Origin of the sequence: Ralstonia sp. RL, from assembly GCF_001683835.1 — a bacterium.
GTDB classification, from domain to species: domain Bacteria; phylum Pseudomonadota; class Gammaproteobacteria; order Burkholderiales; family Burkholderiaceae; genus Ralstonia; species Ralstonia mannitolilytica.
In genome coordinates this window covers 54012-111306 of the sequence record NZ_LWRX01000167.1, presented here as the reverse complement: position 1 = coordinate 111306, position 57295 = coordinate 54012, and the positions used below count along the sequence as shown (strand labels likewise).

Sequence of the window (57295 nt, the reverse complement as noted above, 5' to 3'; positions counted from 1 at the left end):
TCATGCGCATCGAGGCCGCGGCTTCCGCCTCGGTGGCCGGACGATCGCCGATCTTGTACGGCGTGCATTCGTCGAACTGCATGACGATGTCGGAGTTCAGCCGGCGCTGGATCTGCATGGAGATTTCCGGCGACAGGAACAGCCGGTCGCCATTGATGGGCGAGGCGAACGTCACGCCTTCTTCGGTGATCTTGCGCAGATCGCCCAGCGAAAACACCTGGAAACCGCCGGAATCGGTCAGGATGGGCTTGTCCCAGCCATTGAAGCCGTGCAGGCCCTTGTGTGCATCCATCACGTCGAGGCCCGGACGCAGCCACAGGTGGAAGGTGTTGCCCAGGATGATCTGCGCGCCGATGTCCTCGAGCTCCGCCGGCGACATCGCCTTGACTGCGCCATAGGTGCCCACCGGCATGAAGATGGGCGTTTCCACCACACCGTGGTTCAGGGTCATGCGGCCGCGCCGGGCGAGGCCATCGGTGGTGAGGAGTTCGTACTTGAGCATGGTCAGGGGGATCCGGTGTCGCCGGGTTCGGATGGGGCGCGCGTGAGCAGCATGGCGTCGCCGTAGCTGAAGAAGCGATAGCGCTGGGCAATGGCATGCCGGTAAGCGTCGCGGATGGCCTGCATGCCCGCAAACGCCGACACCAGCATCAGCAGCGTCGATTTGGGCAGGTGGAAGTTGGTCACCAGCGCATCGACCACCCGGAAGCGATAACCCGGCGTGATGAAGATATCGGTGTCGCCGCTGCCGGCCTGCAGCGTCCCGTCGGGCAGCGCCGCCGATTCCAGTGCGCGCATGGAGGTCGTGCCGACCGCGATCACGCGCCCGCCCGCGGCCCGCGTGGCGCGAATGGTGTCCGCCAGTTCCGGCGAGATGGCGTACCACTCGCTGTGCATGCGGTGCTCGGCGATGTTCTCCACACGCACCGGCTGGAACGTGCCCGCGCCCACGTGCAGAGTGAGGAAGCCGCGCTTGACGCCCATCGCATCGAGCCTGGCGAACAGCGCATCGTCGAAATGCAGGCCCGCCGTGGGCGCCGCGACGGCGCCGGGATTGCGCGCATACACAGTCTGGTAGCGCGTTTCGTCAAAGCTGTCGGGGTCGTGCTCGATGTACGGCGGCAGCGGCAGGCGGCCGTGCTGCTCGATCAGGTCCAGCGCCGGCTGCGGAAAGCGCAGCGTGAAGAACGGCTCGGCGCGCGGGCCCACCGTCACATCGAAGGCATCGGCCAGGCGCAGCGTGGTGCCTTCCACGGGGGACTTGCTCGAGCGGATCTGCGCGAGCACGGTGTGCTCGTCCAGCAGCCGCTCCACCAGCACTTCGACCTTGCCGCCGCTGGCTTTCTGGCCGAAGAAGCGCGCCTTGATGACGCGCGTGTCGTTGAAGACCAGCAGGTCGCCGGGGCGTACGTAGTCGACCAGGTCGGAGAACTGGCGATCGTCAAAATGCACGCCGTCGGCCTCACGGCGAAGGGCCAGCAGGCGGCTCGCGGTGCGGTCGGGCAGGGCGGTTTGCGCGATCAGCTCGGGCGGCAGATCGAAATCGAAATCGGACAGCGTCAGCATGAGAAGTGGCGCAGACGTGGATTGCACCAGGTGAGGGTGGCGGGCGCCGGTACAATCGGGCGACACCGCAAAGTTCGCCATTGTAAACGTCCTGTGCCGCCTCGCGCCCGCTCCGCCCCTGATGCCGCTCTGATGCCCGACGCTGATACCGCGCCGGCGCCCCAGCCAAAGCGCGGGGCGGCGGCCGACAAGGCGCCCAAGGCCGCCCGCCCGGCGGACAAGCTCGCCAAGCTGGGCCTGCACCGCGACGTCGATCTCGTCCTGCATCTGCCGATGCGCTATGAGGACGAAACCACGCTTCTGACCATCGCCGAGGCCATCGCGCGCGCCAACACCGGCTGGGCCGCGCAGGTCGAAGGCACGGTCACGCGCAACGAAGTGGCGTTCCGGCCGCGCCGGCAGCTCGTCGTGCATATCGCCGACGATTCCGGCGAACTCGTGCTGCGCTTTCTCAATTTCTACGGCAGCCAGGTCAAGCAGATGGCCGAAGGCGTGCGGCTGCGCGTGCGCGGCGAGGTGCGCGGCGGCTTCTTCGGCGCGGAGATGGTCCACCCCACCGTGCGCGCCGTGGCCGAGGACGAGCCGCTGCCCGACCGGCTGACGCCGGTGTATTCGACGGTGGCCGGGGTGCCGCAGGCGTATCTGCGCAAGGCGATCCTGAACACGCTCACGCGTACGCCGCTGCCCGAAACGCTGCCGAACAGCCTCCTCACCGGGCCGCTCGCGCCGTTGAAACTGATGCCGCCCGCCGAGGCGGTGCGGTTGCTGCACCAGCCCACGCCCGACGTGGACGAGCACAGCCTGGTCGAACGCACGCATCCGGCGTGGCTGCGCATCAAGTTTGACGAACTGCTGTCGCAGCAGCTCTCGCTCAAGCGGGCGCAGGCCGCGCGTCGCATGCGCACCGCGCCCGTGCTGCGCGCCACCGGCAGCAATGGCTTGCTCGCGCGCTTCATGCAGGCACTGCCGTTCAACCTGACGGGCGCCCAGGCGCGCGTGTGGGAAGAGATCGGCGCCGACCTCGCGCACCCGTATCCGATGCAGCGGCTGCTGCAGGGCGACGTGGGGAGCGGCAAGACCGTCATCGCCGCGCTGGCTGCATGCCAGGCCATCGATGCGGGCTGGCAGGCCGCGTTGATGGCGCCGACCGAACTGCTGGCCGAGCAGCACTACCGCAAGCTCACTGCATGGCTGGAGCCGCTCGGCGTGGACATCGTCTGGCTGGCCGGCAGCCTCAGGCGCAAACAGAAGGACGAAGCCGCCGCCCGGGTGGCCGCAGGCACGGCGCAACTCGTGATCGGCACGCATGCGCTCATCCAGGACGCCGTCACGTTCGCACGCCTGGGGCTGGCGGTGGTGGACGAACAGCACCGCTTCGGTGTGACGCAGCGTCTCGCCTTGCGCGGCAAATCCAGCGGCAAGACCAGCGGCACCGAAGCGCCAGCCGCCAACGCCCCGGTGCCGCACCAGCTCATGATGTCGGCGACGCCAATTCCGCGCACGCTGGCAATGACGTATTACGCGGATCTCGACGTCTCGGCCATCGACGAACTGCCGCCCGGCCGCACGCCCGTGGTCACGCGCCTGGTGAACGACGCCCGCCGCGACGAGGTGATCGAGCGCATCTACGCCGCCGCGCGCGAGGGGCGGCAGGTCTACTGGGTCTGCCCGCTCATCGAAGAGAGCGAAGCGCTGCAGCTGCAGACCGCGGTGGAAACCTTCGAGACCCTTTCGCAAAGCCTCCAGGGGTTGAAGGTCGGCCTGGTGCACGGGCGCCTGCCGTCTGCCGACAAGGCGGCCGTGATGAGCGCGTTTGCCAGCGGCGAGCTGCACGTGCTCGTGGCCACCACCGTCATCGAAGTCGGCGTGGACGTGCCCAATGCCTCGCTGATGGTGATCGAACACGCCGAGCGTTTCGGCCTTGCCCAGTTGCACCAGTTGCGCGGGCGCGTGGGGCGCGGCACGGCGGAATCCGTGTGCGTGCTGCTGTACCAGGCGCCGCTGTCGCCCACGGCCAAGCAGCGCCTGCAGACCATGCGCGAGACCACCGACGGCTTCGAGATCGCCCGGCGCGACCTGGAGATCCGCGGCCCGGGCGAATTCCTCGGTGCACGGCAATCGGGCGAGGCCATGCTGCGCTTTGCCGATCTGAACCACGATGCCTGGCTGGTCGAATTTGCGCAGGAAGCGGCGCAGGCCATGCTCGCGCGCTTTCCGGAAGCGGTGGATGCGCACCTCAAGCGCTGGCTGGGCGAGCGCGAACATTACCTGCGCGTGTAGCGGCGTCGCACGCCCAGTCCATCATGTCGGCGCGGATCCGGCGGCTGTCGCGCCTTGCCGCACTCATGCAGGAATCCGTGCAACAGCGATGCAAGCTGCACCCCTGTCGTTTCGGCGATGCAGTCGGACCGGCGTGTCGCACGGGGCCGCGCCTCCATCGACCGCGAGTGCGGTAAAAGGCATTCGGCGCGGACCCAGCAACATCCCCCGTCACAAGGTAAAATCTATCGACATCCAAAAGCCGATTGATTGCCATGACGCTCACCGAACTCAAGTACATCGTTGCCGTTGCGCGCGAACGCCACTTCGGGCGCGCGGCCGAGGCCTGCTTCGTCTCGCAGCCGACGCTGTCGGTCGCCATCAAGAAGCTCGAAGACGAACTGGCCGTGCAAATCTTCGAGCGCGGGGCGTCGGAAGTCAGCGTCACGCCCGTCGGCGAGCAGATCGTCACGCAGGCGCAGCGCGTGCTCGAGCAGACCATGGCGATCCGCGAGATCGCCAAGCAGGGCATGGACCCGCTTGCGGGGCCGCTGCGCCTCGGTGTGATCTATACGATCGGGCCGTACCTGCTGCCGGCGCTGGTCAAGCAGATGATCGACACCGTGCCGCAAATGCCGCTGATGCTGCAGGAGAACTTCACGGTGCGGTTGGTGGAGTTGCTCAAGCAGGGCGAAATCGACTGCGCCATCATGGCCGAGCCGTTTCCCGAGACGGGCCTCATGACCATGCCGCTGTACGACGAACCGTTCGTCGTGGCGGTACCGCGCGGCCATGAACTCGCCAAGGTGGAAGCTGTGGACCCGGAAGCGCTCAAGCAGCAGACGATGCTGCTGCTCGGCAACGGACATTGCTTCCGCGATCACGTGCTGGGCGTGTGCCCCGAGCTGTCGCGCTTTTCGCAGAACGCCGACGGCATCCAGAAAACGTTCGAGGGCTCGTCGCTGGAGACGATTCGCCACATGGTGGCCAGCGGCGTCGGCATCACCGTGCTGCCGCGCACCTCGGTCCCCAGCATGCAGCCGGCCAGCAATGACCTGCTGACGTATGTGCCGTTCCAGGAGCCGGTGCCCGACCGCCGCGTCGTGCTGGCCTGGCGCAAGAGCTTCACCCGCATCGCCGCCATCGAGGCGGTGGCCAAGGCGGTCTCCCAATGTGACCTGCCGGGCGTCAAGCACTTGCCGCCCGCGCCGCTTCTCCACTGAAGACGTCAGAGGGCCGTCCTTTTTGCATGACGGCCATAGCGCACGTCTAATTCATAGATAAAAACAATCAAATTCACGAATCAATAGCACGAAGGTAGACTGCTTTCCATGGTGAGCCAGCCGGCTCGCCGCTGATTGCTGGAGCCAGTCATGTCCACCCGCCTTGCCTCAGATGCCGTTGCAGCCGTGCTGGAGTGGCTGGCCGTCTACGGTGAATCGCATTGACCTGAGGTTCGCGAAAGGGCGCTGGACTGCAAGGAGGAAAGATCGTGGCAATGGTGCGGATGTTCGTTTCGGAATGGCAGGGGTTTGCTCACACGGTGCGCGCCGCGCAGGCCGAGGTGCCGATGCTGTCCGGCATGCCGGGAAGCGCGGCCGGTGGTCGGGGCACGCGCCTGGCGGAATCTGCCCGCCTGCAACGCAAGTGGGTGCGCAAGCAGATTGGCCTGGTCATTGTGGCGGCGGGCGCTATGATCGTCCTCCTGCACAGCATGGTGCAGTTGACGGCCTGACCGTCCGGTTGCCGTTCGCGCGTGGTTTCGTCACAGGGCGATGCCATGCTCGGAACTCGCAGCGGGCCTGGCAACCGAAAGCAAGGCTGGACGCTCGCGTGGCTGATCTGATTTCGGTCGGCACTCGCGATTTTGCACACCACTTTTCCAGGGGATTTCAGATGGCAAAGAAGAACGGCGGCGCAGTGGCCGCAGCCCAGATCAACATCGGTATTGCCGACAAGGACCGCAAGAAGATCGCCGAAGGCCTGTCGCGCCTGCTGGCCGATACGTATTCGCTCTACCTGAAGACGCACTACTTCCACTGGAACGTCACCGGTCCGATGTTCAACACGCTGCATCTGATGTTCGAGACGCAGTACAACGAGCTGTGGAATGCCGTCGACCCGGTGGCCGAACGCATTCGTGCGCTCGGTTATCCGGCGCCGGGTTCGTATTCGGAGTTCGCCAAGCTGTCGTCGATTCCCGAATCGAAGGGCGTGCCCGAGGCAATGGACATGGTGCGCGAGCTGGTGGCCGGCCACGAAGCCGTGACGCGCACCGCCCGTAGCCTGTTCCCGGATGTCGACAAGGCCGCCGACGAACCGACGGCAGACCTGCTCACCCAACGCATGGACATTCACGAGAAGACCGCGTGGATGCTGCGCTCCCTGCTGGCGTAATGCCTTGATGGCCGTATCGCCACGCCTTTGACGGGCGTTTCAACAGCAGCGAACTGGGCTCCCTCCGGCGGCCGGCACGGTTGCCGGGGTGGGGCACATCACTCCCCAGACCTCAACGAGAGAATGATGACGACTGAAGCTAAATGCCCGTTTTCCGGCCATGGCCCCGCTGCTTCCCACACCTTCGGTGGCGGTACGTCCAACAAGGACTGGTGGCCCAATCAACTGCGCGTTGATCTGCTGAACCAGCATTCCGAGAAGTCCGATCCGCTCGGCAAGCAGTTCAATTACCGCGAGGCGTTCAAGTCGCTCGACTATGACGCCCTCAAGGCCGACCTGCGCAAACTGATGACTGACTCGCAGGACTGGTGGCCGGCCGACTTCGGTCACTACGGCCCGCAGTTCATCCGCATGGCGTGGCACGCTGCCGGCACCTACCGCACGGGCGATGGCCGCGGTGGCGCAGGACGCGGCCAGCAGCGTTTCGCGCCGCTCAACTCGTGGCCCGACAACGTCAACATCGACAAGTCGCGCCGCCTGCTGTGGCCGATCAAGCAGAAGTACGGTCAGGCCATCTCGTGGGCCGATCTGCTGATCCTGACAGGCAACGTCGCGCTCGAAACCATGGGCTTGCGCACGTTCGGCTTTGCCGGCGGTCGCGAAGACACCTGGGAACCGGACAACGACGTCTACTGGGGCAACGAGACCAAGTGGCTGGAAGCCACGCGCTATTCGGGCGAGCGCAACCTCGCCAACCCGCTCGCGGCGGTGCAGATGGGCCTGATCTACGTGAACCCGGAAGGCCCCGAGCACGCCCCTGGCGATCCGCTCGAGGCGGCCAAGGACATCCGCGAAACCTTCGCCCGCATGGCGATGGACGATGAAGAAACCGTGGCGTTGATCGCCGGCGGCCACACGTTCGGCAAGACGCACGGTGCCGGGCCGGCCAGCCACGTTGGCGCCGATGTCGAGGCCGCGCCGCTGGAAGCGCAAGGCCTGGGCTGGGCCAGCACGTATGGCACCGGCAAGGGCGCGGACGCCATCACCAGCGGGCTCGAAGTCACCTGGACGCAGACGCCCGCGCAATGGAGCAACTTCTTCTTCGAGAATCTGTTCAAGTACGAATGGGTGCAGGAGAGGAGCCCGGCCGGCGCGCTGCAGTGGGTCGCCAAAGACGCGGAAGCGGTCATCCCCGGCCCGACGCCGGACTCGCCCAAGCGCAAGCCCACGATGCTGACGACCGACCTGTCGCTGCGCTTCGACCCGGCCTACGAGAAGATCTCCCGCCGCTTCCTGAACAACCCGCAGGCCTTTGCCGAAGCCTTTGCGCGTGCGTGGTTCAAGCTCACGCACCGTGACCTGGGCCCAAAGTCGCGCTACCTCGGCCCGGAAGTGCCGCGCGAAGACCTGATCTGGCAAGACCCGCTGCCGGCAGCCGTGCACCAGCCGACCGACGCCGATATCGCCGACCTCAAGGCGAAGATTGCGGAATCCGGCCTGTCGGCCTCGGAACTGGTGGCGGTGGCCTGGGCTTCGGCCTCGACGTTCCGCGGCTCGGACAAGCGCGGCGGGGCCAACGGTGCACGCATTCGCCTGGCGCCGCAGAACGATTGGGCCGTCAACCAGGCCGTGGCCGGGACGCTGGCCAGGCTGGAAGCGATCCAGCGCGCCTCGGGCAAGGCATCGCTGGCGGATGTGATCGTGCTGGCTGGCAGCGTGGGCATTGAGCTGGCCGCCAAGGCCGCCGGCACGACGCTCACCGTGCCGTTCACGCCGGGCCGCGTCGACGCCACGCAGGAACAGACAGATGCCGCGTCGTTCTCGGTGCTGGAACCGGTGGCCGATGGCTTCCGCAACTACGAGAAGACGAAGTTCGCGGTGCCGGCCGAAGTACTGCTGCTCGACAAGGCGCAATTGCTGACGCTGACGGCGCCCGAGCTGACCGTGCTGATCGGCGGTCTGCGCGCCATCAACATCAACGCAGACGGCAGCCAGCACGGTGTCTTCACAAAGACCCCTGGCGCGCTGACGAACGACTTCTTCGTCAACCTGCTCGACATGGGCACCGAATGGAAGCCCGCCGGTGACATCTACGAAGGCTACGACCGCAAGACCGGCGAGCTGAAGTGGACGGGCACACGTGTGGACCTGGTGTTCGGTTCGAATTCGATCCTGCGTGCGCTGGCCGAGGTGTACGGCAGCGCCGACGGCAAGGACCGCTTCCTCCGCGAGTTCGTGGCGGCCTGGGTAAAAGTGATGAACCTGGACCGTTTCGATCTGGCGGCCTGACCGCGCGTCGGGACTAAAATGGCGCCTTGCCTCGTGCAGGCGCCATTTTTCCTTGGTGATTCTGATGCAATCGTCTGCTGCCCAGCCCAGCCGCCCCGTGCTCTACGCGCGCCTCATGCGCATGGACAAACCGATCGGCACGCTGCTCCTGCTGTGGCCGACGCTGTGGGCATTGTGGATGGCCGCCGAGGGACATCCACCGGTCTCGCTGGTGGTGATCTTCACGGTCGGCACGTTCCTGATGCGCTCGGCCGGGTGCGCCGTGAACGACTGGGCCGACCGGGATTTCGACAAGCACGTCAAGCGCACCAAGGAGCGGCCGATCACCGCCGGCCTCATCGCGCCGTGGGAGGCGCTGGCCCTGGCAGCCGTGCTGTCCATCACCGCTTTCACGCTGATCCTGCCGCTCAATGCGCTGACCAAGTGGATGTCGGTGGCGGCGGTGCTGATTGCCGGCACGTACCCGTTCTTCAAGCGCTTCTTTGCGATTCCGCAGGCATACCTGGGGATTGCGTTCGGCTTCGGCATTCCGATGGCCTACGCAGCGGTGCAGGACCACGTGCCCGTGCTGGCGTGGCTGATGCTCGTCGGCAACGTGTTCTGGGCCGTCGCCTACGACACCGCCTATGCGATGGTCGATCGGGATGACGACCTGCTCATCGGCATCAAGACGTCGGCCATCACGTTTGGCCGCTTCGATGTGGCGGCGATCATGCTGTGCTATGCCGGCTTCTTCGGGATCATGGCCTGGGCCGGCCATGTGATGGCGCTGGGTGTGGCGTATTGGATCGGGTTTGCCGCAGCGGTGGCGCTGGCGCTGTGGTACTACCCGATGCTGCAGACGCGTGACCGGATGAAATGCTTCTTTGTCTTCCGTCACAACAACTGGCTGGGCGCCTGCCTGTTTGCGGGCGTTGCGGCGGCGTATGCGCTGCGCTAGAGGACGAGGCACAGTCCCTTGTAAATGAGCGTGAGGCCGGCTGCGCAGCCCGCCGCAAGGGCGAGTACGCGCAGCATCTCCCAGAAGGCATCCGGATATTCGCCGCGCAGCGCCGACACGATGTCAGGCTGCAGCGCCATGCGCAGGCTGCGCAGAAAACCGTGGCGATCTTCAAAGAACCGGTGCCACAGCCAGTACGCCAGTGGCAAAGCAAGCACCATCGCTGCCTTGAACAGCCCCGGCTGTTCGATGACGAAGAGACCGGCGTCCATGCGCTGATGCCGTCCGTTCGTTGCAGTGTCGATCAGTCGCGGCCCAATTCTTCGCCCATTTCCTTGCCGCGTGCGGCCGCAGCGTGCATGGCGCGCACAAACGCCGCCTTGACGCCGGCGCCCTCCATCGACGTCAGCGCTGCATAAGTCGTCCCGCCCTTGGACGTCACGCGCTCACGCAGCAGTTCCACGGGTTCGGCCGACTGGCCCGCCAGCGTGGCCGCACCGAGGAACGTTTCCACCGCCAGCGTACGGCCGTCTTCGGCAGACAGGCCCAGCTCCTGCGCAGCCTGCTGCATCGCCTCGATGAAATAGAACACATACGCCGGGCCGCTGCCCGAGATGGCCGTGACGGCGTCGATCTGCGCTTCGCTCGGCACCCAGACGCTTTTGCCGACGGCGTTGGCGATGGCGCTGGCCGTGGCGCGGTCGTCCTCCGACAGGCCGGCGTTCGCGGCCAGGCCTGTCATGCCGAGGCCTGAGAGCGCCGGCGTGTTGGGCATCCCCCGCACGATGCGAGCGTGGCCATTCAGCCAGCGCGACAGATCCTGAATGCGGATGCCGGCCGCCACCGACAGCACCAGGCTGTCGCCCAGGTGCGGCGCCAGTTGTGCGCATACCTCCCGCATCTGCTGCGGCTTGACTGCCAGGACGATCACGTCGCGGTCGGCGAGTTCTGCGCCCGGAGTGGCGGCCGTGCGGGCGCCCCAGGTCTGCTCGGCGCGACTGCGCGCGGGTTCGGTCGGGTCTACCACCACGATGTTGGCGCCGTGCGCGCCCTTGGCGATCAGGCCGCCGATGAGGGCCGCTGCCATGTTGCCGCCGCCGATGAAGCCGAGTTTCAGAGTGTCGAGCATGAGAGTTGTGGTGTGAGAGAAAACAGGAATTCAGGCGTTGGCATAATGCCGCGCCCCGAAGATGGCACTGCCGACGCGGACGATGGTCGCGCCTTCGGCAATCGCGTCTTCCAGGTCGGCGGACATGCCCATCGACAGGGTATCGAGCGGGATGCCCGCCTCGTGCAGCTGATCGGCGAGGGCGTTCAAGGCGGCAAAGGGCCGGCGTCGCGCGGCGGGGTCGTCGGTGGGCTCGGGCACCGCCATCAGGCCGCGCAATTGCAGACGGGGCAGGGCCGAGACGGCGCGCGCCACCGCAAGCACGCCGTCGAAGTCCGGCAGCAGGCCATGCTTGCTGGCTTGACGGCTGATGTTGATTTCGAGGCAGATCTGCAGCGGCGGCAAGTGCTCGGGGCGCTGCGCAGACAGCCGTTCGGCAATCTTGAGCCGGTCGATGCTGTGGACCCAGTCAAAGCGCTCGGCCACCGCGCGGGTCTTGTTGCTTTGCAGCGGGCCGATGAAATGCCAGGAGATCGGGTCCGGACCGGTGCGCAGATCGGCCAGCGCGTCCATCTTGGCTACGCCTTCCTGCACGTAGTTCTCGCCGAACAGGCGCTGACCGGCGGCGTGCGCGGCACGCACCGCGTGGGCGTCGAACGTCTTGGAAACGGCCAGCAATGTGACACCCGCAGCATCGCGCGAAGCCAGTGTGCAGGCCGTTGTGATCCGCTGACGCACGGCTTGCAAGTTGGCGGCGATTACAGACATAATCCGGCGACGTTTGTTACAAATAAACAAGGGTTCCGGCACGTCGAATCGACGGCTCGGAGCGCGTCTCGGAGCGCCATTGCGACGCCCGGGCGACATAAAAAAGTCGGGGGTCATTATAAGATGGACATCGCGCAGCTTCTGGCCTTCTCGGCCAAGAACAAGGCGTCGGACCTGCATCTGTCGGCCGGCCTGCCGCCGATGATCCGGATCCACGGCGACATGCGCCGGATCAATGTGCCGCCGCTCACGCACCAGGATGTGCACGCCATGGTGTACGACATCATGAGCGACGTGCAGCGCAAGGTCTACGAAGAAAACCTGGAAGTCGACTTCTCGTTTGAGATTCCGGGCCTGTCCCGCTTCCGGGTCAACGCGTTCAACCAGAACCGCGGCGCCTCGGCCGTGTTCCGGACGATTCCGTCGAAGGTGCTCTCGCTGGACGACCTGAAGGCGCCGCCCGTGTTTGCCGAGCTGGCGATGAAGCCGCGCGGCCTGGTGCTCGTGACCGGCCCGACCGGCTCGGGCAAGTCCACCACGCTGGCCGCGATGGTGAACCACCGCAACGAAAACGACATGGGCCACATCCTCACGGTGGAGGACCCGATCGAATTCGTGCACGAATCGAAGAAGAGCCTGATCAACCAGCGCGAACTCGGGCCGCACACGCTGTCGTTCGCCAATGCACTGAAGTCGGCGCTGCGTGAAGACCCGGACGTCATCCTCGTCGGCGAATTGCGTGACCTGGAAACCATCCGCCTGGCGCTGACGGCCGCTGAAACCGGCCACTTGGTGTTCGCCACGCTGCACACGAGTTCTGCGGCCAAGACGATCGACCGGGTGGTCGACGTGTTCCCGTCGGAAGAGAAAGACATGGTGCGGACCATGCTTTCCGAATCGCTGGAGGCGGTGATCTCGCAGACGCTGCTCAAGACGCGCGACGGCTCGGGGCGGATTGCGGCGCACGAGATCATGATCACGACGCCGGCCATCCGCCACCTGATCCGTGAGAACAAGATCTCGCAGATGTACTCGATGATGCAGACCAGCAGCGGCATGGGCATGCAGACGCTCGACCAGTGCCTGGCCGACCTCATCAAGCGCTCGGCGATCAACTACGCGGATGCGCGCGCCATCGCCAAGAACCCCGACGCGTTCGCGAACTGACGCATTGACGGTCGCTGCGGCGACCACTCACCGACTTCAAGGAGGGGCACGCCATGCTGGACCGCGAAGCCGCCACCAAATACATCCACGAACTCCTGCAGTTGATGGTGAACAGCCGTGGCTCGGACTTGTTCATCACGTCGGATTTCCCGCCCGCCATCAAGGTGGACGGCAAGGTCACGCCGATCTCGCAGCAGCCGTTGAACGCCACGCAGGCCATGAGCCTGGTCAAGGCGATCATGAACGAGAAGCAGCTGCGCGAGTACGAACAGACCCTTGAGTGCAACTTCGCCATCACGGCCCCGGGGGCCGGGCGCTTTCGCGTGTCGGCCTTCGTGCAGCAGGGCCGCGCCGGCATGGTGCTGCGGACCATCAACACGAAGATCCCCTCGCTGGACGAGCTTGACCTGCCGCCGATCCTCAACGACATCGTGATGAGCAAGCGCGGCCTGGTGATCGTGGTGGGCGCCACCGGCTCGGGCAAGTCGACCTCGCTGGCGGCCATGGTGGGGCATCGCAACGCCAATTCGTACGGCCATATCATCACGATCGAAGACCCGGTCGAATACGTGCACGCGCACCAGAACTGTGTGGTCACGCAGCGCGAGGTGGGCGTGGACACCGAGTCGTGGCACGTGGCGCTGAAGAACACGCTGCGCCAGGCGCCGGATGTGATCCTGATCGGCGAAATCCGCGATCGCGACACGATGGAATACGCCATCCAGTATGCGGAAACCGGCCACCTGTGCCTCGCCACGCTGCACGCCAACAGCTCGAACCAGGCCATCGACCGCATCATCAACTTCTTTCCGGAAGAGAAGCGCCAGCAGTTGCTGATCGACCTCTCGCTGAACCTGCGCGCGATGATTGCGCAGCGCCTGCTGCCGCGCAAAGGCAAGAAGGGGCGCGTGCCGGCCGTGGAGATCATGCTGGCCACGCCGCTGGTGCAGGACCTCATCTTCAAGGGCGAGGTGCACGAGCTGAAGGAGGTCATGAAGAAATCGCGCGAGCAGGGCATGATTTCCTTCGACCAGGCGCTGTTCGAGTTGTACGAGGCGGACAAGATCACCTACGAAGACGCCCTGCGCAACGCCGACTCGCTCAACGACCTGCGCCTGCAGATCAAGCTGCACAGCAAGCGCGCCGGGCAGACCGACCTGGCGGCCGGCACCGAACATCTGAACGTGGTGTAAGCGTATCTGGAGACGCCCATGACCGACATCTACGCCTTCGAAGCCGATTCGCTGACCGGCCAGCGCGTGCCGTTGTCGCAGTACAAGGGCAAGGTCCTGCTGATCGTCAACACGGCCAGCCAATGCGGGTTCACGCCGCAATACGCGGGGCTCGAGGCGGTGTACAAGCGCCTGCACGACAAGGGGCTGGAAGTGCTCGGTTTCCCGTGCAACCAGTTCGGCAAGCAGGAGCCGGGCAGCGCAGATGAGATCGGCGCGTTCTGCGAGAAGAACTACGGCGTGTCGTTCCCGATGTTCGGCAAGATCGACGTGAACGGGGCGAATGCGCATCCGCTGTACAAGTGGCTCACGTCGGAAAAACCTGGCGTGCTCGGCACCCAGGCGATCAAGTGGAACTTCACCAAGTTCCTGCTGCGCCGCGACGGCACGGTCTACAAGCGCTATGCACCGCTGACCAAGCCCGAAGAGATCGTCGGCGACATCGAAATGCTGCTGGCCGAGCCGGATCCGGCCTGACGCGCCGGCTTCAACGTCAGTCCGACGACCCGCGCACCTTGCGCATGAAATCCGCCAGCGAGCGCTCGGCGGATTCGGCGAAGTGGCGTTCGAGAATGTCGACCTTCACGCAGCGGTCGAGGCGGAACGTGCGGTAGTCCTGGCGGTGCTCGCACCATGCGGCCACGAGCCACACCTGGCCCCAGAAGAACAGCCCGAGCGGCTGGATGCAGCGGTCCGTCAGCTGGCCTTGGGCGTCGCGGTAGGACAGCCGCGCCACGGCGTGGCGGCCCAGCGCCGCATGCAGCGTATCGAAGATCTGCTTGACCTCGCTGCCCATGCCGTAGCCGGGCGCGAAGATGCGCGTCGTTTCCGCTTCGGTGCGGCGCTCGGCGGGCAGGGCGCCCATCAGCTTCTCGAGCGCGGCTTCCACGGAGCCGGCCATGGCGCCGCCGCCCCACGCCTTGATCATCCGCGCGCCGGCAACCAGCGCTTCGACCTCATCCGGCGTGAACATCAGCGGTGCGAGGTCGAAATCGGCGCGCATGCGGTAGCCGATGCCGGCCTCGCCCTCGATCGGCACGCCCGAGACGGACAGATCGCGGATGTCCCGATACACCGTGCGCTCGGACACGCCCAGGCGGTCGGCCAGCATCGCCGCCGTGGTCAGACGGCGGCCTCGCAGGATCTGGGCGATCTGGAAGAGACGGTCGGCGCGGCGTGTCATGCGCGGCATTGTAGTGGGCTTCTTGCCGCGCGCAATCCGCACAATCTTTCCCCTACGCGCCGAAGGGCGTCAGCTCGCGCTGCGGGTGGAGGTCCACCACGTCCACCTGCTCGCCACGGCGCAGCATCCGCTTGCCGAGCCGCGGAAAATCGGCAATCTCGATGTTCAGATGCTCGCCGCCGCACAGGTAGAGCAGGTCTTCCTTGCCGCAGTTGCGCAGGTGGTGCGCCACGCCTGTGGGGAAGGCCATGAAATCGCCGGGGCGGACGATGAAGACGCTGTCATCGATCTCCGCCTGCGCCTCGCCGGAGAGGATGTAGATCCACTCCTCCTCGCGCTGGTGCGAGTGGTAGACGAACGACTCCTTGCCCGGCGGCACGCGGGCGAAATTCACGCCGGTGCGCTTGAGCCCCAGCAGCCGGCCCATCATGGTGCCGTGGATTTCCGACAGGCTGTTCCAGGGGTGTGAAAACGGCTGCGTGCGCGCGGCAATGTCGGCAGCGCGCATGAGGTACGGCGATTGACTCGGCATGGTGTTCTTCTCTGTCTTGGTGAGTCGGCCGACGCCCGCGCGCCGGCCTTGGGGAAAGCGGCGTTACTGCTGCAGCAGGTACGCCTGCGTCTTGGCATCGGGCTCATGCAGGCCGATGCGGTTGCCTTCGGTGTCGACGATGTGGGCGATGCGGCCCATGTGGTCGGGCAGCGTCATCGGCCCGAACACGCATCGGCCGCCGCTGCCGTTCACGCGCTCGAGCGCGGCGTCCAGGTCCGGCGCATTCAGGTAGACCACGCTGCCCTTGTCGCACGGTGCAAAGCCTTCGCCCTTGACCAGCGCGCCGTGAATCGTCGTCTCACCTGCCGGGAACACGCCCATCGTCAGGTCGCCCATGTCTTCCTGCTTGAGCCGGGTGTCGAAGACGTTCTCGTAGAACTTCACCGCGCGCGGGAAATCGTTGGCGGGGATTTCAAACCAGTTGATGACGCTTGCCATGATGTTCGCTCCAGTAGGTGGCGCAGGCGGTTGGGAGTGCCGTTGCCGGTTGAGGTGGAGCGATTCTGGCGGGGGGCTCCTGACAGCGTTCTGTCAGGAGCATTCAGGAGGACTGAGGATCGTGTTTCAGGTTGCCCAGGCAGTGAATGCCGGGGCGGAGGGGAAGGCGGCTCAGTGGGGAATCCAGCCCGCCAGCAGCGGCACCAGCACCGCTGTCAGCACGCCGTTCAGGCCCATGCCCAGCGCCGAGAACGCGCCGGCTTCCGGATTGACCTGAAACGCTCGCGCGGTGCCAATGCCATGCGCCGCAATGCCGGTGGCAAAGCCCCGCACGCTGTACTCACGCACGCGCAGCAGGTTCAGCAGCCGCGTCGTGGTCGTCGCGCCGACAATGCCGGTAATGAGCACCAGTACTGCCGTGATGGTCGGCGCGCCGCCGATCTTCTCCGAGATGCCCATGGCGATCGGGATCGTCACCGATTTCGGCGCCATCGAGCGCAGCGTTTCCGGCGATGCACCCAACAGCCACGCGATGCCCACGGCAGACACCACCGCCACGACCGACCCCGCAAGCAGCCCGGCCATGAGCGGCAACGCGTGGCGGCGCAGCTTCGCCCATTGCTGAAACAGCGGCACCGCCAGCGCCACCGTGGCCGGCCCCAGCAGGAAGTGCACGAACTGCGCGCCGTCAAAGTAGGTCTTGTAAGGCGTGCCTGTCACGGTCAGCAGCGTGCCGAGGATGACGACCGCAATCAGCAGCGGATTGACCATCGGGTTGAAGCGGCTGCGCTCATGCAGACGCACGCCGATCAGATAGGCGATGAGCGTGGCGGTCAGGCCCAGCAGTGGGCTCGCAGCGAGGTACACCCAGAGCTGGTGCAGGTTAGGGGCCATCGCGCTCATGGGGCGAGCTCCTCGTGCGATTCGCCGTGGTCTCCGATGCGGCGCATCAGCGCGCGCGTGACCAGCGCCCCGGCGGCAATCGCCAGCCATGTCGATACGACGGTCGCCACCACGATCGGCAGCCATTCCTGCCCGATGCGGTTCAGTTGCGTCATGACGCCTACGCCGGCCGGCACGAACAGGATGGTCAGGTGCCGCAGCAGTTCACTCACGGTGCCCTGCATGACTTCGAGCACGCGGCCCTTGTCCACCAGCAGGTAAATGACCAGCAGCACCATGCCGATCACCGGGCCGGGCACGGGCAGGTGCAGGGAATACGTCAACAGCTCTCCCACCGACTGGAACGTCAACAGGATCGCGAAGGTTTGCAGCATGGGGCCTCCGGAACAAACGAAGCGGCCAGTATAGAACTGGGTGCGTTCGTTTCAGACGAGCATGCGGTCGACCAGCTCGATCCAGTGTTCGACCGGCGTGTCGGTGCCGCTTTGGAGATGCGTGACGCAGCCGATGTTGGCGGTGACGATGCGCTCGGGCTGCGTTGCTTGCAGCTTGGCGAGCTTGTCGTCGCGCAGCCGGTAGGCGAGTTCCGGTTGCAGCACCGAATACGTCCCCGCCGAGCCGCAGCACAGGTGGCTGTCGGCGCAGAGCTTGACGTCCACACCCAGCGAGCCGAGCAGTGTTTCCACCGCGCCGCGTATCTGCTGGCCATGCTGCAGCGTGCAGGGCGGGTGCCACGCCACGCGCGGGCGTTGCGCTTCGGGTTTGGCCTTCTGCAGAAGCTGCTGCGAAAACGCCGGCAGCACCTCGCACAGATCGCGCGTCATGGCGGACACGCGTGCCGCGCGCCCGGCATAGGCCGGGTCGTCGCGCAGCAGGTGGCCGTATTCCTTGACCATCGCGCCGCAGCCGGAGGCCGTCATGACGATGGCCTCGGCGCCCGCTTCGATGTGCGGCCACCACGCGTCGATGTTGGCGCGCATGTTGTCGAGGCCGCCCGTGTGGTCGTTCATGTGATACCGGATGGCACCGCAGCAGCCCGCGCGGTCTGCGCTGACGAGCTGCACGCCAAGCTTGTCGAACACGCGCGCCGTGGCCGCGTTGATGTTCGGTGACATGGCCGGCTGCACGCAGCCTTCGAGCAGCAGCATCCTGCGTGCATGCGCGGTGCGGGGCCGTGCACCGGCCCGCGGCTGCCTGGCCGGCACCTTGTTGCGCAACACCGGCGGCAGGAGCCCGCGCACGGCCTGCCCAACCTTCAGCGCCGCGCCGAACAAGGCCGGACGGGTCAGGCCCTCGCGCAGTGCCCAGCGCACGGCGCGCTCGCCCAGCGGCCGCGATTGGCCCTTCGCATCGAGCTGGTCTTCGACGATCTTGCGGCCGATCTCCACGAGGCGCCCGTAGGTCACGCCGGACGGGCACGTCGATTCGCAGTTGCGGCAGGTCAGGCAGCGGTCCAGGTGCAGGCGCGTCGCGGCGCCGGCGGGCTGGCCCTCCAGCACCTGCTTCATCAGGTAGATGCGCCCGCGTGGGCCGTCCAGTTCGTCGCCGAGCAGCTGGTAGGTCGGGCAGGTGGCGGTGCAGAAGCCGCAGTGCACGCACTTCTGCACGATGCTTTGGGCTTCTTCGCCATGAGGAGTGTTGCGCAGGAACGCCGCGAGCGTGATTTGCATGATGGGCTTGCGTGAGAAGTCGGCAGTCAGAACGCTGAATACAGGCGGCCCGGGTTGAAGATGCCGTGCGGATCGAAGCTGTCTTTCAGGCGTTTGTGTACGGCCATGAGCGGCGCCGAGACCGGCGTGAAGACATCGGCGGCGCGGTCGCCGTTGCGGAACAGCGTGGCGTGGCCACCGGCCTGGCGCGCGGCATCGCGGATGACGTGGGCGGGGGTGCTGGCGGTGTCGATCCACCAGCGCTGGCCGCCGCCCCATTCGATGAGCTGCTCGTCGGCCGACGCATGACCCAGGGCCAGCGGCGGCGTGGCCGGGGGCAGGGCGATGCGCCACAGCGGCAGGCCGCCCTGCACGGCGCGCGCAAAGAACGTGTGCGACTGCTCCCGCAGGTCGCGCCAGAACCCGCCGGCTTGGGCATCGTCCACACGCTCGCCGCCGAGCTTCGTGATTGCCGCGCGCACCGCCGCATCGGCCCCGCTCAGGCGCACCCACAGTGCACCGTCGATCCATGCCGATGCTGCAATCGGCAACGGCTGGCCGCCCCAGCGGTTGAGCGTGTCGATGGCCCCGGCCTGCGGCATGGCAAAGCGCAGCGTCGCATCGCAGAACGGCATCGGCAGGACTTTCAGCGACACCTGCACCACCAGGCCGAGCGTGCCGAGCGCACCGGCCATCAGGCGCGAGACGTCGTAGCCCGCCACGTTCTTCATGACCTGACCGCCGAAGTTCAGCAGGTCGCCGCGGCCGTCCATGACGACCGCGCCGAGCACGAAATCGCGCAGCGCCCCCACCGATTGCCGGCGCGGGCCCGAGAGGCCCGATGCAAATGCGCCGCCTACCGTGGCGGTTTTGCCGTCTGCGGCAAAGTGCGGCGGCTCGAAGGCGAGCATCTGCCGGTGTTCGGCCAGCGCCGCTTCGATCTCGGTGAGGGGCGTGCCGCTGCGTGCGGTGATGACGAGCTCCGCGCAGTCGTAATCGACGATGCCGGACCACTCGCGCGTATCCAGCACGGTGCCGTGGGGCGCGGGCGAGCGACCGTAGAAATCCTTCGTGCCGCCGCCGCGCAGGGTGAGCGGCGTCCGGCTGGCGGTGGCCTGCGCGATGGCCTCGCGAAAGCGCGCGAGCGTGGGTGGGAGGGCGATGTTGTCTTGCATGGCTTGCTGTCGAAGCGTCGGGCGCGGCAGCCTACTCGCTGTGCGCAATCTGTGTGGGGTGCGGTGGCAGCTTGGTGCCGCAGCGCTTGCAGAACGCAGCATCGGCGTCGTGGCCTTCGGTGCCGCAGTGCGTGCAGGTGCGGGGGCTGGACGGACTCTGCCGCATCGTGCTCACGAGCTCCGCGCCGATGATGCCGGTGGGGAACGCGATGATGCTGTAGCCGAGCAGGATGGTCATCGACGTGATGAACTGGCCCAGCGGCGTGCGCGGCACCAGGTCGCCGAAGCCCGTGGTGGTGAGCGTGACCACCGCCCAGTACATGCTGACCGGAATGCTGGTGAAGCCATGCTGCGGCCCTTCCACCACGTACATCACCGTGCCGAGGATGATGGTGATGATAAACACGGTGCCCAGGAACACGAAGATCTTGTGCCGGGCGTTCAGCAGCGCACGCAGCAGGATCTGCGCCTCTTCAAAGTACACCGTGATCTTCAGGATCCGGAAGATCCGCAGCAGGCGCAGCAGCCGCACATCGAGCAGGTAGGCCAGTTCGGGCACAAAGATCGCCAGCCACGTTGGCAGGATAGAGATGAAGTCGATGACGCCGTAAAAGCTCAGCACGTAGCGCCAGGGCTTGCGCACCACGAGGATGCGCATGACATATTCCGCCGTAAACAGCAGCGTGAAGAGCCACTCGAGCACCGTGAAGAGCGTGCCCGCGCGGCCGCTTACGCTCGGCAGGCTGTCGAGCATCACCACCAGTACGCTGGCGAGGATGGCCCCCAGCAGGGTCAGGTCGAACAGCCTGCCCGACCGTGTTTCGGCTTCAAAGATGATGGTGTACCAACGCGCGCGCCAGCCGCTCTCGGGTTTGCCGAGATATTCGCCAAGCCGCGCGTTGTGGGCGTGCCAGCGGTTGCGGCTGGTGCGGGGCGGGTTCCTCATGGCCGTCATGTGTTCAGAAACGGGGCAGGTCCGGATGCGGCAGCAGCCCGTTGCGCACGTGCAGCCTGCCGTATTCGGCACACCGCGCAAGCGTGGGGATGGCCTTGTCGGGGTTCAGCAGGCGCGCCGGGTCAAACGCCGCTTTCACGCGCAGGAAGGCGTCACGCTCCTCGGCAGAGAACTGCACGCACATCGAGCTGAGCTTCTCCACGCCCACGCCGTGTTCGCCCGTCACCGTGCCACCGAGTTCCACGCACGTTTCCAGGATGTCTGCGCCGAACAGCTCCGCACGGTGCCATTCGTCCTGGTCTTCGCCGTTGAAGAGGATGAGTGGGTGCATGTTGCCGTCGCCGGCGTGGAACACGTTGATGCAGCGCAGGGCGTACTTCTGCTCCATCTGCTGGATGCGTCGCAGCAGCGTGCCGATGTGCTTGCGGGGGATGGTGCCGTCCATGCAGTAGTAGTCCGGCGAGATGCGCCCGGCTGCCGGGAAGGCATTCTTGCGTCCGCTCCAGAACTTCAGGCGCTCGGCCTCGGTTTGCGAGACCTGGATCCGCGTGGCACCCGAGGCGCGCAGCACTTCGCTCATGCGCGCGATTTCTTCGGCCACTTCTTCGGGCGTGCCGTCGGATTCGCACAGCAGGATGGCGGCCGCGTCCAGGTCGTAGCCGGCGCAGACGAATTCCTCCACGGCGGCGGTGGCGGGCTTGTCCATCATCTCCAGCCCGGCCGGGATGATGCCCGCGGCAATCACGTCGGCCACGGCGTTGCCGCCCGATTCCACATCGTCGAAGCTCGCCATGATCACCTGCGCCAGTTGCGGCTTGGGGATCAGGCGTACGGTCACTTCGGTCACCACGGCCAGCATGCCTTCGGAGCCGATCACCGTGGCCAGCAGGTCGAGGCCGGGGGCGTCGGGCGCTTCGCTGCCGAATTCGACGACCTCGCCGTCCATCATCACGGCGCGCACGCGCAGCACGTTGTGCACGGTCAGGCCGTATTTCAGGCAGTGCACGCCGCCCGAGTTTTCATTCACGTTGCCGCCGATGGTGCAGGCGATCTGCGACGACGGATCAGGCGCGTAGTACAGCCCGTGCGGGTTGGCGGCTTCCGAAATGGCGAGGTTGCGCACGCCAGGCTGGACCACGGCCGTGCGCGTGTAGGGGTCGACCTTCAGGATGCGCTTGAACTTGGCCAGCGACAGCACCAGCCCGCCCGGGGTGGGCATCGCGCCGCCCGACAGGCTCGTCCCTGCACCGCGCGGCACCACGGGCACGCCCATGCGGTGGCACACGCGCAGGATTTCGACGACCTGCGCCTCGGTATCCGGCAGCACCACGGCCAGCGGCACCTGGCGGTAGGCGGCCAGGCCATCGCATTCATACGGGGTGGTGTCTTCGCGCTCCCAGAGCAGCGCGTCGTCGGACACGATCTGGGACAGCGCGGCGGTCAGCTCGGCCTGCAGGGCGGTCAGATCGCGGGCGGTGGCGGACGACGACGATGGCGCATTCATGGGGTGTCTCTCATGGTTCTGCCCGCCAGCGGTGGCCGGGGTGGGAGGCACTATAGCCCGGCCGCCGTGCCGCGCGGCGTGTTAAGGACTTTTGCGGCGATGAATTTGGCTCGCCGGGGCGGCCAATCCGGTTCATCGCGGTGCAGCAGGGTTTCGCCGCCCGTTGGTGGAGGTCCGATCTTCACGATCGAGCCTTTGACTACCAGCGGCGGGGTTCAAAACACCGACCTTCACACTAAAAGTTTCGAATCTGAGGTTCGGATACCTCACGCGTGAGGCAAATACAGTCGGCGTTGATGAAAAAAACAGCAACGATGACGTTCGGAACGTCGACGTCGAGGCTCAGTGGCCCCACCCATGACGCTTTTTTGCTCCGACGTTGCTGTTTTTTTCATCAACGACAAGGGCGCCGAGCCTCGACGTCGATACTAAAAGTTTCGAATCCGATGGTTTGAGGCCGGCCCAGCGTCCTTACCAATCCAACCCCAGCAGCCAATCCACGAACTGCTGCGCCTCGGGCTTCATCGGTGCCTGCTCGCGCTGCACGATGTAATAAGCATGTGGCGACGTCGATTCGATGTCCAGCAGCCGCACGATCTGCCCCGAGGCCAGCCAGTTGCGCGCCATCGCCTGCCGCACCAGCGCCACGCCCTGGTTGGAGGCGACGGCTTCCAGCATGAGCCCGATGTCGTTGAAGAGCGAACCCGTGGCAGGCTCCGGCGCATCGAGCCCCGCTGCCTCGAACCACGGGCGCCACGGCTCCAGCGGGCTGCGCAGCAGCGTGAGGTTCAGCAGTTGCGATGCCTCGGTGATGGTGCTGCCGCTGATCTGCTCGAAGTAGCCGCGTCCGCATGCGGGAAACACCGGCTCGTTGAGCAGGAGCGTGGTCTTCAGGTCGGGGTAGCGGCCGGTGCCGTAGCGGATCTCGACGTCGGTGTCTTCGGCCTTCACGTCGAGGAACGGGATGGCGAGGTGCAGCTCCACGTCGATGTGCGGATACAGCGCGTTGAACTCCGGAATGCGCGGCACCAGGTGCTGACGCCCGAACGTGGGCGGGATTGCCACCCGCAGCCGCGCGCGCTGCTTGCTGAATTCCGGGCGCGCCAGCTCATGCAGGCTCTTGAGCGCGTCCTGCACGCTGCGCAGGTAGCGCGTGCCGGCGGCGGTCAGCCGTAATGCCGTGCCGGTGCGCACGAACAGGTCTTCGCCCCACAGCTCCTCGAGGTTCTTGATGCGGTGCGAGACCGCGCTGGGCGTGACGGACAGCTCCTCGGCCGCGCGCGCGAAGCTCGCATGGCGTGCGCCGGCTTCAAAGGCAATCAGCAGGTGCAGCGGAGGAACGCGCTTGAAGACGGAGGCCATTACAGGTGGAAGATCTTGCCGGGGTTGAGGATGTGCTTCGGGTCCAGCGCCTGCTTGACGCTGCGCATCAGGTCGATCGCATCGTTGCCGTGTTCGGCGATGAGGAAGTCCATCTTGTGCAGGCCCACGCCATGTTCGCCCGTGCAGGTGCCGTCCATGGCAATCGCCCGCGCGACGATGCGCTGGTTGATGCGCTCGGCTTCTTCCAGTTCTTCGGGCTTGTTCGGGTCGATCAGCAGCGCGACGTGGAAGTTGCCGTCGCCCACGTGGCCGACGATGGGGGCGGGCAGTTGCAGCGCGCTGGCGAGCAGGTCCTTTTCCGTTTCCACCACGCACTCGGCCAGGCGCGAGATCGGCACGCACACGTCGGTCGTGACGGCGCGGCAGCCCGGCTTGAGTTGCAGGAACGCGAAGTACGCGTTGTGTCGGGCGTTCCACAGGCGGCTGCGGTCTTCGGGGCGTGTTGCCCATTCGAAGCCCTGGCCTTTATGTTCGGCGGCGATCTGCTGGACGGTCTCGGCCTGCTCCTGCACGCCGTGCTCGGAGCCGTGAAACTCGAAGAACAGCGTCGGCATCTCGGGCAGCGTCAGCTTGTCGTATTGGTTGATCGCCCGGATGGCGAGCGCGTCGACAAACTCCACGCGCGCAATCGGCACGCCCATCTGGATGGTGTCGATCACGGCCGACACCGCATCGCCCATGCTCGGGAAGGCGCACACCGCCGCGGACACGGCTTCCGGCTGCGGATACAGCTTCAGCGTGATCTCGGTGATGATGCCGAGCGTCCCCTCGCTGCCGATGAAGAGCCGCGTCAGGTCATACCCCGCCGACGATTTGCGCGCGCGGTTGGCCGTCTTGATGATGCGGCCGTCTGCCGTGACGACCGTCAGGTTCAGCACGTTCTCGCGCATCGTGCCGTAGCGCACGGCGTTCGTGCCGGACGCGCGCGTCGCGCACATGCCGCCGATGGACGCATCCGCGCCCGGGTCGATCGGGAAGAACAGACCGGTATCGCGAATCTCGGTATTGAGCTGCTTGCGCGTGACGCCCGGCTCGACCGTCACCGTCAGGTCTTCCGGGTGCACCGACAGCACGTGGTTCATCTGCGAGAGATCGAGGCTCACGCCGCCGGCCACCGCCAGCAGATGGCCTTCGAGCGACGAGCCGGCGCCATACGGGATCAGCGGAATTTCGTGTTCGAAGCAAAGCTTGGCGACGGCAGCGACTTCCTCGGTGGTCTGCGCGAAGACGACGGCGTCGGGCAGCATCGGGTCGTAGGCGGATTCATCGCGGCCGTGGTGGGCGCGCACGGCTTCGGTGGTGGAGACGCGGTCGCCGAAGCGGGCACGCAGCGCGTCGAGCATGACCGGCGGGATCGGCTTGCGCACCAATCCGGGATGGGGCATCGGGTGGTTCATGGGGGGTCTCGCAATGTTGTGCGGCTCTCGGCGGGCCAATGGATCATTCTAACGCCGGGGTTGCACGCCGCTTGCGATAATGGCGGCTTGCAACGCGCCAATACAGCAACAGGAGACGCACCTTGGGCAACCGCCTATCCAAAATCGCCACCCGCACCGGCGACGACGGCACCACCGGCCTCGGCGACGGCAGCCGCACGGCCAAGGACAGCCTGCGCATCGCCGCCATCGGTGACGTCGACGAGTTGAACTCGCACATCGGCGTGCTGCTGACGGAATCGCTGCCCGACGGCGTGCGCGCGGCGCTCACCGCCATCCAGCACGACCTGTTCGATCTGGGTGGCGAACTCTGCATTCCCGGCTACACGATGGTGACGACCGCGCACGTGCTGCGGCTCGATCAATGGCTGGCCGACTACAACGCCGATCTGCCGCGGCTGGCCGAATTCATCCTGCCCGGCGGCAGCCGCGCGGCGGCACAGGCGCATGTGTGCCGCACCGTCGCGCGCCGTGCCGAGCGCAGCATCGTCGCACTCGGCCGCGCGGAGGCCATTGGCGAGGCGCCGCGTCAATACGTCAACCGCCTGTCGGACCTGCTGTTCGTGCTGGCGCGCGTGCTGAATCGCGCAGACGGCGGCACGGACGTCCTCTGGAAGCGCGACGAGCACAAGCCGGCGTAATCGCGGTCCGCATCAAACAAAACGGCCCGGCGAGGTGACGTTGCCTCGCCGGGCCGTTTGCTTTTGCTTCTGCGGTGCGCTGAATCAGTTCACGCTTGTCGGCGTCGTCGTGCTTTGCGCCACGGCGGCCAGCCCCGCCAATTGCCCCGGCGTGGTGATGGTCAGCGCCTGCGATGGCGTCGGCGCCGGGAAGCCCGCTTCGGCCAGCGCTTCCTTGATGGTGCGGTTGGTGTCGAAATAGACCTGCCAGTAGTGGTCGTTGTGCGTGTACGGGCGTACCGCCAGCACGGGTCCGACCAGGTTGAACTCCAGGATCTCAACATCGACCGCCGGATCGGTCAGCACGTTCGGAATGGCGGCCACCTTTTCCTTGAGCAGCGCGATGGCGGCGCGGTGATCGGCGCTGCCGGCCAGTTGCGCCTTCAGCTCGACGCGGCGGAACGGGTTGGAGGTGTAGTTCTGGATCGTGTCGGCGAAGATCTTGCCGTTGCCGACAATCGTGACCACGTTGTCCGGCGTGTTGATGGTCGTGGCAAACAGGCCGATCTCCTTGATCGTGCCCGTCACGCCACCGGCCGTCACGAAGTCGCCCACCTTGAACGGCCGCAGCACGATCAGGAACGCGCCCGCCGCAAAGTTGGACAGCAGGCCCGACCACGCCATGCCGATCGCCACACCGGCTGCGGCAATCAGCGCCGCGAACGTCGTCGTCTGGATGCCGAAATAGCCGAGGATGCCGATCACCAGCAGCACATTCAGCGTGACGGTGATGATCGAGCCCACATAGCGCAGCACGGTCGGATCGACCTTCTGCCTGCCAAGCGAGTTTTCGACCATGCGCACGGCCAGGTTGATGAGCCAGCGGCCCACCACCCAGAAGACAATGGCGGCGAGGATCTTCATGCCGACGTCGGCCGCGTATTGCGCGACGAGCGCCTGGTACTTGCTTGCGGTGTTGGTGGCGGTTTCCACCAGATTGTCTGCCATGGTTGCCTCCGGGAGGTGAGCAGGGGGAACTCACCTACGATATGTCAAAGGCAACGCACTTGTGTGACTTTGGCGCCTTTTGCTCACATTTGTTGTAGATCGGCGCGGGCCGCACCGAAACAAAAAGGACGCCCGCAGGCGCCCTTCCGTGAAGCAGTGAGGCTCAGTTCACTCAGTTGCCGCTGCCCGGTACCAGACGGCGCTTGCGCACGGCGTCGGCCAGCGTTTCGAGCACCTTCACCGAATCGTCCCAGCCGATGCACGCGTCGGTCACGCTCTGACCGTAAGCCAGGTCGGATACCGGCGTGCCCTGGACGTGGTCCTGGCGCCCGGCGTTGATGTGCGATTCCACCATCACGCCGACGATGCGGTTGTCGCCCGCGGCCATCTGGCGGGCAATGTCTTCGCACACCGGGATCTGGTTCTCGTGCTTCTTGCTGCTGTTGGCGTGCGATGCATCGATCATCAGGCGCGCGGCCAGGCCCGATTTGGCGATGGCGTCACACGCTTCCTGCACGCTCGCCGCGTCATAGTTGGGCGCCTTGCCGCCGCGCAGGATGATGTGGCAATCCTCGTTGCCGGCCGTCGACACGATGGCCGAGTGGCCGCCCTTGGTGACCGACAGGAAGTGATGCGGCTGCGACGCGGCCTTGATGGCGTCCACGGCGATCTTCACGTTGCCGTCGGTGCCGTTTTTGAAGCCGACCGGGCACGACAGGCCCGAGGCCAGTTCGCGGTGCACCTGGCTTTCGGTGGTGCGCGCGCCGATGGCGCCCCAGCTCACGAGGTCCGCGATGTACTGCGGGCTGATCATGTCGAGGTATTCGGTGCCGGCCGGCAACCCCAGCTCGTTGATGTTCATCAGCAACTCCCGCGCAGTGCGCAGGCCGTCGTTGATCTTGAAGCTGCCATCCATGTACGGGTCGTTGATCAGGCCCTTCCAGCCGACCGTGGTGCGCGGCTTCTCGAAGTACACGCGCATGACGATTTCGAGCTCGTTCTTGAAGCGCTCGCGCTGCTCGACCAGGCGGCGGGCGTAGTCCATCGCTGCCTTGGTGTCGTGGATGGAGCACGGGCCGATGATGACGATCAGGCGGTCGTCCATGCCGTGCAGGATGCGGTGCATGGCGTTGCGGCTCTGGTAGATCAGTTCCGACACGGTGTCGCTGCACGGGAATTCGCGAATCAGGTGCGCCGGCGGCGTCAGTTCTTTCAGTTCGCGAATGCGCAAATCGTCGGTGTTCTTCGGCATGGAAAGCTCCGGGGATGTGTCTTGAGTTCTATTGGAAACGTCTACTGTGTTCGGATCATGTTTCGCGTCGGTGCCGGGGTGGGGCAGGTGACAGGACGAAAAAAAAACCGCCAGGGTCGCTGGCGGTTTTCGGTATCTGCTGGGTGCTTTTATTTTTGCTGCAAGCGCCCCTCTCCTTCCGCCAGCGGTGCGAGATGCCAAAAGTAAAAGTAAAAAAACTTGGCGAAGGACATGGAGAGAATGCGAAGGACTGCAGCAAAAATCAGGGAAGCGCTACTGCGCCGCACCAATCGAACCGTCTTTATAAACGCTTTTCTTGAGGGCCGCAAGCGCGGAGTTTCCGGGCCTGCGGCATCCAAACGACGGTGCCGCGGCAATCAAACCGTGCCGCCCACCGTCATGTTTTCCATGCGCAGCGTCGGCTGGCCGACGCCCACCGGCACGCTCTGGCCTTCCTTGCCGCACACGCCGATGCCCGAATCGAGGCGCATGTCGTTGCCGATCATGGTCACGTGCTTGAGCGATTCCGGGCCGCTGCCGACGAGCGTCGCGCCCTTGACCGGCGCGGTGATCTTGCCGTCTTCGATCAGGTAGGCCTCGCTGGCGGAGAACACGAACTTGCCGTTGGTGATGTCGACCTGGCCGCCCCCGAAGTTCACCGCATACAGCCCTTTCTTCACGCTGGCGATGATCTCCTGCGGGTCCTTGTCGCCGCCCAGCATGTAGGTGTTGGTCATGCGCGGCATCGGCAGGGCGGCGTAGCTCTCGCGGCGGGCGTTGCCGGTTACGGGCATCTTCATCAGGCGCGCGTTGAGCGTGTCCTGCATGTAGCCGGTCAGGATGCCGTCTTCGATGAGCGTGTTGCACTGCGTGGGGTTGCCCTCGTCGTCGAGGTTCAGCGAGCCGCGGCGGTTGGCCAGCGTGCCGTCGTCGACCACGGTGACGCCCTTGGCCGCCACGCGCTCGCCCATGCGGCCGGAAAACGCCGACGAGCCCTTGCGGTTGAAGTCGCCTTCCAGGCCGTGGCCGATGGCCTCGTGCAGCAGCACGCCGGGCCAGCCCGGACCGAGCACCACCGTCATCGTGCCGGCCGGTGCCGGCTTGGCTTCCAGGTTGACGAGCGCGGAAGAGACCGCCTCGTCCACGTATTCGCGCAGCAGCTCGTCGGTGAAGTAGCCGTAGGCATAGCGGCCGCCGCCGCCGGAGCTGCCCATTTCGCGGCGACCGTTCTGCTCGGCAATGACGGTGACGGAGATGCGCACCAGCGGGCGCACATCCGCGGCGATGACGCCGTCGCTGCGTGCGACGAGCATCACGTCGTACTCGCCGGCCAGGCCGGCCATCACCTGCACCACGCGCGGGTCTTTGGCGCGGGCGAGCTTTTCGATCCGCTCGAGCAGGGCAACCTTTTCGGAGGCCGTCATCGAGTCGAGCGGGTCGTTCGGGGCATACAGCGCATGGCCGCCGGGGCCGCTCGCCAGGCTGCTCGCCACCTTCACGCGGCCCGAGCCGACGCGGCCGATGGTGCGCGTGGCACCCGCGGCCTGCATCAGTGCGGGCAGGCTGATGTCGTCGGAATACGCAAACGCGGTACGGTCGCCCGAGACGGCGCGCACGCCCACGCCCTGGTCGATGCTGAAGCTGCCCGACTTGACGATGCCTTCTTCCAGGCTCCACGCCTCGTTGCGGGTGTATTGGAAATAGAGGTCGGCATAGTCGACGCGGTGCGTGAAGATGTCGGCCAGCGCGCGCTGCAGGTGCGCTTCGTCAAGGCCGTACGGATCGAGCAGCACGCGGCGCGCGATGGACAGGTTCTGGATGGCGATGTCGCCTGCGTTCATGGTGGTGGTCCTTTGAAATTCGGTTGGGCTACATCACACGGTGTTTGAGCGCCGGCAGATCCTGGCGCACCTGCGCAAGCCGGGCCGGGTCCATGTCGCCGATGGCAATGCCTTCGCCCTCGGGCACGGAGGCGATGATCTCGCCCCACGGATCGACCAGCATGGAGTGGCCCCACGTGCGGCGGCCGTTTTCATGGCGCCCGCCCTGTGCAGCGGCGAGCACGTAGCACTGGTTTTCGATGGCGCGGGCGCGCAGCAGGATGTCCCAGTGCGCGGCGCCCGTCACATAGGTGAAGGCAGCCGGCATCAGAATCAAGTTGAGGCTTCCGCCCGCCGACAACGCGCGGTACAGCTCCGGAAAGCGCAGGTCGTAGCACACCGACATCCCCACGCGGCCGCACGGCGCATCGAAGGCGACCGGCGCGGCGCCGGGTTCGATGGTGCGGGCCTCATCGTAGCGCTCTTCACCGCGCACGAAGTTGAACAGGTGGATCTTGTCGTAGCGTGCGACGCGCAGGCCGGCGGGGTTGAATGCGAGCGACGTGTTGCGCACGCGCTGCGCGTCTTCGCACCACATCGGCAGGGTGCCTCCGACAAGCCACAACTGGTGCCGGCGCGCGGCATCGGCCAGGAACGCCTGGATCGGGCCGTTGCCGTCGTCCTCGCGGATGGCGACCTTGTCGCTGTCCTTGCGGCCCATCATGCAGAAGTACTCGGGCAGCAGCGCCAGTCGTGCGCCCTGCGCGGCGGCCTCGGCGAGCAGTGCATCGGCGCGGGCCAGGTTGGCATCCACGTCGATGCCGGTCACGGTCTGGACGGCGGCAACGCGAAAAGGTGCATCAAAGGCCGCATGGGACGCGGACGGGGCGGGGGCAACGGTAGCGGAAGTCATGGGCCTATTTTGCCGAGGTTTCGGAATGACTGCCTGCGCCGGCGCTGGACGCGACCTTCTCGATCTTCGGGTCGGCCCAGCTTCCGGTCACGTGGTATTGCGTGGCGAACGCCTTCGAGACCTGGTCGCCGAGGATCAGCTGCGCCGCAAGCGTGCCGAGCCCCAGCGCCGGATTGATGAACGCGGCGGCCAGCGAGGCCGACGTGGCATCGACCTTGGGCGTGACCTTCACGCGCAGATCCTGCGTCTCATCGAGGATGTTGGCCGACCCCTGCATGGCGACCTGGAACTGCGGCCCGCGGACGGCGAAATCTTCCGTGCGCGCGACACCGTTGGTGATGGTGCCGGTGGCCACGACGCTGTCAAAAGGCGTGCCGCGCCCCGTGGCGCTGCGCAGGTCGGTGGCGAAGTGCAGCAGCCCCTGCAGGCTCAGCACGCCGGCCAGCTTGGCGAGCCCCGGATCGACCGGCAGGAACTGGCCCCGCTCCAGGTTCAGCGCCATGCGGCCGTTGAGCGTCGGGTAGTCGATCGACATCGGCGAGCCGCGCCAGACCACGCGCCCTTCGAGCTTGCCCTTGGCGCCGTCGAGCACCTTGGCGAAGCCCATTTTCTGCAGCAGGTCGCCGGAGTCGCGCAGATCGAGGTTGAAGTCGAGCAGCGTGCGGCGTTCCGGGTCGTCGCTGCCGCGCAGGCGGCGTGGAATGCGCCAGGTGCCGTGCGCGGTGAGCGTGGCGGCAGGCTGTTCGATCTTGAGCGTCTCGAGCGTCCAGACCGGTGCCCCGTCGCTGATCTGGCTGCGCGCCTTGATCTCGAGCTTGCCGAGGGCCTTGCCGCGCAGATCGAACTTGTCGGCCACGAGGTCCAGCGACGGCATCTCCTGCGAGCTGCGCGCCAGGGATTCCGTCAGCGCCGTCTCTTCCTGCGCATCGGGGATGCTCATGCGCGACAGGCGCATCGTGAGCTCGCCGAACGGCACGGCTGCGCTTTCGGCGTGCCAGCGCGCGGCACCGGCAATCTCGCGCGATTCGATGGTCGATTGCCAGTTCGCGCCGTCGCGCGTGGCGTCGATGCGCACCGCGTTGAAGTCGCGGCCCAGGATGCGCAGCGTCTGGGCACGCCCGCTCAGGCGGCTCGGCAGATAGGCGTTGTGGCTGGCAGACGTCTTGGGGGCCGAGGCGGCAGCGGCGTGTTCGGTGGCAATCTGCGCGGCGCTCTTGTCAGCGGTGGGAGCGGCGAAGACGTGGCGCCAGGCGTCGATGTCGAGCTGGTCCAGTGCCAGATTGGCCTGGACGCCTTCGGCCGGCTGCGGCACCGGCTGTCGCACGCCAATGCCGCCACGCAGCACTTCGACGCCGCCGGCGCCGCTGCGCTGTTCATAGCGCGCGGTGGCGACGTTGCCAAGCTGCAGCGTGATCTCGTCGAGGGCGTTGTTGGCGGCCAGCGGTTGCATCTCGAAGCGCACCGGCAGCGGCTGGCCCGCGGCCTTGTTCAGCGGCGCCGGCAGGCGCACGGTCATCGGCGTGAGGTCGGACTGCACCTGGATGATCGGCCGATGCTGCTTGACGCTGATGGTCGCGCTGTAGGGCGCGCTGCCCTCCAGTGCGCGCGCTACCGCGGCGACCGGGCTGCCTTCCGGCGTGGTTTCGCGCAGGCCCTGTGCCGACGCCGTACCCGCCACCTGAATGCGGATCGTGCCGTCGGGCGCGGTCCCGCCGGTGGGGCGGATCTCGCCGCCGGCAAAGCGTGCACGCAGGTTGTCGAAGCCGATGCCCTTATGGGTGAAGGTCAGCGCGCCGGTCACATCGGTCAGTGGCGGGGCCTGCGGAATCAGCGTGACATCGTTGCGCAGGAACGAGACGCTGCCTTGGGCGCGCGTCGAATGCATCTCGTGCAGCGGCAGCTCGAGCTTGAGCGCCAGCGTGGCGTTGCCCTGCGCGCGCGCCTCCTTGGTGAAGTGGCCGATCCACTGGCTGACCGGGCTGGCCTCGACGTACTGCAGGAAGTTCTGTGTCGCCCCGTCGCCCTTGCCTTCGATGGTGAGGACCGGGTTGTGGTCTTCCATGTCGGGCAGGTTGCCGCCTACGTCCTGCAGGTTCACGCCCATCACCTTGGCGCGCGCCACCTTGAAGGCAAGCGACGACCGATCGAAGATCACCGTGCCGTCGATGTTGGTGAATGCGGGCCATTCGCCGGGGTGCGTCGGCATGCGCCCCGGCGGGCTGTGGGCCGCCTGCGCCGGGGCCGGCTGATACGTCACGTTCTGCACCGGGACCTCCACCCGGAACGCGCCCTGGTGCGGCGGCCGGAACGGAAAGTCGTGCAGGTCACCCGCCAGCGCGAAGCTGACGTTGCTCGCGCTGCCGGCCAGCAGTGCGCCGCCCAGGTAATCGCGCAGATGCTGGCTGATGGACAGCGGCAGGTAGCGCGGCACGCGCGCCACTTCGGCGCGGTCGAGCGTGCCCTTGAGGTCGAGGCTGCCGAGGCGGCTGGTGTCCGGCGCATGGCGGTAGGTGCCTCCGACGCGCGCCGCGAGGTCGCCATTGGAGAAGGTCACGTTGTCGCTGGCGACGACGAGTTCCTGCTTGCGGTACGTCCAGTTGAAGGTGCCTTGCAGGCGATCGAGCGGCACGCGCGGCTCGGCGAAGGTGCCGGGCAGCAGCAGGGCGGCGTCGGCGGAATCGATGCGCAGCGTGCCCTTGTCATCCGAAAACGTTGCGTTGCCGGAGAGGTTCTCGACGCCCGGCACGGCCGGCTCCGGGTGGTGCCCTGGCGGCACGGCGGGCAGCTCGCCCGGGCCGAACGAGACCTGGCGCATGGTGGCGCGGCCGGTAAAGTGCACCGGCGCCGATGCCGAGGCCTGCGGGCGCCAGCGCGACACATCGCGCTGCCAGTGGATGTCGAGATCGTCGACGCGGCCGGTGGGCTGCCTGGTGCGCAGCGGTTGCAGCACGCTCGCCGGCAGCGGCAGCGCGGTGGCGATGCTGCGCAGGTCGGCCAGGTCCAGCGTGGCGGCCTTGATCTTCAGTACGCGCAGCGCATCGCGCTTGTCGAGTGCCCAGCCGACGGTGACATTGCGCAGGCCGCGCGGCGTGCCGGCGGGGTTGGCCGGCGCCTCGATGCCGGGGCCGGCCAGTTCGGGCATCGACGGGGGTTGCGCCGGCGGATTCAGTGGCTGCCAGAGCAGCGTATCGAAGCGCACGGTGTGCTCGCCGCGCGTATCCCGCTGGTGCGTCGCCAGCGCCTGAAGGCTGCGCAGCTGGAGCGGGTCGAGATCCTTGCGCACTTGCAGATCGAGCTGCTGTCCGGTCAGCCGCGCCTGGCTGCGCGTGAAGGCGCCATCGGCGAACTCCACCGAGCCGTCGGACGACACGGTGCCGCTGTTGGCGGCGGCCAGAACCGGTACGTAGCGTTGCACGGCCGCCAGCTGCAGCGTGTCGACCTGCCATGAGGCCTGGCCGTGCCAATGGCGCCAGTCGCCGGGCCGGGCCAGCAGGTCGTGGCGGAAGTCGGCGTGGAACTTGATGGGACCGTTGAACAGTGTGGGCGATGTGCCGCTGGCGTCGACCCGGTGCCGCGTGGGGCCGCTGCGCAGCCGGATGCGCACGTTGCCCAGCGCGACCTCGGGCAGGTTCCGCCGCTCGTCGAGCCAGCGCACGGCGCCTTCGCGGAAGTCGATGTCGCCCTGGGAGAGCAGCTGGTCGAAGAAGTCGCTGTCGCCGCCGGTGTCGGGCGAGAGCGGCATGCCGGCGACGATGAGCCTGCCCTTGGCGTCTCGGCGGACCAGCACGTCGGCGCGATCGGCATGCAGCACGGCAAACGTGATCTGCATCCGCGGCAGCGAGCGCCAGGACAACCGCGCCTGTACATCCTGCACGGCAAACGTGCGGCGCCCGGCGGGGTCGCGCGCCTCGATGCGCTGGGCCCGGAAGGCGGGATGCCAGCCCTCCCAGAAGGTCTCGAGCGAGCCGATGCCCACCGTGGCGTGCAGTGCGCTCGACGCCTCGCGCTCCATCCATTCGCGCGCGACACTTGCGCGCGGCCACAGGACAAAGCGCACCACGAGCATGCCGATGACGGCCAGGACCACCAGCGCCACCGCCGTTTTCCACACGAGGCGCCACAGTGTGCGCCAGACGCGCGCGCCGGCCACGGAGCGCATGCCGGCGCCCGCCTTGCCCGCCAGCCCCATCAGACGCGCCCAGGCCGTAGGCCGTCCTGCCCCGCCCGGGGACAGGGTGCTGGTGTGTCCACCATCGGACTTCGGCGATTCAGGGAACTGGGGCGGGCGGGGCATGATGCGGATTATCCGATATTCGGCAGGCGGCGCCACATTTGCTGCCCTGCCGACCGGCAAGCACGCCGGATGCCCGCGAAAGTCAGTGGTCACCGACCGGCCCCGCGCGCATTTCAGCGAGAATGGACGTTTCCGCCAACGCTTGATTGGGTTCGCATGACTGATTCCGCCTTGTCCACGCAGCCGTTCCTGCAGGCGCCGGCCCGCGCGCCAGAGGCCCCTTTCGCCGCGCTGCCGTTCGCGCTGGCTTATTCGCGCTACATCCAGCGCCTGGCGCAGGCGCGTGAGGGCTGGGCCGACCGCGTGCACGCCGCCGCTGGCCGCCCGATCGACGTGGCGTGGCTGTCGGCACGCTTTGCTGAACTGTTCGATACGACGGCCGCCGAGCCGGAGACCGCGCTCAAGCGCGCACTGCGCCTGCTGCGCAACGAAGTGTTCGGCGCGCTGGTCGAGCGCGACCTGTCCGGCGCCGCCACGCTCGACGAAGTGACCGGCACGATGACCGACCTGGCCGAGTTCGCCGTGCGCGCTGCCATCTCCGTGATCGGGCGGGAGCTCGAGGCTCTGCACGGGCAGCCGATGGGGCAATCCTCCGGCGAGGTGCAGGAGCTGGTGGTGGTCGGCATGGGAAAGCTCGGCGGGCGCGAGCTCAACGTGTCCTCCGACATCGACCTGATTTTCCTTTACGACGAAGACGGCGACACGCACGGCGGCCCGCGGCCGTTGTCGAACCACGAATACTTCACCAAGCTCGGCCGGCGCCTCATCAACGCGCTGGCCGACGTGACCGAGGACGGCTACGTCTTTCGCGTCGACATGCGCCTGCGCCCGAACGGCGATGCCGGGCCGCTCGCGTGCAGCCTCGGCATGCTGGAGGAGTACTTCGTCGTGCAGGGCCGCGAATGGGAGCGCTACGCGTGGATCAAGGGCCGCGTCATCACCGACCCGACGAGCCCGCATGCGGCCCGCGTGATCCAGCAGCTCGACCGCGTGACCGGGCCGTTCGTGTTCCGGCGCTATCTGGACTACGGCGTGATCGCGGCCATCCGGTCGCTGCATGCGCAGATCCGCAACGAGGCGGCCAAGCGCAGCAATGGCGCCAATCAACAGCGCGATGGCCAGGGCCACGTGCAGGCCCGCTCGCCCAATATCAAGCTCGGGCGCGGCGGCATCCGCGAGATCGAATTCGTTGCGCAGGTGTTCCAGCTCATCCGCGGCGGGCAGGACTTTGCACTGCGCGTGCGGCCGACGCTGCAGGTGCTGCGTGCGGCGTCCGAGCGCGGCCTGATCGACGCCGAGGCAGTGGCGCGCCTGACCGAGGCATACCGCTTCCTGCGCCAGCTCGAACACCGCCTGCAGTACATCGAAGACGCGCAGACGCACAACCTGCCAGGCTCGCCCGAAGACCAGCTGCGTGTGGCGCGCATGATGGGCTTTGACGACTACGCCGCGCTGGTGGCCAGGCTGGAGGCGTACCAGGACGAAGTCGCGCAGCAGTTCGAGCAGACCTTCTCCGACAAGCAGGACAGTCAGCCGCCATGCGCCGCCGTGTGGCATGCCGATCTGCTCGACGACGAGCACACCGAAACGGCGCGCACGCAGCTCGCGGAGCTCGGCTATGCGGACCCGGACAGCGTGCTCGAGCGCCTGCGCGCGACGCGCAATTCGCCGCGCTACCGGGCGCTGTCCGAAGTAAGCCGGCAGCGCTTCGACCTGCTCATCAACCGGGCGATCGACCAGGCGTCGCGGCAGACCGATGCCGATGTCACCATCGCGCGCTTTCTCGATTTCTTCGATGCGATCAGCCGGCGCGCGTCGTACCTGTCGCTGCTGAGCGAATACCCGCAGGCGATGGAGCGCGTGGCCCACACGCTGCACGCGTCGCGCTGGGCAGCGGACTACCTCACGCGCCATCCGCAATTGCTCGACGAACTGCTCGACGTGGAGGCGCTGTCGGCCGAGCCCGACTGGCCGGCCTTCAAGGAGCGTGTGCGCGACCGCCTGCGCGCCGCCGCCGACCACGTCGAGATGCAGATGGACATCCTGCGCCAGGAGCACCATGCCGAAACGTTCCGCGTGCTGCTGCAGGACCTGCAGGGCATGCTCAGCGTCGAACACATCAGCGACCGGCTTTCCGACCTGGCCGATGCGATGCTGGACCTGACGCTGGAGACGGTCTGGCAGCAGGTCGGCACACGTCACCGCGAGGTGCCGCGCTTCGCCGTGGTGGCCTACGGGCGGCTGGGCGGAAAGGAACTCGGCTATGCGTCGGACCTCGACATCATCTTCCTCTACGACGATGACGACGAACGCGCGCCCGATGTATACGCGTCGTTTGCGCGCAAGCTCATCACCTGGCTGACCAGCCACACCGCCGCAGGCATGCTGTTCGACGTGGACACGCGCCTGCGCCCGAACGGCGCGGCCGGCCTGATGGTCACGCACTTCGAAGCGTTCCGCCGCTACCAGATGCGCGAGGGCGACAACGCCGCGTGGGTGTGGGAGCACCAGGCCCTCACGCGCGCGCGCTTCTGCGCGGGCGACGCCGAGATCGGCCAACGCTTTGAGGCGCTGCGCACCGAGGTACTGCGCCAGCCACGCGAGCCGGCCCCGCTGCGCGACGAGATCGTGGCGATGCGCGAGCGCGTCGCGGAAGGGCATGCGAACCCGACCGACCTGTTCGACCTGAAGCACGATCGCGGCGGCATGGTCGATATCGAATTTACCGTGCAGTTCCTGGTGTTGCTGCACAGCGCGGTGCATCCCGAACTCACGCGCAACAAGGGCAACATTGCGCTCCTGCACATGGCGGGCGAGCTCGGCCTGATCGATGCCGCGCGGGCCGCACAGGTGGCCGATGCCTACCGCGACTTCCGTGCGCGCCAGCACAAGCTGCGGCTGGACGGGCAATCCGCCGCCCGCGTGCCGGCCGGTACGTGCGCGCACGAGGCCGCGCAGGTGCGGGCGTTGTGGCAGCAGGTGTTCGGGCCGGCGCAATGAGGGGGCATCGGTACGCAGTCTCCGTCGGGGGCGCCTGTGTGGGTGTGGCCGTGTTGTCGGCGGCGTTTTCGTTTGTGCCGTGGCTGCATGCCGCGGGGCTGTATCAGCGTGACGCCGTGCGGGCGGGGCAGTGGTGGCGCATCGTCACCGCCATGTGGGCCCATCTGGACGTGTGGCACTGGCTGGCCGATGCGATGGCGGGCGCAGGGCTCATCCTGTTGCTGGCCCGTGTGCTGCAGCCCCAGCGCATCGTCGGGGCGCTGCTAACGTGCGGCGTGCTGGTGCAGCTTGCGCTGCTCACGCAGCCGGCGGTGCAGTGGTATGGCGGGCTTTCCGGCGCGCTGCACGGCTTGGCCGCATGGGGCGGGCTGCGGCTGCTGAAACCCGCCGCCGAGGCGGAGGACGACCGCATCTCGCGCTGGCTCGGCGTGGCGCTTTGTGTGGGTGTGCTGGTGAAGGTGTGGCTCGAGCAATCGTGGCTGTCGCCCATCGCCTTTGACCCGCATTGGGGGTTTGGCGTGGTGCGCATCGCGCATGCGTTCGGGGCGGGGAGTGGTTTGTTGATTTGGGTGTTGGGGGAGTGGCGGGTGAAAGGGCGATCGACGTGAGGCCGAGCGGGTCTGGAGACCAATAAAAATGGACACGCCGGCTTTCATGCCGGCGTGTCCATTTAGCGGTGTTGCGTGGGTGCGGGTGGTCCGTTATCGCGCGCGGCGACGGCCGATTCCAATTGCGCCGCCTGCAAGCAGCAGGCCCGCGAGCCACAGGGGCAGGGCGCCGCCACCGCCGCTGCCGCCATTGCTGGTAGTGCTGCTGCCCGTTCCCGTGGTCGCCGGCGCGGTGACGGTTACGGTGGTGCTGTCTGCTGCGGTCGCCTGTGCGTTGTTGGTCAGCGTCACGCTGAACGTATAGACCCCTGCGTCAACTGGTGTGAACGTGGCAGTGCTCTTGCCGCTGGCATCCGGCCCCGACGTTGTGAGGTCGACGCGAGGGCCGCCCGTCTGCCCCCACGTGGTGCTGGTGGCAGACTTTCCGTAGCCGGCCCCGCCGACGGCGGTCAGCGTGACCGTCGCGTTAGCCACAGTGTTCGATGCCGATGCGGTTACGTGGATGGTCGGCGAGCCTTGGGCCTGTACAAGCGCGGCGCCGGCATCGAGCATCCCAGCCCCGCACGTGGCCGCATGGGTTGCGCAGTATGTGCCCGCCGGGAAGGGTCGCGCAGACTGTTTCAGAATCTTCGCAATGTCGTCTGGTGCCAGCGCAGGCTGGACCGACAGCATCAGCGCTGCGGTCGCCGCCACGTGGGGTGTGGCCATCGACGTGCCGATGTAACTGGCGTAGGTATCACCGGCCGGTGAAGCGTCCGGTATCGTCTTGCCGGTGTTGGAAAGCGACCGGATGCCGCTGCCAAGCCCGGCAACGACGGTTCCCGATCCGCCGCCTGGTGCGCTGATGGTCGTCTGCCCGCCGACGTTGGCGTACGACGCATTGTCGCCCTCCAGGGTATGGGCCGTAACAGCGATGACGCCGGTGCAGTTTGCCGGCGCATCGACGGGTCCTGCTTCGTTGCCCGTCGCCGCAACAATGGTGACGCCCAGCGCCCGGGCCGCATCGACCCGATCGTGTTCAAATTGCGAGCAATTCCCCTGGCCGCCCACGCTCAGGTTGATGACTTTGACCGGAGTCGGGTTGTTCGTGACGCCCGACACTTGGCCGCCGGCCAGCCACGTCATGGCGTCCATGATGTCGGACGTCATGCCGCCGCACTTGCCCAGCGCACGCGCCATTTGCACACGCACGCCGGGCGCGATGCCGGCGATGCCGATGGTGTTGTGCTGCGCGCCGATCTGGCCGGCGACGAAGGTGCCGTGCCAGCTGCTGTCGCTCGCACGGCTTCCGCAGAGGCTGGGATAGGTCTGCGCATCGCCTACAGTGACCCAGTCGCCAGGGTCTGCTGCGGTGGTGTCCCCGCCGTTGTTCACAAATCCGGCTTGGACTGTGTTGCCCGTCTTGGGGTCCGGGCTGCTGGTCAATGCATTGTTGCTGACAAAGTTGTGGCCGGCACTCAGATTCAGTCCTGCAAAGTCAGCATGGTCGGCGCGGATGCCGGTATCGACGATGCCGACGCTTGCGGTGTTGACGCCCGTGGTGGTATTCCACGCGGCTGTCACATTGGCGCCACCCGCTGCACTGGCGCTCGGCGGCATCAGATTCCACTGTTGCCCAAACAGCGGGTCAGTTGGCACCGCCATGGGGCGCATGATCCGGTCTGCAGAGACGTATTCAAATTCGCCGCTCGCTTCCATGCGCTGCGCAACGGTTTGCGCGTCTTGCAGCGTCATCACCCTGGGCAACGTGACGACGTGGGCGCCGCCAGACATCGGCCGCTTGTACGTCATCGGCAACTGAGCGGCCGCAGACCAGCGTTGCACCGTTGCCACGTCTGCCGAGGGTGCGGCGCCATTTGCCCCAGCCGACTGGGGTTTCACCGTGCCGGTCGCGCCCGGCTTTTCCTTGATGATGAGCTGGGTAACCCATTGCAACTGCGTATTGAACGTCGTGGATTTCTCCACCGCTAACGCCGGTGCGGCGCAATACGACGCCAACCCCAGCACCAGCACCGTCGGAGCCATCCCCCCGCGGGTCATCTTCTTCATCAGAGCAGTCCTGTTTTTGTAATGAAGTACAAACTGTGTCGCTGCATTGTCCGAAACGACTGAGACAATAGGCTCCTGAAGGGACTAGGTATAAACCCTGATATCCACAGGCAACTTAGCTGTAGTGGGGTGGCGGCGCGGTGCAAACGGAAACGCCTCCACAGGGGAGGCGTTTCATCTCGCGGTGGGGTGTCGGGTCAATGCGGCAACCTGCGGCGTCGACAAGCAAATCCTAGCGCCAGCAGCAACGCCGCGCTCATCAGCGGAACCGCACCACCGCCTCCACCCCCGCCACCAGAGCCGCTCGTCCCTGTCCCACTGCCGATCCCTGCCCCCGCCGTGCGCTGGGCATAGGCCACCGCACCGGCCGCATCGAGCAGCCCCGCCCCACAGACGCCGGGGTTGTTGGCGCAGAACGTGCCGCTCGGATGCGGCCGCGCTGTCTGCTGCAGCCCGGCCAGCACCTGCGCATTCGACAACTGCGGCTGCACGCTCAGCATGAGTGCGATGGTCCCGGCGACTTCCGGCGTCGAGAAGCTGGTGCCGGCGACCTGTTTGACCACGTAGTTGCCAAGGCTCTGCGTGCCGTCATTGGAATCGGCCTGAATGACCGATTGCGCCTCGGCGCAGGTTGGCGGATCGGTGGCGGTGATGACCTTGGAGTTGCCGCAGCCCCCACCCGGGGCGGACAGTGCAACCTGCGATCCGACATTCGCGTAGCTGGCGTTTTCACCGCTGTCGACGTGCGCGGTCACGGCGATGACGCCCGTGCAGTTGGCTGGCGCGTCCACGCTTTGGGCCGCCTCATTGCCTGCGGCTGCCACAACGATCGTGCCGCGCGCGGCGAGCTGGTTCACCGCATCCTGCTCCGCCGCCGAACATTGGCCCGTGCTCCCAAGGCTGACGTTGACGATACGCGCCGGGTGGTTGTTCGTTGGAGCGCCGGCAACGGCAAGGCCGCCGGCCCACAGCATGCCGTCCACGGTGTCGGAGAGCAGCGCGCCGCATTTGCCCGACACGCGTACCGGTACGAACTGCGTGTTCCAGCCCACGCCGGCGATGTCGCGTCCATTGTTGGTCGCGGCGGCAAGCACACTGGCGACCTCGGTGCCGTGCCAACTGTTGGGCTGCGGATACGTGTCCGACGTCGAGCAGCCAAGGCTCGGATACTGCGTTGCGCTGGTCACCCCGTCGCCAAGGTCATGCGCATCCGACCCGCGCCCGGACGAGTTGCCCGCGCGCACGGGGTCGGAGATGAAGTTGTAGCCGGGCAGGATTTTTCCCGTCAGATCGGGGTGGTCGGTGTAGCCGGTGTCCACCACCGCGACCACGATGCTGGACGAACCCTGCGTGATGTCCCAGGCCGAGGCCACGTTGATGCCGCCCGGCACGACGGTGGGCGACGCGAGGTTGTTCTGCACGGCGAACCGCGTGTCGTTCGGGATGACATTGGGCCGAAGGATGCGATCCGGCACGGCGTACGCCACGCGCGCGTCCTGGGCGAGCTTTGCCGCCGTGGCTTCGATGCTGGCCGCATCGGTGAGGCCGGTGCGCAGCAGTTGCGCGTTGGTGCCAAGCGTGCGCTTGACCTGCAGCGTGCTGCCCGCCGCTTGTGCGACCGACAGCAGCCGGTTGCCGGCCTCGCTGGCGGACAGCGTCTTGCGCGTGCCACCGGTGTCGTCGCGCCATTTGATGATCACGTCGCCGGTGTACGCCGGCTGCGGCGTGGCCGCCGTGGCCGGCTGGGCCCCCAGCACCGCGGCGATGCACATGGCGCTGGCGCCTGCACGGAGCCAGGACTTCAGCCGGAAGAGGGAAGGGGTCATCGGTGCGCGCTCCGTGGCATCTGGGTCTGTTGTGAAACGCTGGCTCGATGCAATCGTTGACAGAACGTTACACAAAACCAAAGGTAGCACGCAGCCTGTCCTGATGCCGTCACGTCGTCGTATGCAGTGCATGGCCGGGATGGCCAGCGCGCCGCCGTGGAATCAGCAGAAAACGGACCCGCCTGCAGGCCGTGGGCACAAAAAAGGGCGCCCCGAGCGCCCTTGTTGATTCACAGTGGGAAGGCACCTATTGGCGCTGGAGCTTCATGACGCGATCCGCATCGGCCGAGGCAATGCCTGGTGCTGAACGCAGCGCTGCGACGGCGCCGTCCAGGGTGGCCGAGGCATCGCCTGAGCTGGCCCGCACGACCCAGAAGCCGCCCGACATCGGCCGCACGACGGCAAACGCCAGGCGCGGCGTGGCGCGCGCGCCGGCTGCGTCCACCACGCTCTGCACGGTGGTGGAGGCCGTCGTCGGCGTGCTCAGGCCGACGATGATGTCGCCAAGGGGATGCGCGGCCGAGACCGAAGCGGGCGGCTGGGTGTTGGCCGAGGTGGGGTCCATGGCGGGCGGTTTGCCCGGATCAATGGCCGGCACCGACTTGCACGCGGCCAGCAGGCAAAGGCCGACGGCCACCGCCAGCGCGGGCTTGGCACGTGACAGCAGGGATCGGGGTCGAGCAGCCGGTTGGGCCATGCGGTTCTCCTAGGAAGTGTTGGATCGAATTGGCACGCGGCAGCGCACGCGCGTGGGCGCCTATGTCGACGCCCTTGTCTCCGGTATAGGCGATCACTGTGCCACGCGGCGGGGTTTGCGCGCCGCAGCGGCCGGCGCCGGTTGTGCGCGGCCCGCGGCGAGCATCTCGTCGGCGTGGCGGCGCGTGGTGTCGGTGAGTGACGCCCCGCCCAGCATGCGCGCGATCTCGTCGACACGGCTGCTGGCGTCCAGGACGACGAGGTCCGAACGCGTGCTGCCGGCCACGGTGCGCTTGGCCACCTGGATGTGGTGGTTGGCCAGCGCAGCCACTTGCGGCAGGTGGGTCACGCACAGCACCTGGCGGCGCGTACCAAGCTCGCGCAGACGCCGGCCCACGACTTCGGCAACCGCCCCACCGATGCCGGAGTCGACCTCATCGAAGATGAGCGTCGGCGTCGGGCTGGCCTCGCTGGCAATCACCGAGATGGCCAGGCTGATACGCGCCAGTTCGCCCCCCGACGCGACCTTCGCCAGCGGCCGCGGCGACACGCCTGCATGCCCGGCGACGAGGAATTCCACCTGCTCCAGCCCTGCCGCACCGCCATGTTCGAGGGCATGCAGCGCGATGTCGAAACGCCCGCCGGCCATCGACAGGCCCTGCATGGCGCCGGTCACCGCCTCGGCCAGTTCACGCGCAGCCTTGGTGCGGGCGCGTGACAGCGCCTGTGCGACTTCCATGTAGGCGGCGCGGGCCTGGGCTTCCTGCGCCTGCAGCGCGTCGAGGTCTGCGGCGGCCTGCAGCGCAGCGAGCTGTGCCTCGCGGTCTGCGAGCTCCGCAGGCAGGGTCTCGGGCGCCACGCGGTACTTGCGCGCCATGGTGTGCAGCGCCTGCATGCGCGCATCGACTTCCGCGAGCCGCTCCGGGTCGAGTTCGGCGCGATCGGCGTAGCGGGCAAGCGTATGCACGGCTTCCTGGATCTGCACCTCGGCCGGCTCCAGCGCCGCCAGCACGTCGGCGAGGGACGGGTCGATCTCGGCGAGCTGGCGCAGCGTATGCAGCGTCGCGCCGAGCTGCGTGAGCACCGCGTCTTCCGATTCCGACAGGCCATCGAGCGCCGCCCGCGTGCCCTCGATCAGGCTTGCCGCGTGCGACAGGCGATGGTGCTCGGCCTGCACGTCTTCCCACTCGCCGGGTTGCGGGGCGAGCTTCTGCAGCTCATTGACCTGCCATTCGATGCGCTCGCGTTCGAGTTGCGCTTCGCGCGATTGCTGCTCGGCCGCTTCGCGCTGGCGCACCACGGTCTGCCAGGCGCGATAGCGTTCGCTCACCGCGCGCACGTCGTCTTCGAGGCCGGCGTGGGCGTCAAGCAGGCTGCGCTGCGCGTCGGTCTTGAGCAGCAGCTGATGCGCGTGCTGACCATGGATATCGACGAGCTGCTCCCCCACCTCGCGCAACTGCGCTAGCGTGACGGCCGCGCCGTTGATGAACGCCTTGCTGCGGCCGGCGGCATCGACGGTGCGGCGCAGCAGGATCATGCCGTCGTCATCATGAAGCTCGTGCGCCTCGAGCCAGGCGGCCACGTGGGGCTGCACGTCAAACGCGGCGGTGATGTCGGCGCGTGGCGCGCCCTCGCGCACCACGGCGGCATCGGCGCGCTCACCCAGGGTCAGGGCCAGGGCGTCGATCAGGATGGACTTGCCCGCGCCCGTCTCGCCGGTAAAGACGGTAAAGCCGTCGGCCAGGTCGAGATCCAGCGCATGGACGATGACGAAATCGCGGATGGTGAGACTGCGCAGCATGGCGGGAAGGGTTGTGGCTGGAACCGGCTCAGGACCCGTAGCGAGCGGCCGACGGTGAAGTGGACGACGCTGCCGCACAAGGGTACGGCGAGCATCGCATGTTCAGGATCGGTCCGCGCAGCAGGATCATGGGCAGGTCTTAAAGACGGTTGTCTTCGGTCGGATACTCGTGCCAGTGCAGCTTCTTGCGCAGCGTGGCGTAGTAGTTGTAGCCGACCGGGTGCAGCAATTGCACGGTGCGCTCGGAGCGGCGCACCACGATGCGGTCGCCGGGCAGCAGCGACGTGAGCGACTGCATGTCGAAGTTGACGCTGGCGTCGCGCCCGCTCGTCACCTGGATGACGACCTCGGCATCGTGCGGAATGACGATCGGCCGGTTCGACAGCGAGTGCGGCGCGATCGGCACCAGCACCAGCCCCGAGAGTGCCGGATGCAGGATCGGCCCGCCGGCGGACAGCGCATAGGCGGTCGAGCCGGTGGGCGTGGAGACGATCAGGCCGTCCGAACGCTGGTTGTACATGAAGAAGCCATCGACCGACACGGCGAGCTCCACCATGCCGGAGAAGCCCGAACGGTTGACCACCACGTCATTGAACGCCAGCGCCGAGAAGATGATGTCGTCGTCGCGCACGACCTGAGCCTGCAGCAGCGTGCGGATTTCCGCCTCGTAGCGACCGGACAGCATGTCGGGCAGCACGGTGTGGACGTCTTCGAACGGGATGTCGGTCATAAAGCCGAGCCGCCCGTGGTTGACGCCGATCACGGGCACGTTCGCCCCGGCCAGGTGGCGGCCGATGCCCAGCAGCGTGCCGTCGCCGCCCAGTACCACCGCCACGTCGGCCTGGCGCGCCATCTGTTCGGGCGGCAGGGCAGGGTAGTCCTGGACGCCGATGTTGAGTGCCGTATCGCGCTCGAACACGATGTCATGCCCGCGCGCCGCAATGCATGACGCCAGCTCCATGAGCGGCCCGGCGATGTTGGCGGCCGAATACCGGCCGACCAGCGCGACGGTCTTGAACGGGGAGGCGGGCGAGGCGGCGGGAGCTTGCGGGGCCACGGCGGACGGGGGAATCGACATGCGCGCATTACACCATATCGATATGACCCCCGCCACGTCTGAGGAAGTTTGGCGGGAAACGCCAACGTCACCGGTTGTCTGGGGGCGATTTTGCGTAAAATTGGAGAATCATGGACAAGCGCGCCACCATCCTTCTCAAGACCCTGATCGAACGGTATATCGCCGAGGGCCAGCCTGTCGGCTCGCGCACCTTGTCGAAGTATTCGGGGCTTGATCTGTCGCCGGCCACCATCCGCAATGTGATGGCCGACCTGGAGGAAATGGGCTTCATCGCCAGCCCGCACACCTCGGCCGGGCGGGTGCCCACGCCGCGGGGCTACCGGCTCTTCGTCGACACCATGCTGACGGCCAGTCCGCTGGATGTGCTCAGCTCGCAAGACCGCATGGCACAGCAGATGGCGGGCGCGATTGCCGAGCAGGTGCGTGCGCAGCTCGCCTCGCATGGCTCCGAATCGTCACAGCGGGTGATTGCGGCGGCCGCGCAGACCCTGTCGAACCTCTCGCAGTTTGCCGGCATCGTGATGACGCCGCGCCGCACGCATGCGTTCCGGCAGATCGAATTCCTGCGCCTGTCGGAGACGCGCATCCTCCTGATCGTCGTCACGCCCGAGGGCGACGTGCAGAACCGCATCATCCATACCGAGACGCCGTACACGCCGTCGCAGCTCGTGGAGGCGGCCAACTACATCAATGCGCATTACGGCGGCATGACCTTCGATGCCGTGCGCGAACGCCTGCGCGGCGAGCTGTCCGCGCTGCAGGCCGACATGACCACGCTGATGCAGGCGGCGGTGGAAGCCGGCAGCAGCGCCGTGTCGGAAGAGGATCCGGTGGTCATCTCGGGCGAGCGCAAGCTGCTCGATGTGGAAGACCTGTCGTCTTCGATGGACAAGCTGCGCCGCCTGTTCGCCGTGTTCGAGCAGAAGACCGGCCTGCTGCAGCTGCTGGATGTGTCCAGCCGCGCGGAAGGCGTGCAGATCTTCATCGGCGGCGAGAGCAGCCTCGTGCCGCACGAAGACATGGCCGTCATCACCGCGCCGTACGAGGTGGACGGCAAGATCGTCGGCACGCTGGGCGTGATCGGGCCGATGCGCATGGCGTACGAGCGCGTGATCCCGATCGTGGACATCACGGCCAAGCTGCTGTCCAGCACGCTCAGCCAGTATTGATTCGGAGGTGCTGCAGGGCTGGACCGTCCGCGGCTGCACGCCTGCCAGGAACGGCCCTGAGGCGGCTTCTTAGCCAGAGGCATAAGCTCAGCCGATTTTCTTCGACGACAGCGCGGTCTGCCGTCTCACACAATCGACTCCGGCGCATGTGCGCGGTTCTCTTCTGCCGGAGTCTTTCATGGCTGGTTCTTCCCGTTTCCGTTGGCTTGCCGCGGCGCTGTCCGCGGCCGTTTCGTTGACCTTGCTCGGCGCCGCCCCGGCGCGTGCGGCCGAGCGCGAGGTCGTCATCGCGTATCAGGACATGGTGCTGCCGTGGCGCTACGCCCAGGCCACCGGCGAAGTGGAGCGCGCCACCGGCTACAAGGTGACCTACCGCCAGCTCGCCAGCGGCGCGGATGTCGTGCGCGCCATTGCGGCGGGCTCGGTGCAGATTGGCGAGGCGGGATCGAGCCCGATTGCAGCCGGCGTGTCGCAGGGCGTTGGCCTGTCGCTGTTCTGGATTCTCGACAACATCAACGACGCCGAGGCGCTGGTCGCGCGCAACGGCAGCGGCGTCTCGCGCGTGGCCGACCTGAAGGGCAAGACGCTGGGCGTGCCGTATGTGTCGACGTCGCATTTCCACGCCCTGGTGGCGCTGCAGCAGGCCGGCCTGGACCCGCGCGATGTGAAGGTCGTCAACCTGCGGCCGCAGGAGTTGTCGGCCGCGTGGGATCGGGGCGACGTCGATGCCGCGTTCATCTGGGATCCGGTGCTCGCCAAGGTAAAGAAGACCGGCACGGTGCTGACCACCTCCGGCAGGATCGCCGCCGCCACCGGCAAGTCCACCTTCGACGGCTTCGTGGCCGACCGCAAGTTCGCGCGCGACCATGCCGACTTCCTCGCCAAGTTCGTCGAGGTGCTGGCCAAGGCCGATGCGGCCTATCGTGACAACAAGGCAGCGTGGACGGCCACTTCGCCACAAGTGGCGGCAGTGGCCAAGACTTCTGGCGCGACGGCCGCTGACGTGCCGGCAAGCCTGGCGCTGTATGCGTTCCCGGATGCGGCGGAACAGGCGTCTAACCGGTGGCTGGGCGGCGGCGCGCAATCGGGCGCGGCGCAATCGCTGTTGGCCACCGCGCAGTTCCTGAAGACGCAGGGCACGATCCAGGCCGTGCTGCCGGATTACGGCCCGGTTGTCGATGCGCGTTTCGTGCAGCGCGTCGCCGGTGGGGCGAAGGCCGTGGCGACGGCAGCGCGATGAGCCGCATTGAAGTACGCGGCCTGCGTGTCGACTACTCCGATGCGCAAGGCCGCACGACGCAGGCGCTCGGCGGCGTGGACCTGTCGATCCAGGCTGGCGAATTCGTCGTCGCGCTCGGCGCGTCGGGATGCGGGAAGACGACGCTGCTGAACTGCCTGGCCGGCTTCGTTGCGCCCACGGCCGGGCAGATTCTGCTCGACGGGCGCGAGGTCGATGGACCGGGGGCCGAGCGCGGCGTGGTCTTCCAACGCTACGGCCTGATGCCGTGGCTGAACGTGCGCGACAACGTGGCCCTCGGCCTGAAGCTGCGCGGTGTCGATCGCAGGACGCGGCATGCGCGGGCGCTGCAGCTGCTGCGGCTGGTCGGGTTGGAAGCGCATGCCGCGTCGCCGGTGTATGCCTTGTCCGGCGGCATGCAGCAGCGTGTCGGCATCGCCCGCGCGCTGGCGACGGAGCCCCGCGTTCTGCTGATGGACGAACCGATGGGCGCGCTCGACGCGTTGACGCGCGAGACCATGCAGACGCTGGTGCTCGATGTCTGGCAGCGCACCGGCACGACCGTTTTCTTCATCACGCACGACGTGGAGGAGGCGCTGTTCCTGGCGACGCGCCTGATCGTGATGTCGCCATCGCCGGGCCGCATCGTGCAGACATTCGATCTGCCGTTCTCTCGACAGGCGCTGGGAGGCGGCGACGCCCGCGCGGCGAAATCGTCGCCGGAATTCATTGCCTGGCGCGAGCGTGTATTGGCGCTGATCCACCATGCCCCCGAGGAGCTGCTCGCATGAGCGCGCTCGAAACTCCCGTGCTGGAGCGTGCCTCCGTGGTTGCAGCGCCGCCTTCGAGCAGGCCGGCGCACAGGCTGCGCGGCTATCGTCTGCCGGGCGAGGGCAGCGCATTGCGGCTCAGTGTGTTGTCGGTGACGGCGTTGGTCGTGCTTTGGTGGGCGGCAACCACCTTCCATTGGGTGCCGCCGTTGTTCCTGCCTTCACCGCAGGCCGTCGGGCGCGCGTTCATCGATGCCTGGCATGGCGATATTCAAGGCGGCCAGCCGCTGGCGTCGCATCTGGGCTGGAGCGCGCTGCGCGTCTTCGGCGCGTTTGCGCTGGCTGCCGTGACGGCCATACCGATCGGCCTCGCGATGGGCGTTTCCCGCACCGCGCGCGGCTTACTGGATCCGCCCATCGAGTTTTATCGCCCGCTGCCGCCGCTGGCATACCTGCCGCTCGTGGTCATCTGGCTGGGCATTGATGAGCGGGCGAAGATTGTCGTCATCTATCTTGCCTGCTTCGCACCGATTGCCATGGCCGCGCGTGCCGGCGTACGCAGCGCCACGCTTGAGCAGATCAACGCCGCATATGCGCTCGGCGCAAGCTTCACGCAAGTGGTGCGCCACGTGATCCTGCCGGCGGCGCTGCCCGAGATCCTGACCGGCTTGCGCATCGCCATCGGGTTCGGCTGGACCACGCTGGTGGCCGCCGAGATGGTAGCCGCCACGGTGGGCCTCGGGCAGATGGTGCTCAACGCGTCGAGCTTTCTGCGCACCGACCTCGTGGTGATGGGCATCGTCCTCATCGGTGCGATTGCGTGGGCGTTCGACCTTGCCATGCGCGCCATCGAAGCACGCGTGGTGCCCTGGAAGGGCCGCACCTAGGCCGCCCAGGCCTCAGAAACTCCCCGTGAACTGATACCGCCCGCCCGGGTGCCACATGGTCGCCACCGAGGCGACCTGGCCCTGGGAAAGCGTCTTGCGCCGCAGCATCAGGCACGGCTCGCGCGCGTCCATGTGGAGCATCTCGGCGATCTCGCGCGGGGGCAGGCGCGCCTCGATGCCGTATTCCACGCCCTGCAGCGGTGCGGCCCGCATCAGGTAGGCGTTGGGCGTGGTCTGCGTGAAATCCTGCTCCATGTACTCGGGCGCCAGCGCGGCATTCACCCAGCGGTCTTCCGCCTGGATCGGCACGTCGTTTTCAAAGTGCACGATCAGGGAATGGAACAGCAGCGTCCCGGTGGACACGCCGAACGCCGCGGCCATCGCTTCATTGGCGCGCGCACGTTCGAGCTGATGCAGCTCGGCGCGGTGCCGGTGGCCGCGCGCGGCAATTTCCTCGGCGATGTTGCGGATCGCCACCAGCGTCGCCTGGTACTTCTGCTGCGCGACGAACGTCCCGAGCCCCTGCACGCGCGTGAGGATCTGCTCGGCGGTCAGCTCGCGCAGCGCGCGGTTGACCGTCATGCGCGAGACGCCAAACGTCTGCGCGAGCGCGACTTCAGCGGGAATCATCTCGCCCTCTTTCCATTCCCCGCTGCGAATGCGGAACAGGATGTCTTCCTTGATGCGCTGGAAGGCAGGGGTGCTGGCGGGTGCGTCTTGTGACATGGGGGCGACCTTGGGGCGCGGCATGGCGGACCGATGTGATGGAGGCATGGCAGCCATGATCGGGGTTTGCCACCAGGTTGTAAAGTTCTCTTGCTTTATTTGTATATACAACATAGGATGTGCGGCATGCCTTTGGAGTTTGCAGGAGACCTCACATGAACGCCCCCATCGACGCTGTCCACCTGACCAACGACCCGCGCTACGACGCTTCGCGGGAGATCCGCGCCCCGCGCGGCACCGAGCTGCACTGCAAGAGCTGGCTGACCGAAGCGGCTTACCGGATGCTGCAGAACAACCTCGACCCGGATGTGGCCGAGAACCCCAAGCACCTCGTCGTGTATGGCGGCATCGGCCGCGCCGCGCGCGACTGGGCCTGCTTCGACAAGATCCTGGAAACGCTGCGCGAGCTGAACGACGACGAATCGCTGCTCGTGCAATCGGGCAAGCCGGTGGGCGTGTTCAAGACCCACCCCGATGCGCCGCGTGTCTTGATCGCCAACTCCAACCTCGTGCCCAAGTGGGCGAACTGGGAACACTTCAACGAGCTGGATCGCAAGGGCCTGTTCATGTACGGCCAGATGACTGCCGGCAGTTGGATCTACATCGGCAGCCAGGGCATCGTGCAAGGCACGTACGAGACGTTTGCCGAAGCCGGCCGCCAACATTACGACGGCAAGCTGGCCGGCAAGTGGATCCTGACCGCCGGCCTGGGCGGCATGGGCGGCGCCCAGCCGCTGGCCGCCACGCTGGCCGGCGCCGTGTCGCTGAACATCGAGTGCCAGCAATCGAGCATCGATTTCCGCCTGCGTACGCGCTACCTCGACAAGCAAGCCAAGGACATCGACGACGCATTCAACCTGATTCGCCACCATTGCGAGCGCGGCGAGGCCGTGTCCATCGGCCTGCTCGGCAATGCGGCGGAAATCCTGCCGGAGCTGGTCAAGCGTGCCCGCGCCGGTGGCCTGAAGCCGGATCTGGTGACCGACCAGACCTCGGCGCATGATCTGGTCAACGGCTATCTGCCGATTGGCTGGACGGTCGAGCAATGGCGTGCTGCGCAACGTGACCCGTCGCAGCACGCCCGCCTGACCGACGAGGCCGCCAAGTCCTGCGCCGTGCACGTGCAGGCCATGCTGGATTTCCAGGCCATGGGCATCCCGACGGTCGACTACGGCAACAACATCCGCCAGGTCGCGTTCGACCAGGGCGTGAAGAACGCCTTCGACTTCCCGGGCTTCGTGCCGGCCTACATCCGTCCGCTGTTCTGCGAGGGCAAGGGCCCGTTCCGCTGGGTGGCGCTGTCGGGCGATCCGGAAGACATCTACAAGACCGACGCCAAGATCAAGGAACTCTTCCCGCACAACACGCACGTGCATCGCTGGCTCGACATGGCGCGTGATCGCATCGCCTTCCAGGGCCTGCCCGCGCGCATCTGCTGGCTGGGCCTGGGCGAGCGTCACCTGGCCGGTCTGGCTTTCAACGAGATGGTCAAGAATGGCGAGCTGAAGGCGCCGATCGTGATCGGCCGCGACCACCTCGACACGGGCTCGGTCGCCAGCCCCAACCGCGAAACCGAAGCGATGCGCGACGGCACCGACGCCGTGTCGGACTGGCCGCTGCTCAACGCGCTGCTCAACACGGCGGGCGGCGCGACGTGGGTGTCGCTGCACCATGGCGGCGGTGTCGGCATGGGCTATTCGCAGCACTCGGGCGTGGTGATCGTCGCCGACGGCACCGACGCGGCGGCCAAGCGCCTGGGCCGTGTGCTCGTCAACGATTCGGGCTCGGGCGTCATGCGCCATGCCGATGCCGGTTACGAAACCGCCATCGCCTGCGCCAAGCGCAACGGTTTGAACCTCCCGATGATCGGCTAAGTTAAAGACACAGACGTACGCAGATTTCCATGAACACCATGACCACGCCCCCCATCCTCACGCTGCAACCCGGCGCGATGACGTTCGATGACCTGCGCCGCGTGTGGCTCGCGCCCACGCCCGTCGTGCTGTCGGGCGATTGCGCAGCGGCCATTGAGGCATCGGCCGCCACGGTGCAGGCCATCGTCGCCAAGGGCGACCCGGCCTACGGCATCAACACCGGGTTCGGCCTGCTGGCCAGGACACAGATCCCCACGCACGAGCTGGAGCGCCTGCAACGCAACCTGATCCTCTCACACGCCGTCGGCACGGGCGAAGACCTGAGCGACAACGTTGCGCGCCTCGTGCTGCTGATGAAGGCGGCGAGCCTCGCGCGGGGCTACTCCGGCGTGCGCCGTGTCGTGATCGACACGCTGCTGGCACTGCTGAACGCCGGCATCGTGCCGTGCATCCCGTCCAAGGGTTCGGTCGGCGCTTCGGGCGATCTGGCGCCGCTGGCGCACATGACGCTGGCCCTGCTGGGCGAGGGCCATGTGCGCGTAAACGGTGTGCGCACGCCGGCGCGGGAAGCCCTGGCCGCCGCTGGCATCGAGCCCATCGCGCTGGCCGCCAAGGAAGGCCTGGCACTCATCAACGGCACGCAGGTGTCGACCGCGCTCGCCTTGAACGGCCTGTTCCTGGCCGAGCGCCTGCTGAAGGCTGCCACCGTGGCCGGTGCCCTGTCGGTGGACGCCGCCAAGGGCAGCGACGCGCCGTTCGACCCACGCGTGCACACCGTGCGCGGACAGCAGGGGCAGATTGCCACCGCCGCCGTGTACCGCAACCTGCTGGCCGGCAGCGCCATCCGCCAGTCGCACCTCGTGGGCGACAAGCGCGTGCAGGACCCGTACAGCCTGCGCTGCCAGCCGCAAGTCATGGGCGCGTGCTTCGACCTGATCCGCCAGGCCGGCGCCACGCTGCTCACCGAAGCCAACGCAGTCACCGACAACCCGCTGGTCTACGCCGACGCCGGTGAGGTGATCTCGGGCGGCAACTTCCATGCCGAACCGGTGGCGTTTGCGGCCGACATGCTCGCCATGGCGATCGCCGAGATCGGTGCGCTGTCGGAGCGCCGCATCGCGCTGCTGATCGACTCCACGCTGTCTGGCCTGCCGCCGTTTCTGGTCGAGCAGCCGGGCCTGAACTCGGGCTTCATGATCGCGCACGTCACGGCTGCGGCGCTGGCTTCGGAAAACAAGACGTTCGCCCACCCGGCCAGCGTCGACAGCCTGCCGACTTCGGCCAACCAGGAAGACCACGTCAGCATGGCGACCTTCGCGGGCCGCCGTCTGCAGGACATGGCCGAGAACACCGCCACCATCGTCGGCATCGAAGCACTGGCGGCGGCACAGGGCATCGATTTCCACAAGCCACTGGCGACGTCCGCCACGCTGCAGCGTGCGCATGGCTGCATCCGCGCGCGTGTGGCGTACTACGGTGAAGATCGCCTGTTCGCCCCCGACATCGAAGCCGCCCGCCGCCTCGTGCTCGATGGCGACCTGGGCGATTCGTGCCGCGACCACCTCGCCGATCTTTCGCTCGCCTGACCATGCTCGTCCAAGCCGAACCTACCGTCTGGCAAGGCCGTGTCGATGCGGAGGAAGGCCCGCTCGGCTTGCGTTGGCACCAGACGGTGCGCCGCATCGATGCATCGACGCCGCTGGCCAATACCGTTGCGCTGGCGGGTTTCGCCTGCGACGCGGGTGTCGCGCGCAACCATGGGCGCACCGGTGCGCAGGCAGGCCCGAACGCCATCCGCAAGATGCTGGCCAACCTGCCTGCGCGGGCGGGCAGGGTAGTCGTCGATGCGGGCGACGTGACGTGCCAGGGCGATGCGCTGGAAGCCGCGCAGGAGGAACTGTCGGGCGTGCTGCACGACCTGCTCGACCGCGGTGCGTTCCCGATCGCGCTGGGCGGCGGACATGAGATTGCATGGGCGTCGTTCAACGGCCTGGCGCGGCATCTGGCTGGCCAATCGGAACCGCCGCCGCGCATCGGCATCCTGAATCTTGACGCGCATTTCGATTTGCGCGCCGGCGAGCGCGGCAGCTCCGGCACACCGTTCCGCCAGATCGCAGAAGACTGCGCAAGACGCGGCTGGCCATTCCATTACGCGTGCCTCGGTGTGAGCACGTACGCGAACACCGAAGCACTGTTTGCCCGCGCCCGCCAGCTCGGTGTGCGCTGGATGCATGACGACGAGATGGACATCCTCCAGCTCGGCCACGTGCTGCAGGTCGTCGAGCTGTTCCTGAGCCAGGTCGATCATGTCTACCTGACGATGTGCCTGGATGTCTTGCCGGCCAGCATCGCGCCGGGCGTGAGCGCACCGTCGGCACGCGGCGTGTCGATGGACGTGATTGAGCCCATCGTTGACCGCGTCATCAGTTCCGGCAAGCTGCGCCTGGCCGATGTGGCGGAACTGAACCCATCGCTCGACATCGACAACCACACCGCACGCGTGGCGGCGCGCCTCGTCGCGCGGGTGGCCGACGGCATTGGCCTGCAAGGAGCGGCGCGTGACTGACATGCACTGGGATGCGCTTTGGACCAACGTCCACCTCGCCACGCTGGCAGCCCATGCCGACGGTTACGGCGAAATCCGCGATGGCGCCATCGCCGTGAAGGATGGCCGCATCGCGTGGCTCGGTGCTCGCGCCGATCTGCCGCCGAATGCCCGCGCCACACGCGAGCACGACGGCGGCGGCGCGTGGCTGACGCCGGGGCTGATCGATTGCCACACGCACCTCGTCTACGCCGGCAACCGCAGCAATGAATTCGAAGCGCGCCTGAACGGCGTGCCGTATGAGGAGATCGCGCGCGGGGGCGGCGGCATCGTTTCCACGGTGCGGGCCACGCGTGCGGCCAGCGAAGAGGCATTGGCCGAGGCCAGCCTGCCGCGCCTGAATGCCCTGCGCGCCGAAGGCGTTACCACCGTCGAGATCAAATCCGGCTACGGCCTCGATCTGGAAACCGAGCGCCGCATGCTGCGTGTCGCGCGCCGCTTCGGCCAGACCTTGCCGGTGCGCGTACGCACGACGTTCCTCGGCGCACACGCCGTGCCGCCCGAATTTGCCGGTCGCGCCGACGACTACATCGACCACCTCTGCGCCGACGTGCTGCCCGCACTCGCCGCCGACGGCCTCGTCGATGCGGTCGACGCGTTCTGCGAAACCATCGGCTTTTCACCGGCGCAGACGGCGCGCATGTTCGACGCGGCCCAGCGCCTCGGTCTGCCGGTCAAGCTGCATGCGGAGCAGCTTTCCGACCAGGGCGGTGCCGCGCTCGTGGCGCGCTACGGCGGCCTCTCTGCGGACCACCTCGAATGCCTGACCGCCGAGGGCATCGCCGCCATGGCGCGGGCCGGTACCGTGGCGGTGCTGCTGCCCGGTGCGTTCTACTGCCTGCGCGAAACGCGTCTGCCGCCCGTGACCGCCCTGCGCGAGGCAGGCGTGCCCTTGGCCGTGTCCACCGACTGCAATCCCGGCACGTCGCCGCTCACGTCGCTGTTGCTCGCAATGAACATGGCCTGCACGCTGTTCCGCCTGACGCCGCTTGAGGCATTGACGGGCGCCACGCGCCATGCCGCCGCCGCCCTCGGGCTGTCCGGCACGTGCGGCGTGCTGGCCCCCGGTTACGCCGCCGATTTCGCACTCTGGCGCATCGACCGCCCCGCCGACCTCGCCTATGCGATGGGCTTCAACCCCAGCGTGGGCGTGGTCAAGGATGGCGTGGCAGTGGCGTAAGCCAGACGCGGCGGACCGGCTCGTATAATCGACCGGTCTACCGCGAACCGCGCCCAATGCCCTTCTTGCCCGAACCCCTGTTCCAGCACGGCCAGCCCGATCGCACGGCGATCCTGCTCGTCAATCTCGGCACGCCTGACGGCACTTCGCCGCGCGAGGTCGGCCGCTATCTGCGTCAGTTCCTGTCCGACCCCCGCGTTGTGGAAATTCCGCGCGCGGTGTGGTGGTTCATCCTCAACGGACTGATCGTGCCGCTGCGTTCGCGCACGTCGGCGCACAAATACGAAAGCATCTGGCTGCGCGAGGCCAACATGACGGGCTCGCCGCTGCTCGTCTACAGCGAGCGCCAGGCGCATGCGCTGCAGCAGCTGCTGAACGCGCAGGGCCACGATGTGGTGGTCGCCTGTGCGATGCGCTATGGCAATCCGTCGATTCCATCCGTCATGCAGGCGCTGCGCAAGCAGGGCGTGGAGCGCATCCTGGTGCTGCCGATGTACCCGCAGTATTCCGGCACCACCACGGCCACGGCGTTCGACGAGGTGTTTCGCGTGCTGGGCCAGATGCGCAATCAGCCTGAACTGCGGCTCGTGAAGCATTTCCATGATGACCCGGCCTACATCAACGCGCTGCACCAGCAGGTGGGCGCGTACTGGGCCCAGCACGGCGCACCGGATTTTGCCCGCGGCGACAAGCTGCTGCTGTCGTTCCATGGTGTGCCGCGACGGACCCTGGAACTGGGCGATCCGTATCACTGCGAGTGCCTGAAGACCGGCCGTTTGCTGGGCGAAGCGCTGGGCCTGCAGCCGGGGCAGTACCTCGTGACGTTCCAGTCGCGCTTTGGCCGCGCCGAGTGGCTGCAGCCGTATACCGCGCCCACGCTCGAAGAGCTTGGCCGCGTCGGCACCCATCGCGTCGATGTGTTCTGCCCAGGCTTTCCTGCAGACTGCCTCGAAACGCTGGAGGAGATCGCCATGGAA

General features: G+C 67.0%; 48 protein-coding genes (2 of these 48 only partly in view). 21 read left to right on the top strand and 27 right to left on the bottom strand.

Annotation, left to right across the window (positions count from 1 at the left end; translation table 11 throughout):
• Both tgt and queA read right to left on the bottom strand, forming a co-directional pair.
• Nucleotides 1-502 carry the 5' end (the start) of a tRNA guanosine(34) transglycosylase Tgt gene (gene tgt, locus A6M56_RS16075; RefSeq protein WP_045785896.1) on the bottom strand. It extends 650 nt beyond the left edge of the window, so 502 of the gene's 1152 nt are visible here — the first part of the coding sequence; the start codon lies at nt 500-502; the stop codon falls past the left edge of the window.
• Nucleotides 503-504: 2 nt separating this feature from the next.
• The gene (gene queA / locus A6M56_RS16070) at nt 505-1566 is read right to left on the bottom strand and encodes a tRNA preQ1(34) S-adenosylmethionine ribosyltransferase-isomerase QueA (RefSeq protein WP_045787769.1); all 1062 of its coding nucleotides are present in this window, start codon (nt 1564-1566) and stop codon (nt 505-507) included.
• A 132-nt stretch (nt 1567-1698) separates the two neighbouring features.
• Here queA and recG point away from each other — a divergent pair, with 132 nt between their 5' ends.
• From recG to ubiA, 6 genes are all read left to right on the top strand, one after another.
• Nucleotides 1699-3846: an ATP-dependent DNA helicase RecG gene (recG, locus tag A6M56_RS16065; RefSeq protein ID WP_102080104.1), complete on the top strand. Its 2148-nt coding sequence runs from the start codon at nt 1699-1701 to the stop codon at nt 3844-3846.
• 254 nt (nt 3847-4100) lie between these two features.
• Nucleotides 4101-5048, top strand: a complete 948-nt coding sequence (locus tag A6M56_RS16060; RefSeq protein WP_102080103.1) for a LysR substrate-binding domain-containing protein — start codon at nt 4101-4103, stop codon at nt 5046-5048.
• Nucleotides 5049-5317: 269 nt separating this feature from the next.
• Nucleotides 5318-5560: a hypothetical protein gene (locus tag A6M56_RS16055; protein ID WP_045787658.1), complete on the top strand. Its 243-nt coding sequence runs from the start codon at nt 5318-5320 to the stop codon at nt 5558-5560.
• A gap of 161 nt (nt 5561-5721) precedes the next feature.
• The gene (locus tag A6M56_RS16050) at nt 5722-6222 is read left to right on the top strand and encodes a Dps family protein (protein ID WP_045787657.1); all 501 of its coding nucleotides are present in this window, start codon (nt 5722-5724) and stop codon (nt 6220-6222) included.
• Between the two features lie 126 nt (nt 6223-6348).
• Nucleotides 6349-8511, top strand: coding sequence for a catalase/peroxidase HPI (katG, locus tag A6M56_RS16045; RefSeq protein WP_102080102.1), 2163 nt, complete (start codon nt 6349-6351; stop codon nt 8509-8511).
• Between the two features lie 64 nt (nt 8512-8575).
• On the top strand, nt 8576-9451 hold the full coding sequence (gene ubiA / locus A6M56_RS16040) for a 4-hydroxybenzoate octaprenyltransferase (RefSeq protein WP_102080282.1): 876 nt from the start codon (nt 8576-8578) through the stop codon (nt 9449-9451).
• Here ubiA and A6M56_RS16035 read toward each other — a convergent pair.
• The 3 genes from A6M56_RS16035 to A6M56_RS16025 are packed head-to-tail and all read right to left on the bottom strand — an operon-like array spanning nt 9448 to nt 11327.
• The gene (locus A6M56_RS16035) at nt 9448-9723 is read right to left on the bottom strand and encodes a hypothetical protein (protein WP_045787655.1); all 276 of its coding nucleotides are present in this window, start codon (nt 9721-9723) and stop codon (nt 9448-9450) included. The genes ubiA and A6M56_RS16035 overlap by 4 nt on opposite strands.
• 32 nt (nt 9724-9755) lie before the next feature.
• Nucleotides 9756-10580, bottom strand: coding sequence for a pyrroline-5-carboxylate reductase (gene proC / locus A6M56_RS16030; RefSeq protein ID WP_045787654.1), 825 nt, complete (start codon nt 10578-10580; stop codon nt 9756-9758).
• Between the two features lie 30 nt (nt 10581-10610).
• On the bottom strand, nt 10611-11327 hold the full coding sequence (locus A6M56_RS16025; RefSeq protein WP_102080101.1) for a YggS family pyridoxal phosphate-dependent enzyme: 717 nt from the start codon (nt 11325-11327) through the stop codon (nt 10611-10613).
• 123 nt (nt 11328-11450) lie between these two features.
• Between A6M56_RS16025 and A6M56_RS16020 the strand changes: the two genes are divergently transcribed.
• Genes A6M56_RS16020 through A6M56_RS16010 form a run of 3 tightly spaced genes read left to right on the top strand, consistent with a single transcriptional unit; the run spans nt 11451 to nt 14203 of the window.
• Nucleotides 11451-12494, top strand: a complete 1044-nt coding sequence (locus A6M56_RS16020) for a type IV pilus twitching motility protein PilT (protein ID WP_045787652.1) — start codon at nt 11451-11453, stop codon at nt 12492-12494.
• 53 nt (nt 12495-12547) lie between these two features.
• Entirely contained in the window at nt 12548-13687 is a 1140-nt protein-coding gene (locus A6M56_RS16015) for a PilT/PilU family type 4a pilus ATPase (RefSeq protein WP_045787651.1), read from the top strand.
• 18 nt (nt 13688-13705) lie between these two features.
• Nucleotides 13706-14203 (top strand): glutathione peroxidase, encoded by a 498-nt coding sequence (locus tag A6M56_RS16010; protein WP_102080100.1) that lies wholly within the window; start codon nt 13706-13708, stop codon nt 14201-14203.
• A 16-nt stretch (nt 14204-14219) separates the two neighbouring features.
• Here A6M56_RS16010 and A6M56_RS16005 read toward each other — a convergent pair whose 3' ends face one another.
• From A6M56_RS16005 to A6M56_RS15955, 11 genes are all read right to left on the bottom strand, one after another.
• Complete coding sequence (locus A6M56_RS16005; RefSeq protein ID WP_045787649.1) at nt 14220-14918, bottom strand: helix-turn-helix transcriptional regulator; 699 nt, start codon at nt 14916-14918, stop codon at nt 14220-14222.
• Between the two features lie 43 nt (nt 14919-14961).
• Nucleotides 14962-15441, bottom strand: a complete 480-nt coding sequence (locus A6M56_RS16000) for a cupin domain-containing protein (RefSeq protein ID WP_102080099.1) — start codon at nt 15439-15441, stop codon at nt 14962-14964.
• A 63-nt stretch (nt 15442-15504) separates the two neighbouring features.
• Nucleotides 15505-15900 (bottom strand): VOC family protein, encoded by a 396-nt coding sequence (locus A6M56_RS15995; RefSeq protein WP_102080098.1) that lies wholly within the window; start codon nt 15898-15900, stop codon nt 15505-15507.
• A 171-nt stretch (nt 15901-16071) separates the two neighbouring features.
• A complete protein-coding gene (locus tag A6M56_RS15990) occupies nt 16072-16803 on the bottom strand; it encodes an LrgB family protein (protein WP_045787646.1) in 732 nt (243 codons plus the stop codon).
• Nucleotides 16800-17177, bottom strand: coding sequence for a CidA/LrgA family protein (locus A6M56_RS15985; RefSeq protein WP_045787645.1), 378 nt, complete (start codon nt 17175-17177; stop codon nt 16800-16802). Before A6M56_RS15985 ends, A6M56_RS15990 begins: the two co-directional genes overlap by 4 nt.
• Nucleotides 17178-17228: 51 nt before the next feature.
• On the bottom strand, nt 17229-18473 hold the full coding sequence (glcF, locus tag A6M56_RS15980) for a glycolate oxidase subunit GlcF (RefSeq protein ID WP_102080097.1): 1245 nt from the start codon (nt 18471-18473) through the stop codon (nt 17229-17231).
• 26 nt (nt 18474-18499) lie between these two features.
• On the bottom strand, nt 18500-19627 hold the full coding sequence (gene glcE, locus A6M56_RS15975; protein ID WP_102080096.1) for a glycolate oxidase subunit GlcE: 1128 nt from the start codon (nt 19625-19627) through the stop codon (nt 18500-18502).
• Nucleotides 19628-19658: 31 nt separating this feature from the next.
• Nucleotides 19659-20573, bottom strand: coding sequence for an ion transporter (locus A6M56_RS15970; RefSeq protein WP_102080281.1), 915 nt, complete (start codon nt 20571-20573; stop codon nt 19659-19661).
• Between the two features lie 13 nt (nt 20574-20586).
• Nucleotides 20587-22086, bottom strand: coding sequence for an FAD-linked oxidase C-terminal domain-containing protein (locus A6M56_RS15965; protein ID WP_102080095.1), 1500 nt, complete (start codon nt 22084-22086; stop codon nt 20587-20589).
• Nucleotides 22087-22557: 471 nt separating this feature from the next.
• Nucleotides 22558-23448: a LysR substrate-binding domain-containing protein gene (locus A6M56_RS15960; protein ID WP_063391839.1), complete on the bottom strand. Its 891-nt coding sequence runs from the start codon at nt 23446-23448 to the stop codon at nt 22558-22560.
• Nucleotides 23448-24866: an FAD-binding oxidoreductase gene (locus A6M56_RS15955; protein ID WP_062737929.1), complete on the bottom strand. Its 1419-nt coding sequence runs from the start codon at nt 24864-24866 to the stop codon at nt 23448-23450. The genes A6M56_RS15960 and A6M56_RS15955 overlap by 1 nt, the downstream gene beginning before the upstream one ends.
• Before the next feature lie 122 nt (nt 24867-24988).
• Between A6M56_RS15955 and A6M56_RS15950 the strand changes: the two genes are divergently transcribed.
• A complete protein-coding gene (locus A6M56_RS15950; RefSeq protein ID WP_062737928.1) occupies nt 24989-25546 on the top strand; it encodes a cob(I)yrinic acid a,c-diamide adenosyltransferase in 558 nt (185 codons plus the stop codon).
• An 84-nt stretch (nt 25547-25630) separates the two neighbouring features.
• Here the strand turns inward: A6M56_RS15950 and A6M56_RS15945 are convergent, their stop codons facing one another.
• The 5 genes from A6M56_RS15945 to A6M56_RS15925 form a co-directional block, all read right to left on the bottom strand.
• Nucleotides 25631-26533: a mechanosensitive ion channel family protein gene (locus A6M56_RS15945; RefSeq protein ID WP_062737927.1), complete on the bottom strand. Its 903-nt coding sequence runs from the start codon at nt 26531-26533 to the stop codon at nt 25631-25633.
• A gap of 172 nt (nt 26534-26705) precedes the next feature.
• The gene (gene aroG / locus A6M56_RS15940) at nt 26706-27785 is read right to left on the bottom strand and encodes a 3-deoxy-7-phosphoheptulonate synthase AroG (RefSeq protein WP_045787637.1); all 1080 of its coding nucleotides are present in this window, start codon (nt 27783-27785) and stop codon (nt 26706-26708) included.
• A 377-nt stretch (nt 27786-28162) separates the two neighbouring features.
• Nucleotides 28163-29626 carry a metalloprotease TldD gene (gene tldD, locus A6M56_RS15935; RefSeq protein WP_045787636.1) on the bottom strand — a complete coding sequence of 488 codons (1464 nt, stop codon included), beginning with the start codon at nt 29624-29626 and terminating at the stop codon, nt 28163-28165.
• 28 nt (nt 29627-29654) lie between these two features.
• On the bottom strand, nt 29655-30518 hold the full coding sequence (locus tag A6M56_RS15930; protein ID WP_102080094.1) for a carbon-nitrogen hydrolase family protein: 864 nt from the start codon (nt 30516-30518) through the stop codon (nt 29655-29657).
• A gap of 4 nt (nt 30519-30522) precedes the next feature.
• On the bottom strand, nt 30523-34812 hold the full coding sequence (locus A6M56_RS15925) for a YhdP family protein (protein WP_102080093.1): 4290 nt from the start codon (nt 34810-34812) through the stop codon (nt 30523-30525).
• Nucleotides 34813-34968: 156 nt separating this feature from the next.
• Here A6M56_RS15925 and glnE point away from each other — a divergent pair, with 156 nt between their 5' ends.
• Nucleotides 34969-37812 carry a bifunctional [glutamate--ammonia ligase]-adenylyl-L-tyrosine phosphorylase/[glutamate--ammonia-ligase] adenylyltransferase gene (gene glnE, locus A6M56_RS15920; RefSeq protein WP_062737925.1) on the top strand — a complete coding sequence of 948 codons (2844 nt, stop codon included), beginning with the start codon at nt 34969-34971 and terminating at the stop codon, nt 37810-37812.
• A complete protein-coding gene (gene rrtA, locus A6M56_RS15915) occupies nt 37809-38420 on the top strand; it encodes a rhombosortase (protein ID WP_045787632.1) in 612 nt (203 codons plus the stop codon). Before glnE ends, rrtA begins: the two co-directional genes overlap by 4 nt.
• A gap of 93 nt (nt 38421-38513) precedes the next feature.
• Here the strand turns inward: rrtA and A6M56_RS15910 are convergent, their stop codons facing one another.
• The 5 genes from A6M56_RS15910 to A6M56_RS15890 form a co-directional block, all read right to left on the bottom strand.
• On the bottom strand, nt 38514-40469 hold the full coding sequence (locus A6M56_RS15910; protein WP_102080092.1) for a rhombosortase-dependent MprA family serine protease: 1956 nt from the start codon (nt 40467-40469) through the stop codon (nt 38514-38516).
• A 197-nt stretch (nt 40470-40666) separates the two neighbouring features.
• Nucleotides 40667-42295, bottom strand: coding sequence for a rhombosortase-dependent MprA family serine protease (locus tag A6M56_RS15905; RefSeq protein ID WP_104610489.1), 1629 nt, complete (start codon nt 42293-42295; stop codon nt 40667-40669).
• 247 nt (nt 42296-42542) lie between these two features.
• Nucleotides 42543-42992, bottom strand: coding sequence for a hypothetical protein (locus A6M56_RS15900; protein WP_062737922.1), 450 nt, complete (start codon nt 42990-42992; stop codon nt 42543-42545).
• A gap of 93 nt (nt 42993-43085) precedes the next feature.
• The gene (gene recN, locus A6M56_RS15895; RefSeq protein WP_102080090.1) at nt 43086-44792 is read right to left on the bottom strand and encodes a DNA repair protein RecN; all 1707 of its coding nucleotides are present in this window, start codon (nt 44790-44792) and stop codon (nt 43086-43088) included.
• A gap of 139 nt (nt 44793-44931) precedes the next feature.
• Nucleotides 44932-45870, bottom strand: a complete 939-nt coding sequence (locus A6M56_RS15890) for an NAD kinase (RefSeq protein ID WP_045787628.1) — start codon at nt 45868-45870, stop codon at nt 44932-44934.
• Nucleotides 45871-45980: 110 nt separating this feature from the next.
• Between A6M56_RS15890 and hrcA the strand changes: the two genes are divergently transcribed.
• From hrcA to A6M56_RS15870, 4 genes are all read left to right on the top strand, one after another.
• A complete protein-coding gene (gene hrcA, locus A6M56_RS15885; protein ID WP_045787627.1) occupies nt 45981-47039 on the top strand; it encodes a heat-inducible transcriptional repressor HrcA in 1059 nt (352 codons plus the stop codon).
• A 178-nt stretch (nt 47040-47217) separates the two neighbouring features.
• A complete protein-coding gene (tauA, locus tag A6M56_RS15880) occupies nt 47218-48279 on the top strand; it encodes a taurine ABC transporter substrate-binding protein (protein WP_045787626.1) in 1062 nt (353 codons plus the stop codon).
• On the top strand, nt 48276-49067 hold the full coding sequence (locus tag A6M56_RS15875) for a taurine ABC transporter ATP-binding protein (protein ID WP_102080089.1): 792 nt from the start codon (nt 48276-48278) through the stop codon (nt 49065-49067). The genes tauA and A6M56_RS15875 overlap by 4 nt, the downstream gene beginning before the upstream one ends.
• Nucleotides 49064-49933, top strand: coding sequence for an ABC transporter permease subunit (locus A6M56_RS15870; protein WP_045787624.1), 870 nt, complete (start codon nt 49064-49066; stop codon nt 49931-49933). The genes A6M56_RS15875 and A6M56_RS15870 overlap by 4 nt, the downstream gene beginning before the upstream one ends.
• Before the next feature lie 12 nt (nt 49934-49945).
• Here A6M56_RS15870 and hutC read toward each other — a convergent pair whose 3' ends face one another.
• Complete coding sequence (gene hutC, locus A6M56_RS15865; RefSeq protein ID WP_045787935.1) at nt 49946-50659, bottom strand: histidine utilization transcriptional repressor HutC; 714 nt, start codon at nt 50657-50659, stop codon at nt 49946-49948.
• 155 nt (nt 50660-50814) lie between these two features.
• Between hutC and hutU the strand changes: the two genes are divergently transcribed.
• The 5 genes in view from hutU to hemH are tightly spaced (at most 56 nt apart) and all read left to right on the top strand, a layout consistent with a single transcriptional unit that may run on beyond the window.
• Nucleotides 50815-52533 (top strand): urocanate hydratase, encoded by a 1719-nt coding sequence (hutU, locus tag A6M56_RS15860; RefSeq protein ID WP_062737918.1) that lies wholly within the window; start codon nt 50815-50817, stop codon nt 52531-52533.
• Between the two features lie 29 nt (nt 52534-52562).
• On the top strand, nt 52563-54119 hold the full coding sequence (gene hutH / locus A6M56_RS15855; protein WP_045787622.1) for a histidine ammonia-lyase: 1557 nt from the start codon (nt 52563-52565) through the stop codon (nt 54117-54119).
• 2 nt (nt 54120-54121) lie between these two features.
• Nucleotides 54122-55099, top strand: a complete 978-nt coding sequence (hutG, locus tag A6M56_RS15850; RefSeq protein WP_102080088.1) for a formimidoylglutamase — start codon at nt 54122-54124, stop codon at nt 55097-55099.
• Nucleotide 55100: 1 nt separating this feature from the next.
• Entirely contained in the window at nt 55101-56318 is a 1218-nt protein-coding gene (gene hutI, locus A6M56_RS15845) for an imidazolonepropionase (RefSeq protein ID WP_254171157.1), read from the top strand.
• A gap of 56 nt (nt 56319-56374) precedes the next feature.
• Nucleotides 56375-57295, top strand: the 5' portion of a protein-coding gene (gene hemH, locus A6M56_RS15840; protein ID WP_045787619.1) for a ferrochelatase. It continues 195 nt past the right edge of the window; 921 of the gene's 1116 nt are visible here — the first part of the coding sequence; its start codon is at nt 56375-56377; the stop codon falls past the right edge of the window.

Excerpts from the sequence above, each read along its gene's own strand:
- hutG (WP_102080088.1), top strand. The coding sequence starts at position 54,122 with ATGCTCGTCCAAGCCGAACCTACCGTCTGGCAAGGCCGTGTCGATGCG.
- rrtA (WP_045787632.1), top strand. The coding sequence starts at position 37,809 with ATGAGGGGGCATCGGTACGCAGTCTCCGTCGGGGGCGCCTGTGTGGGT.
- hutI (WP_254171157.1), top strand. The coding sequence starts at position 55,101 with ATGCACTGGGATGCGCTTTGGACCAACGTCCACCTCGCCACGCTGGCA.
- A6M56_RS15905 (WP_104610489.1), bottom strand. The coding sequence starts at position 42,295 with ATGACCCCTTCCCTCTTCCGGCTGAAGTCCTGGCTCCGTGCAGGCGCC.
- hrcA (WP_045787627.1), top strand. The coding sequence starts at position 45,981 with ATGGACAAGCGCGCCACCATCCTTCTCAAGACCCTGATCGAACGGTAT.
- glcF (WP_102080097.1), bottom strand. The coding sequence starts at position 18,473 with ATGCAAATCACGCTCGCGGCGTTCCTGCGCAACACTCCTCATGGCGAA.
- proC (WP_045787654.1), bottom strand. The coding sequence starts at position 10,580 with ATGCTCGACACTCTGAAACTCGGCTTCATCGGCGGCGGCAACATGGCA.
- A6M56_RS15930 (WP_102080094.1), bottom strand. The coding sequence starts at position 30,518 with ATGACTTCCGCTACCGTTGCCCCCGCCCCGTCCGCGTCCCATGCGGCC.
- aroG (WP_045787637.1), bottom strand. The coding sequence starts at position 27,785 with ATGCCGAAGAACACCGACGATTTGCGCATTCGCGAACTGAAAGAACTG.
- recG (WP_102080104.1), top strand. The coding sequence starts at position 1,699 with ATGCCCGACGCTGATACCGCGCCGGCGCCCCAGCCAAAGCGCGGGGCG.
- A6M56_RS15990 (WP_045787646.1), bottom strand. The coding sequence starts at position 16,803 with ATGAGCGCGATGGCCCCTAACCTGCACCAGCTCTGGGTGTACCTCGCT.
- A6M56_RS16050 (WP_045787657.1), top strand. The coding sequence starts at position 5,722 with ATGGCAAAGAAGAACGGCGGCGCAGTGGCCGCAGCCCAGATCAACATC.
- A6M56_RS15900 (WP_062737922.1), bottom strand. The coding sequence starts at position 42,992 with ATGGCCCAACCGGCTGCTCGACCCCGATCCCTGCTGTCACGTGCCAAG.
- A6M56_RS15955 (WP_062737929.1), bottom strand. The coding sequence starts at position 24,866 with ATGAACCACCCGATGCCCCATCCCGGATTGGTGCGCAAGCCGATCCCG.
- A6M56_RS16025 (WP_102080101.1), bottom strand. The coding sequence starts at position 11,327 with ATGTCTGTAATCGCCGCCAACTTGCAAGCCGTGCGTCAGCGGATCACA.
- A6M56_RS16060 (WP_102080103.1), top strand. The coding sequence starts at position 4,101 with ATGACGCTCACCGAACTCAAGTACATCGTTGCCGTTGCGCGCGAACGC.
- A6M56_RS15945 (WP_062737927.1), bottom strand. The coding sequence starts at position 26,533 with ATGGCAGACAATCTGGTGGAAACCGCCACCAACACCGCAAGCAAGTAC.
- A6M56_RS16000 (WP_102080099.1), bottom strand. The coding sequence starts at position 15,441 with ATGCCGAGTCAATCGCCGTACCTCATGCGCGCTGCCGACATTGCCGCG.
- A6M56_RS15985 (WP_045787645.1), bottom strand. The coding sequence starts at position 17,177 with ATGCTGCAAACCTTCGCGATCCTGTTGACGTTCCAGTCGGTGGGAGAG.
- A6M56_RS15965 (WP_102080095.1), bottom strand. The coding sequence starts at position 22,086 with ATGAATGCGCCATCGTCGTCGTCCGCCACCGCCCGCGATCTGACCGCC.
- recN (WP_102080090.1), bottom strand. The coding sequence starts at position 44,792 with ATGCTGCGCAGTCTCACCATCCGCGATTTCGTCATCGTCCATGCGCTG.
- glnE (WP_062737925.1), top strand. The coding sequence starts at position 34,969 with ATGACTGATTCCGCCTTGTCCACGCAGCCGTTCCTGCAGGCGCCGGCC.
- hutH (WP_045787622.1), top strand. The coding sequence starts at position 52,563 with ATGAACACCATGACCACGCCCCCCATCCTCACGCTGCAACCCGGCGCG.
- A6M56_RS16015 (WP_045787651.1), top strand. The coding sequence starts at position 12,548 with ATGCTGGACCGCGAAGCCGCCACCAAATACATCCACGAACTCCTGCAG.
- A6M56_RS16020 (WP_045787652.1), top strand. The coding sequence starts at position 11,451 with ATGGACATCGCGCAGCTTCTGGCCTTCTCGGCCAAGAACAAGGCGTCG.
- katG (WP_102080102.1), top strand. The coding sequence starts at position 6,349 with ATGACGACTGAAGCTAAATGCCCGTTTTCCGGCCATGGCCCCGCTGCT.
- A6M56_RS16005 (WP_045787649.1), bottom strand. The coding sequence starts at position 14,918 with ATGCCGCGCATGACACGCCGCGCCGACCGTCTCTTCCAGATCGCCCAG.
- A6M56_RS15970 (WP_102080281.1), bottom strand. The coding sequence starts at position 20,573 with ATGAGGAACCCGCCCCGCACCAGCCGCAACCGCTGGCACGCCCACAAC.
- tldD (WP_045787636.1), bottom strand. The coding sequence starts at position 29,626 with ATGAACGCAGGCGACATCGCCATCCAGAACCTGTCCATCGCGCGCCGC.
- tauA (WP_045787626.1), top strand. The coding sequence starts at position 47,218 with ATGGCTGGTTCTTCCCGTTTCCGTTGGCTTGCCGCGGCGCTGTCCGCG.
- ubiA (WP_102080282.1), top strand. The coding sequence starts at position 8,576 with ATGCAATCGTCTGCTGCCCAGCCCAGCCGCCCCGTGCTCTACGCGCGC.
- A6M56_RS16035 (WP_045787655.1), bottom strand. The coding sequence starts at position 9,723 with ATGGACGCCGGTCTCTTCGTCATCGAACAGCCGGGGCTGTTCAAGGCA.
- A6M56_RS15995 (WP_102080098.1), bottom strand. The coding sequence starts at position 15,900 with ATGGCAAGCGTCATCAACTGGTTTGAAATCCCCGCCAACGATTTCCCG.
- hutU (WP_062737918.1), top strand. The coding sequence starts at position 50,815 with ATGAACGCCCCCATCGACGCTGTCCACCTGACCAACGACCCGCGCTAC.
- A6M56_RS15925 (WP_102080093.1), bottom strand. The coding sequence starts at position 34,812 with ATGCCCCGCCCGCCCCAGTTCCCTGAATCGCCGAAGTCCGATGGTGGA.
- A6M56_RS15875 (WP_102080089.1), top strand. The coding sequence starts at position 48,276 with ATGAGCCGCATTGAAGTACGCGGCCTGCGTGTCGACTACTCCGATGCG.
- queA (WP_045787769.1), bottom strand. The coding sequence starts at position 1,566 with ATGCTGACGCTGTCCGATTTCGATTTCGATCTGCCGCCCGAGCTGATC.
- glcE (WP_102080096.1), bottom strand. The coding sequence starts at position 19,627 with ATGCAAGACAACATCGCCCTCCCACCCACGCTCGCGCGCTTTCGCGAG.
- A6M56_RS15890 (WP_045787628.1), bottom strand. The coding sequence starts at position 45,870 with ATGTCGATTCCCCCGTCCGCCGTGGCCCCGCAAGCTCCCGCCGCCTCG.
- hutC (WP_045787935.1), bottom strand. The coding sequence starts at position 50,659 with ATGTCACAAGACGCACCCGCCAGCACCCCTGCCTTCCAGCGCATCAAG.
- A6M56_RS15960 (WP_063391839.1), bottom strand. The coding sequence starts at position 23,448 with ATGGCCTCCGTCTTCAAGCGCGTTCCTCCGCTGCACCTGCTGATTGCC.
- A6M56_RS16010 (WP_102080100.1), top strand. The coding sequence starts at position 13,706 with ATGACCGACATCTACGCCTTCGAAGCCGATTCGCTGACCGGCCAGCGC.
- A6M56_RS15910 (WP_102080092.1), bottom strand. The coding sequence starts at position 40,469 with ATGAAGAAGATGACCCGCGGGGGGATGGCTCCGACGGTGCTGGTGCTG.
- A6M56_RS15870 (WP_045787624.1), top strand. The coding sequence starts at position 49,064 with ATGAGCGCGCTCGAAACTCCCGTGCTGGAGCGTGCCTCCGTGGTTGCA.